Raw genomic sequence first — 55,771 nt, forward strand, 5'->3', positions numbered from 1 at the left:
CGTCGCCGGCCATGGCGACACTGCGGCCGGCCTTCTGCAACTTTGTCACCACCGCGCTCTTCTGATCCGGCATTACTTCGGCCTCGACATCGGCGATGCCGAGCCTGCGCGCGACAGCCTCCGCCGTAGTGCGGTTGTCGCCGGTCAGCATAATGACCTTGATGCCTTCGGCTGCCAGTGCCTTCAGGGCCTCCGGCGTGGAAGCCTTGACCGGATCGGCGATCGCGAACAGGCCGGCAAGCCGGCCGTCGACCGCCATGTTGATCACGGTCGCGCCATCGCCGCGCAGTCGTTCGGCCTCGTCATCGAGCGATTTGGTGTCGATGCCGATCGACATCAGATATTTGGCATTGCCGAGCACGATGGTTTTGCCGTCGACCTTGCCGGTCGCGCCCTTGCCGGTCGGCGAATCGAATTGTTCGACCTGGCCCAGCGCGAGCTGCTTCTCCTTCGCCGCGCGCATGATCGCGTCGGCCAGAGGATGCTCGCTGGCGCGCTCGACGCTGGCGGCCATGCGGAGGATATCGTCTTCCGCAAAGCCGGCTGCGGGCACGATCGCGACCACCTTCGGCTTGCCCTCGGTCAGGGTGCCGGTCTTGTCGACCACCAGCGTGTCGATCTTCTCCATTCGCTCGAGCGCCTCGGCGTTCTTGATCAGCACGCCTGCCTGCGCGCCGCGGCCGACGCCGACCATGATCGACATCGGAGTCGCGAGTCCCAGCGCACAGGGGCAGGCGATGATCAGTACGCTGACGGCGGCGACGAGGCCGAAGGCCAGCCGCGGCTCCGGCCCGAACCAGGCCCAGGCCGCGAACGCGGTGATGGCAACGGCAATCACCGTCGGCACGAACCAGCCCGCGACCTGGTCGGCGAGGCGCTGGATTGGCGCTCGCGAGCGCTGCGCGTCGGCCACCATCTGCACGATCTGCGACAGCAGCGTCTCCCGCCCGACCTTGTCGGCGCGCATGATGAAGCTGCCGGATTGGTTGAGCGTGCCGGCGATCACCTTCGCGCCCGTCTCCTTGCTCACCGGCATGGATTCGCCCGTGACCAGCGACTCGTCGAGCGAGGAACGGCCTTCCAGAATGACGCCGTCGACCGGCACTTTTTCGCCCGGACGGACGCGCAAGCGGTCACCGGCATGAAGTGCGTCGATCTCGACCTCGTGCTCGCCGCCATCGCCATCGATGCGCCGTGCGGTCTTGGGGGCGAGCTGCAGCAGCGCCTTGATCGCACCCGACGTCGCATCGCGGGCGCGCAGCTCCAGCACCTGCCCGAGCAGCACCAGCACGGTGATGACGGCCGCTGCCTCGAAATAGACCGCGACCGCGCCTTCATGCCCGCGGAATGTGGCCGGGAAGATCTGCGGCGCGATGGTGCCGATCAGGCTGTAGACATAGGCAACGCCCGTACCCATCGCGATCAGCGTGAACATGTTGAGGTTGCGCGTCAGCAGCGACTGCCAGCCGCGAACGAAGAACGGCCAGCCGGCCCACAGCACCACGGGCGTGGCGAAGACGAGCTGGATCCAGTTCGATAGCGTCGCATCGATCCAGTTGTGCGGGCCCGCGAGATGGCCGCCCATCTCCAGCACCACGGCCGGCAAAGCCAGCGCGCCGCCGATCCAGAACCGCCGCGTCATGTCGGCAAGCTCAGGATTGGGCCCGGTCTCCAGGCTCGCCACTTCCGGCTCGAGCGCCATGCCGCAGATCGGGCAGGTGCCGGGTCCGGCCTGGCGGATCTGCGGATGCATCGGGCAGGTGTAGATCGTGCCTGCGGGCATCTCGGGCTCGGGCGTGCTTTGCTTGGCGAGATATTTGGCGGGATCCTCGGCGAATTTGGTGCGGCAGCCGGCCGAGCAGAAATGGAAGGTCGCCCCGTGATGGTCGAAGCGGTGTTTTGAGGTCGCGGGATCGACCGTCATGCCACAGACGGGATCGAGGACCTTTGTCGCGGCGGCGCTGTGATCATGGGCGTGATTGCCGCAGCAGGAGGAGGCCGCGGGCTTGGCGACCGGCGGAGCCTTGCTTGCGCAGCCACATCCGGAATGTGATTCCGCGTTGTGATCGTGCTCGTGTTCGGCGTCGTTCATTGCGATGCTCCGGCCCTTGCAACGTATACCCTAGGGGGGTATATAGGCCGCATGCGCAAGGACATCAAGGCATCTGTCGGAAAACGTCTCGGCCGGATCGAGGGGCAGGTTCGCGGCCTCTCGAAAATGGTCGAGGAGGACCGCTATTGCATCGACATCGTCACGCAGATCTCGGCGGTGCGCGCCGCGCTGCGCCGGGTCGAGGAAGAGGTTCTGAAAGATCACGTCGCCCATTGCGTCGAGCATGCGATCGCGAGCGGCGACAAGGCGGACCAGCGCGAGAAGATCGCGGAGCTGATGGCGGTGATTGGGCGGGCAGAGCGGTAGGGTCGTACTCACTCGCCATTGTGAGGGGCCAACGATATCCACCAATGTCGTCCTGGCGAAAGCCAGGACCCATACCGCGGAGCTTATCGATCGCGCGCGGTAGCTGTACCGAACGGCCGGTCCTCGCCAAATGTCTTCCTGGGATAATGGGTCCTGGCTTTCGCCAGGACGACGGCGGAGTTACGCCGCCATCCCCAGCGCGTGTCCCTGCGCGCGGTACTTTGCGAGATCGTTCAGCAGCACAAAATGCTCGGAGAAGGCAACGCTCATCTCCGCAGCCGCCTCACGCATCACTTCTTCAGCCGAAACCGGCGCCTCTTCGTCAGTCGCTTCAGGAACGAGCGGCGGCGCACGGAACGTTTCTGGAAACACACCGAAGGTGCCGGCTACCTCCTCGAGCGGCTTCTGCTTGTCGGCCCAGTGCAAGGCGGTGTAGTCGAAGCCGTGCACGATGGTGGGTTTGACGACTTCAAAATAGGGAGAGATGTCGAAGTCGCGGGGCATGTAGAGCGAGGAGTCGCGGATGTGCAGGATCTCGCGGCGGGCGGCGCGGCTGCCGGCCTTGGTGATCTTGGGCAGGATCGGGTAACGCACGGCGTCGAACGCTTGCGCGATCAGCGCCGAGCAGATGATCTTGGTGGGATCGCCCGAGCCGATCGATATCATGCGGCGCCGCCAGCGCTGCGGGATCGGCAGCGGAAACAGAAAGCGCATCAGGTCGACGATGTTCTTGGTGTCGTAGCCGAAGCCGATGCGGTTGATCGCATAGCGGCAGACCGTGGTGCGGTCCTCATAGGACAGCCCGACCGGACGGCAGACGCGGGTGTGATAGGGGAAATATTTCGACAGCGGCGCGGAGGTGACGCCTTCGCCGATATTGGCCTCGATCAGCACGTGCGGCTCGCCATCGGGCTCTTCCGCGCCTTCGATGGGGCCGACATAGAGTGCGCCGTGGGACCAGGTCGACTGCGTCAGATATTTGATGATGCCCGAGATGCGGTTGTTGCCCTCGACCAGCAGCACGTCGCCGGGCTCGATGACGCCGCGCAGATGCTCGGGGTCGCTCGGCGTGAACGGCTCATAGCCCGGCACCTCCTTCGAGAGGTACGCGGCAATCAGCTTGCCGACCGAATCCAGGACCGTCCCCATTTCAAAACTCCCCCACGGCCTTTTCCGGCCGTCTTTTTCTCTTCTCTACCATGGTCGGAACGTGTTGCAATTCGGTTCATCGATCTGTGACATCAAGCACGATTGATTCACTATGATGGTTGCCGCGCAACATCAGATACGGCAAGGTTCGCTAGCTGTTCCCGTTTGCTGCAAGTCTCCGGAAACCATGCCATGACAATCACGCGCCGCAGCTTCCTATCGGCGTCGGCGGGCCTTGCCGCGATGCCGGTCCTGCGCGCAACCGCCGCGCCCCTGCCGCGCGAGGCTGACATCGTCGTGATCGGCGCGGGCGCGGCCGGAATTGCCGCGGCGCGGCGCATCATGGCGGCCAATCGCAGGGTCGTGGTGGTGGAAGCGGCGTCGCAGATCGGCGGGCGCTGCATCACGGATACGACCACCTTCGACACACCGTTCGATCGCGGTGCGCGCTGGATGCACAATCCCGACACCAATCCGATGATCCGGCTGGCGCGCAGTGCCGGGCTCGACGTTCTGCCGGCGCCATCAGGCCAGAAGATGCGCATCGGCCGCCGCAACGCGCGGGCCGGCGAGACCGAGGAATTCCTGGCGGCGCTGGTGCGCGCCAACCGCGCCATCGACGAGGCAGCGCGCGGCAAGCTCGATACCGCCTGCGCCTCGGTGCTGCCGAAGGATCTCGGCGATTGGGCCGGCGCGGCCGAGTTCATCCTGGGCGCGAGCTTCGCCGGCAAGGACCTGAAGGAGCTGTCTGCGATCGACAAGGCGCGGGCACAGGATCGCAACGCCGCGATCGCCTGCCGCCAGGGCCTGGGGACCCTGATCACCAAACTCGGTGAGCAGGCGCCGGTCGCGCTGTCGACGCCGGCGAGCCGGATCGTCTGGAGCAATCGCGACGTCAGCGTCGAGACACAGGCCGGCAAGATCGCCGCGCGCGCCGCCATCATCACGGTCTCGACCAATGTGCTGATTTCGGGCGCGATCAAGTTTGGGCCTGACATTCCAAAGCGCACGCTCGATGCCGCCTCGAAGCTCACGCTCGGAAGCTACGATCACATCGTGCTGCAACTGCCGGGCAATCCGCTCGGCCTGTCGCGCGACGATATCCTGATCGAGCAGAGCAACTCGACGCGCACGGCGCTGATGTTCGCCAATATCGGGGGATCCTCGCTGTGCTCGATCGATGTCGGCGGCTCGTTCGGCCGCGATCTGTCCGGGCAAGGCGAGAAGGCGATGACGGCCTTCGCCAGAGAATGGATCACGAAGCTGTTCGGCAGCGAAGTGGCCGCCGCCGTGCAGAAAGCCAGCGCGACGCGCTGGAACGCCTCGCCGTTCGTGATGGGTGCGATGTCGGCGGCCTCGCCGGGCGGTCAGCTCTCGCGAAGAATCCTCGCCGAGCCGATCGGCAACATGTTCCTCGCCGGCGAAGCCACGCACGAGACGCTGTGGGGCACCGTCGACGGCGCCTGGGAAAGCGGCGAGCGCGCCGCGGACGCGGCCTTGCGCAAGATCGGCGCGCTCAAGGACGAGCCGGCCGATGTGCCGACGCAGTCGACGAAGAAGCGGCGGGCGCCGCGGCAGCAGAGGAACTAATTCAGTCGTCGTCCTGGCTTTCGCCAGGACGACTGTGGATGGCTTAGCGCAACACCCCATCCAGTGCCGGCAGTCCGGCGATCACCGCTATCGCGATCAGCCCGTAACAGATGGCGCGAAACACTTTCTCGCTGGCACGGCCGAACAGCGACGCGCCGAAGGCGACGCCGATCGCATAGACCGGTCCGACGATCAGCGAGAGCACGAGTGATTCGCGCGAGATCAGTCCTGTGGTCGCATAGCTGACCATCGAGAAGAAATCCGACGCGCCAAAAAACAGCAAGATGTTGGCGCGCGCAACGATCGGGGCGATGGGGCGACCGAGCCAGTAACCGACGATCGGCGGCCCACCGGTCTGTGCGAGGCCGCTACAGAAGCCGGAGAGGCTGCCGATGCCGACCGAGAGCCAGGCGTGGTCCTTGCCGCGATAGCGCCAGCCCGACAGCAGCAGAAGCAACAGCGCGGCGACGAAGCAGGAGATGATCCATCGCGTCGTGACGGGTTCGAGCACGCTGAGGAAATAGGTGCCGACGGGCACGCCGACCAGCGCGCCCAGCACGATCACGGCGGTGGCCTTGCGGTCGGCCTTGCGCCAGGCGTCAGGCAGCAGCGGCGCGGCCGCGACGAAATCGATCACGAGGAGCAGCGCGGCAACTAGACGCGGCGCCGCGATGCTGCTCGCCAGCGGCATGAAGATCAGCGCCGAGCCGAAGCCCGAGAAGCCGCGCGCGGTGCCCGAAACGAAAGCGACGGCGCAGAGCGCCATCGCAATGGTGAGGCTGACGTCCTTTGGAAGAAAGTCAGTGAGATTCATGCTCTATTATTTCTCGAGCATGATCATGCTCTCAAAGTGCCGCCGGTCTTCTTCGTCACCTCCGCCACGATTTTCGCGGCGACGGCCTCGATCTCCTGGTCGGTGAGGGTCTTTTCGCGCGGCTGGATCGTCACCGCGATCGCGATCGACTTCTTGCCGTCCTCGATGCCCTTGCCTTCGTAGACGTCGAACACGTTCACGGCGGTGATCAGCTTCTTGTCGACGCTCTGGGCCGCGCGCACGATGTCGCCGCCCTTCACGGTGCGGTCGACAATGAAGGCGAAGTCACGCGAGACGGGCTGGAAGGCCGACAGCTCGATCACGGGCTTGGCACGGGTCGGCTTCTTCTTCGCCTCGGGGATGCGGTCGAGGATCACCTCGAACACCATCAGCGGGCCGCCGGCACCGAGCGCCTCGAGCGCGCGCGGATGCATTTCGCCGAAATAACCCAGCACGTTTTGCGGCCCGATCTGGATCGTACCGGAGCGCCCGGGATGCAGCCAGGATGGGCCGCCCGCGACGATCTGAAGGGCCTGCATCGGTGCGCTGGCAGCGGCGAGCACCGCGAGCGCATCGGCCTTGGCGTCGAACAAGTCAGCCTGCGCCGAACCCGACCAGTGCCGTCCGAGGCCTTGCGACGACGCAAAGCCGCGGCGGACGCCGCTTGCCGCCACGAATTGATCCTGCGGGCGATCGCCCTTGAACACCTGCCCGACCTCGAACAGTGCGACATCGCCAAAGCCGCGGTCGGCATTGGCCTGCGCCGCCGCGATCAGGCCGGCCAACAGGGTCGGGCGCATATCGGACAAATCCGCCGCGATCGGGTTGGCGACCTCGAGTTCGCGCTGGCCGCCGCCGAACAGCTTTGCGGCAGACTTGGTGATGAAGGACCAGGTCACCGCTTCGATGATGCCGCGGCTCGCCAGCGCGCGCCTGGCGCGGCGGGTGCGGAGCTGGAGCGGGGTCAGCACGGATTTGCGTGCGTCCTCGCCGCGCTCGAACGGCGTCATCGGCACCTTGTCGACGCCGTGGATGCGGACGACTTCCTCGACGATGTCGGCCTTGCCGTGCACGTCGGACCGCCACGACGGCACCGCGACCTTCACGACGGGCCCCGGGCCCGCCATCATGAAGCCGAGATGGCTCAGGATGCGCTTCATCTCCGGCATCGGCACTTCGATGCCCGAGAGCCGCTTGACCTCGGTGACCGGGAAATCGATCACGCGGTCGTCGCCGAAGCTCTTGCCGACCACGACGTTCTCGGACGGCGTGCCGCCGCACATCTCCAGCACGAGTTTCGTCGCGAGCTCCAGTCCCGGCACCATGAAGGCCGGATCGACACCGCGCTCGAAACGATAACGCGCGTCCGAATTGATGCCGAGCTTGCGGCCGGTCTGGGCGATGTTGATCTCGTTCCAAAGCGCCGATTCGATCAGCACGTCCGTGGTGGTCTCGTCGCAGCCCGAGGCCTCTCCGCCCATGATGCCGGCGAGCGATTCGACGCCGTGCTCGTCCGCGATCACGCAAATCGCGGGATCGAGATTGTAGGTGCGGCCGTCGAGCGCGAGCAGCGTCTCGCCGTCACGGGCGCGGCGCACCACGAGATTGCCCTTCACTTTCTTCGCGTCGAACACGTGCAGCGGCCGCGCGCGGTCGTAGGTCATGAAGTTGGTGATATCGACCAGCGCGTTGATCGGACGCAGGCCGATCGCGGTCAGCCGCTTCTGCAGCCATTCCGGCGACGGGCCGTTCTTCACGCCGCGCACGAGGCGTAGCGCGAAGCCGGGGCACAGCGCGGCGTCCTCGACCGTGACCTTCACCGGGCACGGGAGTTCGCCCTTGATCGGCTTGATGGTGGGGTCCTTGAACTTGCCCATGTCGGCGGCGGCAAGATCGCGCGCGATGCCGTGCACGCCGGTGCAGTCCTGCCGGTTCGGCGTCAGATTGATCTCGACCACGGGATCGCCGAGGCCGGCCCATGCGGCGTAAGGAGCGCCGATCGGCGCATCGGCGGGCAATTCCATGATGCCGTCATGGTCGTTGGAAATCTGCAATTCAGCCGCCGAGCACAGCATGCCGCGGCTCTCGACACCCCGGATGGTGCCGATACCGAGCGTGATGTCCTTGCCGGGAATGTAGGTGCCGGGCGGCGAAAACACGCTGACGAGCCCCGTCCGCGCATTGGGCGCGCCGCACACCACCTGCACGGGCGCGCCACCGTCGCCGGTGTCGACCATGCAGACGCGCAGCCGATCCGCATTCGGATGCTGCTCGGCTGATATCACCTTGGCGATGGTGAACGGCTTCAGCGCCTTCGCCTTGTCCTCGATGTTCTCGACCTCGAGCCCGATCATGGTGAGCTTCTCGGCCAGCTTGTCCAGCGGCTCGTCGGTGTCGAGATGTTCCTTCAGCCAGGAGAGAGTGAATTTCATGGCTGCTTTTTCTCCACGACGACGGTCTGCTCCCTCTCCCGCTTGCGGGGGAGGGCTGGGGTGGGGGTTCTCTCCGCAACGGCAGCAGCGATTGTTTCGAGAACGCCGACACGATTGGTCATGATGTCGAGGTTGCTGAAACGGAGCACCATGAAGCCTTCCGCCTCGATCACGGCAGAGCGCCGTGCATCGGCGCGCTCGCCTTCATCAGAAAAGTGCTGGCCGCCATCGAGCTCGATGACGAGCTTGGCCGCGTGGCAGATGAAGTCGGCGATGTAACTATCGATCGGTACTTGGCGGCGAAAACCCGCGCCGTTCAATCGGCCGGCGCGCAGCTCCGACCAGAGGATGCGCTCCGCATCGGTCGAATTGCGTCTGAGCGCGCGCGCATTGGCTCGTATCTTGGCCGGTACTTTCCAGTCCGGATGTTCAGGATCGACCATTGGCAACCCCATCGAGGAGACACCCTCACCCCAACCCTCCCCCGCACGCGGGGGAGGGAGCCCGACCTCTCGCGTGGAGCGAGAATACGTATCCATGAGATGGACGCCCCGCACGCGCTCCATCCATTCCCTCCCCCGCTTGCGGGGGAGGGGCAGGGAGAGGGTTCTCTCCGCGAAGGGAACGCAGAGAGTCTTCGGAAGGTCATGTCCGAGCAAGCCCATCACGAGCTCAGCCCTCCCGCCAGCGTCGGCACTTCCAGCGGCTTGAAGCCGTAATGGGATAGCCAGCGGACGTCGCTGTCGAACAGCTGGCGCAAATCGGCGATGCCGTATTTCAGCATGGCGATGCGGTCGATGCCCATGCCCCAAGCGAAGCCCTGGTACTCGTCGGGATCGATGCCGCAGGCGCGCAGCACGTTTGGATGCACCATGCCGCAGCCGAGAATCTCGAGCCAGTCCTCGCCCTCGCCGAAGCGGATCTCGCCCTTGTCGCGGCGGCACTGGATGTCGACTTCCAGCGACGGCTCGGTGAACGGGAAGAACGAGGGCCGGAAGCGCATGTTGATGTGGTCGACCTCGAAGAACGCCTTGCAGAACTCGTGCAGGATCCATTTGAGGTGGCCGAGATGCGAGTGCTTGTCGATGACGAGGCCTTCGACCTGGTGGAATTGCGGCGTGTGGGTCGCGTCCGAATCGATGCGATAGGTGCGGCCCGGGCAGATCACGCGGATCGGCGGCTTCTCACTCAGCATGGTGCGCACCTGCACCGGTGAGGTGTGGGTGCGCAACAGCATGCGGGAGCCGTCCTCCTTCGGATGGAAGAAGAAGGTGTCGTGCATCTCGCGCGCGGGATGGCCTTCCGGAAAATTCAGCTTGGTGAAGTTGTAGTCGTCGGTCTCGATATCGGGGCCTTCGGCGACCGAGAATCCCATGTCGGCAAAGATCGTGGTCAGCTCGTCCCAGACCTGACTCAGCGGATGGATGCGGCCGGCCTCAGCCGGCGTATCGCGCAGCGGCAGGGTGACGTCGATGGTTTCCGACGCAAGCCGCGCGTCGAGCGCCGCCGATTTCAAGACGTCGCGCCGCGCGGCGAGTGCCTCGGTGACCTTGTCCTTGGCCTGGTTGATCGCAGCGCCTTGGGTCTTGCGCTCGTCCGGCGACATCTTGCCGAGCGTGGAAAGAAGTGCCGAGATCGACCCCTTCTTGCCGAGCGCAGCGACCCGCACCGCTTCGAGGGCGGCCTCGTCGCCGGCGGCGGCGATCTGGTCGAGGATGGATGTTTCGAGCATTGCGAGGTCGGACACGGTCAAATCCCTGCTGCCAAATTCGGCTGGGTTGTCGCCGCCCGAAGGCCGTAACGTCAAGCGAAAAGCCGGTCATTCGGGCTGACGAGCGGCTGGGTTGAACCTCGCGCGGGGGCCTGGCACCAAGGGGATTCAAGGAGGCTTTCGCGATGCTCTCGAGATCCTGTCTGGCTGCTCTCGCGGTCGTTCTCTTGGTCGCGAGTACCTCAGCGCGCGCCATGGTCTGCATGGAGAAATCCATGACGCTGGACGAGGTCGTCGACACCATCGGCGCCCAGAAGGGCTGCGAGAGCGCGATGAGGGTGTTTCAGGATTGCCAATTGACCGCGAGCGGCGATGTCCAGCTCGGCGCCGCCGTCGAGAAGAAATGCGAGGCGGACTTCATGCCCGGCCTCAACATGGCGCGGAAACAGGCTTACCAACGCGAGATGCGCGTGTGCGACCGGAAGTACCGGAATAAATCCGGCACCATGTATCTGTCATTCACGGCATTCTGCCGGGCGGAGATCGCCCAGCGCTACTCGCAACGCGCGCTGAAGGCCGGCGGAGCCGGCCGTTAGGCTTCAGGCCGCCAGAGCGGCTTTGGCCTTCTCGGCGATCGCCTGGAACGACGCGGGCTCGTTGATCGCGAGATCCGACAGCACCTTGCGGTCCACGGTGATCCCGGACTTGGCCATGCCGTCGATAAAGCGGCTGTAGGTCAGGCCGAACGGACGCACGGCGGCGTTGATGCGCTGGATCCAGAGCGCGCGGAACGTCCGCTTCTTGCGCTTGCGATCACGGAAGGCATACACGAGAGCCTTCTCGACCGCCGGCTTGGCGGTGCGGATCGTGTTCTTGCGGCGGCCACGGAAACCCTTGGCGGCCTTGTAGACTTTCTTGTGCTTGGCGTGGGCGGTCACACCGCGTTTGACGCGAGCCATGACAAAAATCCTCCGAAAGATGACTTGATGTTCGGATCGCCGCGAAAGCTGCGGCGCGGGTGGCAATGATCGTGGACGCGATCAGGCGTTCGGCAAGAAGTACTTCTTGACGTTGTCGCCGTCGGTCTTGAACAGCACGGCGGTGCCGCGCAGCTGCCGGATCTGCTTCTTCGTCCGCTTGATCATGCCGTGACGCTTGCTACGATGCGCGAACATCACTTTGCCGGTGGCAGTCACCTTGAAGCGCTTTTTAGCGCCCGATTTGGTCTTCAGCTTGGGCATTTGGCTCTCCTAATGGCCATAGAAATCCGCCCGCGAAGGCGGCTGGCCGTCAAAATGCTCGTTAGAGCGTTGATTGTGCTCAGGTTTTACGAACAAGCGCGAAACCCGCACGGACACCGCCACGGCAGCCCTTAATCAGCCGGGCAATGAAGGCTGGGCTTATGACAGAGGACGGGCGAATTGGCAACGATGAACCGGTGGAACCTAGCCGGCGACTATTCGGAATTGCTAACCTCATGTCCGGGCCGTGTCGCCCGGAGCAGGATTAAAATGCCCCATTTTTCCCAGTCGCTGTCGTGTTTGACCGATGTCGCCCGTCCGCGCCGCCTGGCGCTATTGGCTGTGCTCGCCACGGCCGCCTTTCCCTCCGCTGCCGACGCTCGCGGCTATGACGGCGTCTGGAACGTCACCTTCGCCACCACCCGCGGCAATTGCAGCTCCGGCTACAGCGTCCCCTTCACCGTCACCGGCAGCCGGGTGTCGTCCGCCGGCGGTGGCCGGGTCTCCGGCACGGTCAAGCGCAGCGGTACCGTGGCGGTCCAGGTCTCGGTCGGCGCGTCCCATGCGAACGGGGGCGGCCGGCTCGCTGGCGTGAACGGCGCCGGTTCGTGGAGGGGTATCATCTCCGGCGATCAGTGCAGCGGCACTTGGCAGGCGACGAGGACGTAACTATCACCAACAGGACGGGTGCCCAAGAAAACAAAACGGCCCGCCGGACATCCGGACGGGCCGTTGAATTCGCTCGTTCAAAGTATCGGCGTCAGCGCGGCGCCAGCACCATGACGACCTGACGGCCCTCGAACCGCGCGTCCTGCTCGACCTTGGCGAGCTCGGCGACGTCGGTCTTGATCTTGTCGAGCAGCTTGGTGCCGATCTCCTGGTGCGCCATTTCGCGGCCGCGATAGCGCAGGGTGATCTTGACCTTGTCGCCCTCTTCGAAGAACCGCTGCATGGCGCGCATCTTCACTTCGTAATCGTGGTCGTCGATCATCGGGCGGAGCTTGATCTCCTTGATCTCGACGATCTTCTGCCGCTTGCGGGCTTCGGCGGCTTTCTTCTGCGCGGAATACTTATACTTCCCGTAGTCCATGATCTTGCAGACGGGAGGGCTGACGTTCGGCGAGATCTCGACCAGATCCATGCCGGCTTCCTGGGCCAGGCGGATAGCCGCGACGGTCTCGATGGTGCCCTTGTTGTCACCGGTCTGATCGATCAACTGGATCTGCGCATTGCGAATGTCGTCATTGATGCGCGGCCCGTCTTTGGCGGCAGTGGGCGGGGCTTTATTGGGACGGCGAATGGGTGGTTCTCCAAAGTTATGAAAAGAGGCGGCTATTTTGCAGGAAGATACGGTTGCCGGCAAGCAATCGCTCGTGCGGCGGTCGAAAAAGCCTCAAATGCGAGGCATTTTGGCCACGGCGGGGCACGCAGACCGACATAGACACCTTGCTTCTGTTCCGCAAGCGTCCCAAAGGGCAAATGCCGACGTTCGGCTGCGCTGCGGAGCACGTCCGGACAGCTTAAACCGCACAGCCAGAGTAAACGTTCCATGAACCAGCCAATTCCCGATGCCGTGCTCGACTTCATCGATGTGGGCGAGGGCCCGTCCGCGCGCCGGATCGCGGTGCGCCGCCGCGCGGCCCAAAAATCTGATCAAGAATCTGGTCAAGAATCTGCTCATGGACCTGGGCTGGTCTGGCTCGGCGGGTTCAAGTCCGACATGCAGGGCAGCAAGGCCGTCGCGCTGGACGAATGGGCCAGGGATCACGGCCGCGCCGTGGTCAGGTTCGATTATTCCGGCCACGGCGAATCCGGCGGCGATTTCGTCGACGGAACCATCGGGCGCTGGCTCGAGGAAAGCGTCGCGGTGTTCGAGCGGTTCTGCGACGGCCCGCAAATCCTGATCGGCTCGTCCATGGGCGGCTGGATGGCGCTGCTGCTCGCGCGCGAGATCAAAAAGCGGCAAGAGAAACAGCAAGCCAAAGCATCGCTGGCGGGCCTGGTGCTGATCGCGCCAGCGCCCGATTTCACCGAGGAGCTGATGTGGAAGAATTTTCCGGCCGCGGTAAAGAAAGAGATCGAGACCAAAGGCGTTTGGCTGAGACCGTCGGATTATGGCGACGGCTCGCCCTATCTGATCACGCGGAATCTGATCGAGGAGGGGCGCAACCATCTCGTGCTCGGCAGCGGCATCGATCTCGGCTGTCCCGTCCGCATCCTGCAAGGTGCGCAGGATCCTGACGTGCCCTGGCAGCACGCGTTCGCATTGACCCATCGCCTGCCGGCCGACGACGTCGTGCTGACCATGATCCAGGACGGCGATCACCGCCTCTCGCGCCCGCAGGACATCGCCCGCATTCTTGCCGCCGTGGCCGAGATCGGGTGAAGTGCTGTCTTCCTTCCCCCCTTGTGGGGGAAGGTGGCGCGCAGCGCCGGATGAGGGGTTCTTTCCGCGGAGACAGACCCCTCACCCAAGTGAATGCGTGTCAAAGAGCGGAGCTGCCCTCTCCCGCAAGGGGCGAGGGCACAATAAAAAGCACTGGAGGAAATATGACCGCCGCCATGCTGCGTGCCTTCTGCGACGCCGTCGAACAACGCAACGGAAAAGCCTTCGCGGATCTCTTCACCGAGGACGGCGTCTATCACGACGTGTTCTATGGCGCCTTCGCCGGCCGCGAGAAGATCGCCGCGATGATCGACGATTGGTTCTATCGCACGGCGACCGACTTCCGCTGGGACATGCACGACCCGGTGTCGAACGGCATCACGCTCTATGCGCGCTACACGTTCAGCTATCGCTCGACCTTGCCGGAGGCGAATGGCGCGCGGGCGATGTTCGAGGGCGTTGCGATCATGACGCTTCGCGACGGCAGGATCGTCAGCTATCACGAGGTCGCGAACACCGCGCCGGCGTTTGTCGATTTGAAGTTTGCGCCGGAGCGCATAGCCAAGATCATCGCCAGGCAGGGCGCCGAGCTCAAGGCGCGGCCGGAAATGAAACGACACTTGGGTTAGCCGTCGTTCGGCGTCCTTACCGCTTCGACGGATTTACCATCGGCTTGCGCTGCGCCAGCGCCGCGACCGTGGCGGTGCCGATCGGGCCCTGCTCGTCATAGAGCCAGCATTCGCCGATCGCGACACCGTCGGTGGCATGGTGGTTCACCACCTCGAAGCCGATCCAGTTCGTCACCGGCAGGCGGTGCAGATAGATCGTGACGTCGCTGTTGATGTAGCCGAGCCCCTTGTCGCCGGCGTTCGCGAACGGACTGGCGAAGTCGGCGCCGGTGGCGACATGGACGAACGGCGTCATCGGCACGCCCGCGACCAGCTCGCGCAGCTCGCTCATCCAGAGTTTTCGTGGCCCGAGCGAGCCCATGTGGCCGACGATCGGTCGCGTGGTCCATTTGCCGTTCATGCCGAGCCTGGGATCGGTGGGCTTGGGAATGTCGGCCGGCTTCGGCACGTCCCAGTTCGGCGGCGACCAGACATTGCCGTCTGGATTTTGCGTTCGCCGCAACAGCTGGCACGAGGCGCGCGCCATGCCGACGCCGCCGGACAAGAACTCTGCTTCCACGACGCGGATGCGCATCCCGTCGCGCACCAGCCGTGTCGTCACCTCGATCGGCTTGTCGATGGTCGGCAGCCGAAACATATCGACGGTCAACCGCGCCGGCACGAATTCAGGACCGGAATGGCGTTCCTCGATGGCGAAGCCGAGCAGGCCGACGATGACGCGTCCGTGCAGTGATTTCGGATCCCACGGGCCGTTGGCGACTTCCGTCGGGTGGAATGTGTCGCCGTCGCGGGTGAAGAAAGGCATGTTTGTCATGACGGCGAGCTTGAAGGAACGTGTGGGGAAATCAAGGTCCCCAACCCTCATGGTGAGGAGCGCGGCACGCGCGTCTCGAACCATGAAGGCCCCGCTGAAGCAGTTCGGCCTGCATCCTTCGAGACGCCGCTGCGCGGCGCCTCAGGATGAGGGGAAGGAGCGGAGTGCTAGGAGGCGGCGCGCCATTCCTCACGCACGCTTTCGTCGCTCTCGCCAGCAATCGCCTCGGTCCTCAACGCCGCGAACTCTTCATCAGGCATCAACTGCGCCAGCGCCCACACCGCAGCCCCGCGCACCAGCGCGCTGTCATCCTCCAGCAATCGCCGCGCCTCGTCCGCCAGTGCCGCATCGCCGGAGTTGCCGATCGCGATCAGCACGTTGCGCAAAAAGCGGTCGCGGCCGATGCGTTTCACCGGGGACTTCGTGAACAGCGCACGAAACGCAGCGTCGTCGAGCCGCGCGAGCTCGGCGAGACCTGGCGCGCGCAAAGCGTCACGTGCGGCGAGCTTGGCCTCACGGCCCTCCTGCGCGAACTTGTTCCAGGGACAGGCGGCGAGGCAATCGTCGCAGCCATAGATGCGGTTGCCGATGCCCTTACGAAATTCGCGCGGGATAGGTCCCTTGTTCTCGATGGTGAGATACGAAATGCAGCGCCGCGCATCGAGCCTGTAGGGCGCGGGAAAGGCCGCGGTCGGGCAAATGTCGAGACACGCCCGGCACGAGCCGCAATGATCGATCTCGGAATCGTCGCGCGGCAGCTCCAGCGTGGTGTAGATCGCGCCGAGAAACAGCCATGAGCCGAATTCGCGCGAGACCAGATTGGTGTGCTTGCCCTGCCAGCCCAGATGCGCGGCTTGCGCCAGCGGTTTCTCCATCACGGCCGCGGTGTCGACGAACACTTTCACTTCGCAAGGCTTCACCTCACAAGTTGCGGTCGCGACCAGCCATCGCGCCAGCATCTTCAGGCGCTTCTTGATGAGGTCGTGATAGTCGTCGCCTTGCGCATAGACCGAGATCGCCGCGCGCGTGCGCTGTTGCAGGATCGCGAGCGGATCCTGGTCGGGGCCGTAATTGACGCCGAGCATGATGACGCTACGCACGTCCTGCCACAGCCCGCGTGGATCGACCCGGCGCTCCGGCTGCGCGGCGAGCCAGTCCATGTCGCCATGGCCGCCGGATGCGATGAATTCGAGAAAATGTTGTCCGGCGCTTTCGATCGTGCCGGGCTCCGTGATGCCGATGCAGTCGAAGCCGAGCGCGCGTGCCTCGTTTGCGAGCGCCGTCTTCAGTTCGGTCGGATCGGAGTTCAGAAGTCGAGGTCCACGTAGGTCCGTGACGCCGGCACGCCGGCCAGCCATTCGCTCAGGAGCGGACGGAACGACGGGCGGGATTTCACCCGCGCGTACCAGGCCTTTGCCGCGTCGTCCTCGCTCCATGGCACGTCGCCCAGATAGTCGATCGCCGAGAGGTGCGCCGCGGCGGCGAGATCCGCGTAGCTGAGCCGGTCGCCGGCGAGGAAATTACGCGTCTGCGCCAGCCAGCCGATATAGGCCAGATGATAGCGCACATTTGCCTTGGCGGCGCGCATCACGTCGGCCGAGGGCGGGCCGCCGCCGTTGTCTTCGCTCATGAAGCGCTTGTAGATGCGCTCGGTGACGAGCGGGTGGGAGACTTCCTCGAAGAACTTTTCGTTGAACCAGGCCATCAGCCGGCGGACCTCGACGCGCTCGCCGATCGTGTCCGGCATCAGGCGCTTCAGTCCCATCTCGGAGCCATAGGCCTCGTCGACATATTCGGCGACGATCGCCGCGCCCGGGATCGGCGGCTGCTCGTCGTCCACCAGGACGGGCGTCGTGCCCGCCGCATTGAGCAGCAGAAACGCTTCGCGCCGCTCCCAGCTGCGCTCTTCGATCAGCTTCAGCTCAAGCCCGTATTCTCCCGCGATCAGGCGGATGAACCGCGAGTGCGGGCAGAACGGATGATGAAACAGCGTAAACATGAAGCCTTTGACTATGTGATGGTGCTTAAGAATCCATCAATGTTTTGTGCGGCGCCACACTAGTCATTCAAAACCGCGAAGCAAGGGCGCGACGCCGCATTTTGCGATTGCAGCAAGGGAGCGGATGGGCGAGAAGAGCCCCGCTTTTCCAGCCGAAATGGACCGTAAATATGTCAGATGCAATCCGGGCGGTGATCCTCGGCATCATCGAGGGTGTGACCGAGTTCCTTCCCGTGTCCTCGACCGGCCATTTGCTGCTTGCGGAGCGCTTTTTCCATCTTGGCGAGGGCGCGTTCTGGGATTCGTTTACGGTCCTGATCCAGCTCGGCGCGATCCTCGCGATCGTCGTGTTGTACTTCAAGAAGTTGTGGGACGTCGCGATCGGCATGTTCACGGGCGACGCCTCCGCACGCCGCTTCGTGATCGGCGTGCTGGTGGCGTTCCTGCCTGCTGTCGTCGTCGGTCTCGTCGCCGGCAAATACATCAAGAGCATGCTGTTCAATCCGTGGGTGGTGTGCTTCTCGCTGATCGTCGGCGGCGCCATCCTGCTCTGGGTCGACAAGCTCGATCTCAAGGCGCGCGAGCACGACGCCACCCGGTTTCCGCTGCTGATGTATCTTTACATCGGTATCGCGCAGTGTCTGGCAATGATCCCGGGCGTGTCGCGCTCCGGCGCAACCATTGTCTCCGCCATGCTGCTAGGGGCCGACAAGCGCGCGGCGGCGGAGTTCTCGTTCTTCCTCGCCATCCCCACCATGATCGGCGCGTTCGCCTACGATTTCTACAAGAACCGCTCCGAGATGACGATGGACCACATGGGCATCGTCGCGATCGGCTTCGTGGTGTCGTTCGTCACCGCGATCATCGTGGTGAAGACGTTCCTGGAATACGTCACCCGCCACGGCTTCGTGGTGTTCGCTTGGTGGCGCGTGATCGTCGGCACGCTCGGCCTGATCGCGCTGGCGCTGGGGCGGTAAACTTCTGAAGAGGTCGACGCGCTAAGAAGCGGAAATTCGCACTAAGGCCGCGGCTGCGGTCACTCCCTCGCCCCGTTCTTGCGGGGAGAGGGTTGGGGTGAGGGGCCTCTCTCCACGTGTGAGATCGCGGTGGGACCCGTACCCCCTCACCCGGATCGCAAGGGCGATCCGACCTCTCCCCGCAAGCGGGGAGAGGTAAAAAAACCTACGCGCTCTTGCGCTGGAATTGCCCGGCGGCGCGGAAGCGCCAGAGATATTGCGGGGCGATCGCTTCAAGCGAGTCGGGCGTGATGCCGAGGCCTTCCAGCGTTAGCCCAGCGGCCTTCGCCGCATCCGACACGACATTGTCGCGCGCGAGCAGCGTGACCTGGTCCGGCGTCAGCTTCAGCGCGCCCGGCGCGAATTGCAGGAAGTTGGCTTTGAAGCGGGCGAGACCAAACGGCAGCGGCAGCAGCATCGGCTTGCGATCGGCGATCTCGAGAATGGCCTCGATGATCTCGCGCATGGTCAGCACTTCCGGGCCGCCGAGCTCGTACGTTGCGCCCGCCTTGGCCTTGCCGTCGACGGCATCCGCGACCGCGGTGGCGACGTCGCCGACATAGACCGGCTGCATCCTGGTGTCGGCGCCGATCAGCGGCAGCACCGGCGACATCCGCGCCAGCGCAGCGAAGCGATTGGTGAACTGGTCCTCGGGGCCGAACATCACGGAGGGGCGGAAGATCGTCGCCGACGGCACCGCGGCCATGACTGCGGCTTCGCCGGCCGCCTTGGCCCTGGCATAACGCGAGGGCGATTCCGCGTCGGCGCCGATCGCCGAGACATGGATCAGCTGTGCCCCCGCGGCCGCGGCCGCCTTGGCGATGGTTTCGGCGCCCTTGGCCTGGACGGCATCGAAGCTCTGCGCGCCGCCCTCGGCGAGGATGCCGACCAGATTGATCACCACATGCGAATCACGCAGCGCCGCCTCGATCGAGGCCGGATAGCGCACGTTGGCCTGCACGGTGTGGACCTGCCCGACCTTGCCCGAGGGCTGGAGGTATCCGGCCAGCTCCGGCCGCCGCACCGCGACCCGGATCCGGTAGTCGCGCCGGCACAGCGCGCGGACCACATTCCGGCCCAAAAACCCCGATCCGCCGAAAACCGTGACGAGCGTGTCCAGATTCGATGCCATGGGATCCATTCCTGGGGTCCATATCCTGCGGGAAGAGTGCGTCTCGTCAGGCTTGTATCGGGCCGGTTTGCGATGCGCAATCCGCATCCCGAAGCGGGGTTCAAGCATGAATTGACAACCGCGTCACCGAACCGTAGTAACCGCCTCCGTGCCTAACCGGCATGCCCAGGTGGTGGAATTGGTAGACGCGCTGGCTTCAGGTGCCAGTGGCTTAACGGCCGTGAAGGTTCGAGTCCTTTCCTGGGCACCACCTCCTACTCAAGCGATTGAAATCGCTTTTGCAGGGAATTTGAGCTGCTGACCGGTACACAAAACCGAGGCACGGCGCTCATGGCGTACCGAATGGCCTACATCGCTCGTCGGGGCGGTTCGGATCGCAGGCGATCTGGAGGCGGCTGGCTTCAGTCGCTCAGGCATCTCAGTGCTCGTTGACCGCAGCGCCGAGCTTGATCAGGCTCAGCGAGCGGTTCGCGGTTTCGCGCAGGCGGCAGTAGCTCGCGTCGCCCGGGTACATGCCGGGCTCGACCTTGTCGAAGACCGCGCAGAAGCGATCACGCGACGCTGCGAAAGTTTTCTGCGAGTCATTGACCGCCTGGATCACGTCGGCGAACCCGCCGGCCTGAACCTTCTTTAGCGCCTCACTGGTTTTCTGCGTCCAAATGGCGAGTTCGCGCGCCGCGCAGGCTTTCCATTTGGCGACGTCGTCATTCGCGCCCTTTGCCGCCTTGATGCAGGGGTCGGCGACGAGCCCGACGCACGCGCCGCCGAAACCGCCGGTTTTCTCCGCGGTCTTCAGGCAGCCATCGATCACTGCAAGGTCGGCTGGCGCGGTGCCTTGGGCGAAAGCCATCGATGCGAGCGGGAGGCTTGCGGCGAGCATCGCGGCGGCAAGTTTGAGCTTCATTGGAGATCTCCGTTCGGCGCATCGAAAATAGGGAACACAATACCACTGCGAGCGCACGAAGCTCAGCGAGACGGTAGACCGGCGGCTGTGGCGAAAGGGCCGGACGGCGAGTGCGAAGGGAAAACGAGGGGGTATGCGGCTTCGGCTAGGCCCTCTCCAATCAATGCCTTTGAATGCGCCTTGACCTGACTCACGAGATTTTCGACCAATAGGTGATACATGCAACTTTGGTCATCGAAGGCCCAGCGTTGGTTCACCTGAATGTGGAACAGGAGCTACGCTGACGAATAATGACGGCGGGACCGGTCAAGGCACGCACGGCCTCTGCCTCAGCGGTGACGGTGAGGATCACTTGCCGTCCGTCTGGACCGCCAATCCGGCTTCGAGCGGATCGAACACGTCAGAGCCCGGCCTGGTCCGGCCTGCGTCGGCGAGTCCGCGTGCAAGGTGGAGCGGCGAGGCTGGCGCGAGCAATACACCGGCGCTTACGAGACCGTTTACGTCAGGCCGCAATCCGGTTTGGCTAGCGAACCAAAACACAATGACGAACGATAATGACGAGTAGCGCCGCGGCTCTGTATGGCCAGCCGCGCCGGATGCTTGCGCCGGCGGCTGCCAGCGGATACATCGCGGCCGGCCCTCGCCAGCGTCTGTCCCGGGGATTAGCCTGCTAGGCGCATCGATTCGACTGAGGTTTGAAACGCCATGACCGTACGCCTGCACCGCGGCGACCTGCCCGATCTGTCCCGCTACACCGGCGCGGTGGCGATCGACACCGAGACCATGGGCTTGAACCCGCATCGCGACCGGCTCTGCGTGGTGCAGCTCTCGCCCGGCGACGGCAGCGCAGACGTGGTGCAGATCCCGAAGGGGCATACCGACGCGCCGAACCTGAAGGCCCTTTTGGCCAATCCCGCCAACACGAAAATCTTCCACTTTGCGCGGTTCGACGTCGCGGTGCTGTACCAGACGTTTGGTGTCATGACCGGGCCGATCTACTGCACCAAGATCGCTTCCCGCCTGATCCGCACCTATACCGACCGCCATGGCCTCAAGGACCTCGTGCGCGAGGTGCTCAATGTCGACCTCTCCAAGCAGCAGCAATCGAGCGATTGGGGTTCCGACAGCCTGACCGAGCCGCAGCTCGCCTACGCCGCCTCCGACGTGCTGCATCTGCACGGCTTGCGCGAGCGGCTCGATGCCATGCTGGTGCGGGAAGGCCGCACGGCGCTGGCCAAAGCCTGTTTCGATTTCCTGCCGACTCGCGCTTTGCTCGATCTCCAGGGCTGGGCCGAAGAGGACATTTTCGCCCATTCCTAGCGTTTCGGGTGGCGGCCAGGTGGGGCGGTCGCCCCGTTTCAGACACTTTCGTAACGGCCTGTCGCTGGCTGCATATTCTGGCGTTGCCGGCTACAATGGGGCGCCCGCCAGCCGGACAAGGCGAGCGACACCTCAGGAGCCCAGGTGAATTCGGCCCATAATGTCACCTACGACGCCGCGCTTGCGGCGAAGTTCGCCAGCGCGGCGCGCCACAGCCGCCTGGTGCGGATTCTGCGCATCGCGGTGCCGGCGACAGTAGCTGCGGCAATGGGTCTGCTCGTCCTCATCTCGACCATTTTCAACCCGTTCCAGATCCCCGTGAAGCTCGACTCCGGAAATCTCGTGGTGACAGGCACCAAGATCACGATGGAATCACCGCACATGTCCGGTTTCACGCCGGATCAGCGGCCCTATGAGCTCTGGGCCAAGACCGCGACCCAGGACATCACCGATCCCGATCATGTCGATCTCCACGATCTGCGCGCGAAGGTGCTGATGGAAGATCAATCGACGCTGTTCCTCGATGCCCGCACTGGGCGGTTCGACAACAAGCAGCAGCAGCTCGACCTGCACAAGGACATCTTCCTGCGCACCTCGAGCGGCTACGAGGCGCGACTGAACTCGGCCTTCGTCGACATGGGCAAGGGCACGGTCTCCTCGGACGAGCATGTCGACGTCAAGCTGACCAACGGAACGCTGACCGCCGATCGGCTGCGGATCACGGAGGGCGGAGACGTCATCCGCTTCGAAGGCAATGTGGTGATGCACCTCGACAAGCTGGACGACCCTGCCGCCGCTCAGCCTGCGCCGGCCGAGCCCGCGTCGCCAGCGAAGACACGTACGCCCCAGAACAAGTCCGCCAATTCAAAGTGATTTTCATGATCAGGTTTTTTCCGCGCAACAATGACAAGCGGCGCGTCATCCCTGGTGCGGCCGCGCTCGCCGTCGGCATCGCACTGATCGCGACGGGTGCGGCCATCGCGCAGAGCACGATGCAAGGCGTCCCCAACGCGATGCAGGGCTTCTCGCAGAACCGCGATCAGCCGATCCAGATCGAAGCCGCTTCGCTCGAGATGCGCGACAAGAAAAAGGAAGCGACCTTCTCCGGCAATGTGAAGGTCATCCAGGGCGACACCACCATGACCTCGAAGACGCTGGTGGTGTTTTACGATTCGGGCGGCGACAAGCCGGCCACGCCACAGCCTGCGGCGAAGGCGGCAAAGGGTGCGCCGATGCAGTCGGCGACGCCGGGGCCGGGGGGGAACTCCTCGATCAAGCGGCTGGAGGCCCGCGGCAATGTCGTCGTCACCCAGAAGGACCAGGTGGTGACGGGCGAGACCGCCGTGTTCGACACCAGGACCAACCTCATCACCATGCTCGGCGGCGTCGTCTTGACGCAATGCAAGAACGTGCTGCGCGGCGACCGGCTGGCGGTCGACATGACCACGGGCGTGTCGCGGGTGGAATCCGACAGCGGCCGGGTGCAGGCGCTGCTGCCCCAGGGCGGCGGCAATGATTGCGGATCCGGCGGCGCGGGCAAGCCCGGCGCGGGACCTCTGCAATTGCCTGGCGCAACCAAGCCCAAATAAATCAACGTAAGCCCAAGTCCGCCAAAGTAAATTTGAAGAGCGATTCCAGGTGCTTGGGTTGATCACGCCCGATCCGAGGTTGAAGCTTGCCCGCCGAGACTGTATCTAGCGCGAAGGGCTTTCGAGCGGGGTTCGCCGCTTTTCGGGCGTGTTTCACTGGGCATGAGACATCCCTTCATTCATGCTGCGTCGGCGAATCCTGAGGCCGGCGCGGCAGATCGCGCGAAGACCGCGCAGGATCGTCGCGAAAGGCTAGAAGGCGGGGATGGTCGATCTCTTCAGCATGTTCCGTCGGCGCCCCGCCAAACGCGGCCGGCCAGGATTTGCGCGCCAGGACATCACCGCGCTCGGTGACAGCGTCGGTGGTCTCGTGGCCAGCCCGGTCAGGGACGCGCCGCCGATCGCCCGTAACCAGCCGATGCATGCGCCCGATCAGTTCCAAGGGGACTATCAAGGCGACTATCAGGCCGAGCAGCCTCGGGCCCAGGCGGTTCATCCCGTCAGGGCTGCCGGCAGGCCCAACGGCGCCAGCGGGCCTCAGCTCTTGAAGCGCCCGGGCTTCCTGGCTGTGCATAGCGTGGAAAAGAGCTTTGGCAGCCGCCAGGTCGTGCGCGGCGTCAGCATCTATGTGCGCCGCGGCGAAGCGGTCGGCCTACTCGGCCCCAACGGCGCCGGCAAGACCACCGTGTTCTACATGATCACCGGCCTGATCAAGGCCGATCGCGGCGCGATCGAGCTCGACGGCCACGACGTCACCAAGCTGCCGATGTATCAGCGCGCGCGGCTCGGGATCGGCTATTTGCCGCAGGAAGCCTCGATCTTCCGCGGCCTCACCGTCGAGCAGAACATTCGCGCCGTGCTCGAAGTGGTCGAGCCCTCGCGCAAGAAGCGCGAGCAGCAGCTCGACTCGCTGCTCGACGAATTCAACATCACGCGCCTGCGGAAATCGCCGTCGATCGCGCTGTCCGGCGGTGAGCGGCGGCGCGTCGAGATTGCGCGTGCGCTGGCGACGCGTCCGAACTACATGCTGCTCGACGAGCCCTTTGCCGGCATCGATCCGATCGCGGTCGGCGACATCCAGGACCTCGTCCGCCACCTCACCAACCGCGGCATCGGCGTGCTGATCACCGACCACAATGTGCGCGAGACGCTCGGCCTTACCGATCGCGCCTACATCGTCTATGCCGGTGAAATCCTGACCGAGGGCAGCCCGGATGAGATCGTCGCCGATCCGGACGTGCGCCGCCTTTACCTTGGCGAGGAATTCCGCCTCTAGCCCGTTTTTCGATTTCGTCAAGACGTGTACATCGGGCTTGGACTAGGATAAGCAAAAATCGGACCAACTTTTGGGATCGGTTCTTGCTTCATGGCGCTTTCGCAGAGATTAGAGTTCCGGCAATCGCAGTCGCTGGTCATGACGCCGCAGTTGATGCAGGCGATCAAGCTGCTGCAATTGTCCAATCTCGATCTCACGACGTTCGTCGAAGAGGAACTCGAGCGTAACCCCCTGCTGGAACGGGCCAATGACGAGCCGCCCGCGGGCGAGGGCCCGGCCGAAACGGGCCAGTTCAACGACAGCGACGGCGGCCACAACGACGAGCCGGGCGGCGGCCCGGGCGAAGCCTTCGAGCCCGGCCAGGAAGAGTGGATGAGCAAGGATCTCGGCACCCGCGCCGAGATCGAGCAGACGATGGACACCGGCCTGGACAACGTCTTCTCCGAGGAACCGGCCGAAGCGGCCGCGCGCAACGCCCAGGATGCGGCGCCGACCACCTATACCGAATGGGGCGGCGGCGCCTCCGGTGACGAGGACTACAATCTCGAAGCCTTTGTTGCCGCGGAAACCACGCTCGGCGACCATCTCGCCGAGCAGCTCTCGGTTGCCTTCACCGGGGCCGCGCAGCGCATGATCGGCCAGTATTTGATCGACCTCGTCGACGAGGCTGGCTATTTGCCACCGGATCTCGGCCAGGCCGCCGAACGGCTGGGCGCATCGCAACAGGACGTCGAGAACGTTCTTGCCGTGCTGCAGAAATTCGATCCGCCCGGCGTCTGCGCGCGCAATCTGAGCGAATGCCTGGCGATCCAGCTCCGCGAGCTCGACCGCTACGATCCCGCGATGCAGGCCCTGGTCGAGCATCTCGATCTCCTCGCCAAGCGCGACGTCGCGGCCTTGCGCAAGGTCTGCGGCGTCGACGACGAGGACATCGCCGACATGATCGGCGAGATCCGCCGGCTCAATCCCAAGCCCGGCATGAAGTTCGGCTCGGCCCGGCTCCAGACCATGGTGCCCGATGTCTATGTCCGCCCCGGTCCCGATGGCGGCTGGCATGTCGAGCTCAACAGCGACACCTTGCCGCGCGTGCTGGTCAACCAGACCTACTATTCGCAGCTCTCGAAGAAGATCGGCAAGGACGGCGACAAATCCTATTTCACCGACGCGCTTCAGAACGCGACCTGGCTGGTGCGCGCGCTCGACCAGCGCGCCCGCACCATCCTGAAAGTCGCAACCGAGATCGTGCGCCAGCAGGACGGCTTCTTCACCCATGGCGTGGCGCATCTGCGACCGCTGAATCTGAAGGCCGTCGCCGACGCCATCCAGATGCATGAATCCACGGTGTCGCGCGTCACCGCCAACAAATACATGGCGACCAATCGCGGCACCTTCGAACTGAAATATTTCTTCACGGCCTCGATCGCTTCGGCCGATGGCGGCGAGGCGCATTCGGCCGAGGCCGTGCGCCACCACATCAAGCAGCTGATCGATGCGGAGGCGCCGTCCGCGATCCTGTCCGACGACACGATCGTGGAACGCTTGCGCGGCTCGGGCATTGATATCGCCCGCCGCACGGTCGCGAAGTACCGCGAAGCCATGCGCATTCCTTCCTCGGTGCAACGCCGTCGCGACAAGCAGAGCGCTCTTGGTAACGTCCTCTCCACCGCCATGGCCGATCGCTCCCGCAATCCCGAACCGGCCTGATTGCGCCGGCGCCAAATCGCGCTACTCTCGATCTGCTATCGGGCCCGATCCTGGCCAGGCACGAACCAAGCGAGGTTCACATGACTCTCCGCATCTCGGGAAAGAGCGTCAACGTCGGCGAGGCCCTGCGCGGGCGCGTCACCGACCGGACTGAAGAGGTCCTGCGCAAATATTTCGACGGCAATTATTCCGGCCACATCACGCTGAGCAAGGACGGCTTCGGCTTCCGCACCGACTGTGCGCTGCATCTTGATTCGGGAATTACGCTCGAGGCCGATTCGAACGCACCGGACGCTTATGCCAGTGCCGACCAGGCGCTGCTGATGATCGAGAAGCGGCTCAAGCGCTACAAGAGCCGGCTCAAGGACCGCTCCGCCCGCAAGGCCCATGTCGCCTCAGCGGCGCTGGCCGCCATGGATGCCACCAGCTACGTGCTGGAGGCACCGGGCGAGGGTGAGGACGAGGACGAGATCACCGGCTACAGCCCCGTCATCATCGCCGAGGCCACCACCTCGCTGAAGCCGCTGTCCGTCAGCGAAGCGGTCATGGAACTCGACCTCAGCGGAGCGCCTTGCCTGGTGTTTCAGCACGGCTCCTCCGGCCGGGTGAACATCATATACCGCCGGGCGGACGGCAATGTCGGGTGGATCGACCCCCCGGGGGTCAAGGCCGACGCCACCAAGGCGGATGGCAAGGCCTGAGCCGCGGCCGACCCTCTGGGGCCCTCCCGCCGGGTCCTTTCCGCCTTAACAATGACCGGGGCAAAGCTGCACGCGGGAGTTGGCACCGGGATTGCGTTGGAGTAGAAGCCCCCCACATCAGGGGCGAGCTAAGTCCGCCTCCTGCTTCAACTTCTCGACGTCGGCCCGCCCAGGTTCTTTGTCCAGGCTGGCCAATTCGGAACCTGACGTTTTCATTCACCTCGGAAGACTTCCATGCCGATTACCGATCTGGTCGCGCCCGAGGCGATTCTCCCGGCATTGAAGGTCAACAGCAAGAAGCAGGCGCTTCAGGAACTCGCGGCCAAGGCCGCCGAGCTGACCGGGCAGAACGAGCGTTCCGTGTTCGAGGTGCTCCTGCAGCGCGAGAAGCTCGGCACCACCGCGGTCGGCTACGGCGTCGCCATTCCCCACGGCAAGCTGCCCAAGCTGGAAAAGATCTTCGGCCTGTTCGCGCGCCTCGATCGTCCGATCGATTTCGAATCGATGGACGGCCAGCCGGTCGATCTCGTCTTCCTGCTGCTCGCCCCCGAAGGCGCCGGCGCCGATCACCTCAAGGCGCTCGCCCGCATCGCCCGCCTGCTCCGCGACCAGGACATCGCCAAGAAGCTCCGCGCCTCGCGCGATGCGCAGGCGATCTATTCGGTGCTCGCACTGCCGCCGGCGACCGCGGCGTAACTCCCTCCTTCTTGCAGGATAAGGCCCGATCGATTCTGGCACCTGGATTGCGCGGCACGCAGCAATCTCGTCATGCTCATCTTGATCTCAAAGGTAGAAGACGCGAATATCTTCCCGTTTGAGACGTGGGGCATATGGGGCGGCCCTAACAAGGGCCGTTCGCAGTTGTGGACTGAATGCACGTGACTGGGAATGGAAGGGCGCCGCTGCAAATCGGTGCCGCGGCGGAAGAGCGGCCAGCGACCGTGCTTCAGGGTGGTCAGCTCGGCGCCGCCCTGCACACCGCGGCGGACTCCGATGCATATGAAAGCGCGATCTGGAAAGCGCCAAGCGCGGGCGTGGAACGGCTGGCCAGAAACGTGATCCGCAGCTCGATCACCGTCAACGTGATCGCATCAATGGGTGTTCTTCATCCCGCACTACTACCTTCAGAGTGGAGCTATGTGCAGCAGGCGGTCGCGCTGCTGATGTGGATCGTCTCGATCTATGCCAGTATCTTCGTACGGCCGTGCGTCCGGATCCAGCCCAATCCAGATCTCATCGCGTTGGTCACATTTTATGCTCTCGCGGCCATTTCCGTTCTCTGGACCACGCTTTCCATCGCAGCGATCATGAAGAGCGCTGCACTTGTGGTGACGACTTTCGGTGCGTATTGCCTCATCACGCGTATCGACATCGACGAGATCGTCGGATCCACGGCGCTCGGGTTGTTCATTCTGGTCGCCGCCTCGGCGTTGTGCGCGGTCTTCGTGCCCGAGATCGGCGTCGACCAGAGCTGGATGCACAACGGCCAGTGGCAAGGAATCTACGAATCGAAGCAGACGCTCGGCTTTATCAGCGCATATCTGATGTTCTTTGCCTGTTATCAGAAGATCACGGGGCAGGGATGGATCGCATTCCTCGTGTCGTTTATTCTGGCATCGACCTGCGTCATCGCCTCGGAGTCGCGTGGTGCCGGCGCTGTCGCATTTGCGGCGGGCGGCCTGCTCGTGACTTCCATGTGGTCGATCCGCTGCATGAAAACCTATGCGGTGTTGCCACTCATCATGTGCATCCTGGCCGCTCTGCTGATGCTGTATTTTTACGTGACGGGGTACGATTCCATCCATCTCGGCGAGGCGACCGTCGATTTGACCGAGCGGACCTTCATTTGGCAGTACGCCATCAGCCATTTCAACGATGCGCCGTTGCTGGGCTTCGGCATCAACGGATTCTGGACGCGCCCCGCGATCTACGACTATTTCAACCAGAATCATGGCTGGGTGCTCGACAATTACCATAGCGGTTATATCGCGGTCGCGATTGAAACTGGATTTCTGGGATATTTGCTGTTCGTCACGAGCGTTTATCTGTTCTCGGAAAAGGTGCTCTATTTGATCGCCACCCGGTCGATCGATCGTTATCACTGCGCGCTGATCATCGGCTTCGTCGTCCTGAGCTTTCAATCGAATTTCACGGAGACGATGTTTCTTCGCTCGACAATGTTCACGTCGGTGCTGCTCGTCGCATTCTTCTTCGCAGTGTGCAGGCCGGTGCCGCAGCAGGGCCTGCAGCAATGACGGGGCAAACAGGATGAATGCCATCCGCGTCCGCTGGACGGTAGCTTTTCGTCTTGTCTTGGCACTGTCCGTGCTTCCGATCTGCTTCCGGACCGAGGCAGCCGGGCAGGCCAACACGCTCCCGCCTCCAAAATTGGGGCGCGGCATCAACATCCTCGGCTACGACGGCGTCTGGGAGGGAGGCCGAAACGCGCCATTTCGTCTGGACAACCTCACTGCGATCAGACGCGCCGGGTTCTCGCACGTTCGGATCAATTTCTTCGGCTTTAAATTCATGAACCCGGAGAAGATAATGGATGAAGTCGTCTTGAGGCGGCTCGATGGCGTCATCGAGCAAGTGCTCGCCCGAAACCTCATCCCGATCCTGGACGAGCACGATACCCATGTTTGTCAGCGCGACATCTCCGAGTGCACAGATAAGCTGAAATCTTTCTGGACCCAAATCGCCGCGCGCTATGCCGGGAAATATCCAGCGCTTGTCTTCGAGGTCCTCAATGAGCCGGGCGGGCAGATGACGTCCACCGGCTGGAACGGCCTTTTGAACGAGTGCCTCGGCATCATCCGCGCCACCAATCCCCGGCGGACGGTCATCGCTTCGGTTCTCAACGTCGACGAGATGCCGGTCGAGGACCTGGTCCTCCCGTCGGATGACCGGAATCTGATCGTCACGTTTCACTATTACGCTCCGATCCGTTTCACCCATCAGGGCGCACCGTGGTCGCCCACATTCTCGCGAATCGGCCCGCTCGACTGGGGTACCCCGGAGGATGAACAGAAGGCCCGCGCCGATTTCGAGAAGATTCGGTCCTGGTCCCAAAGAGAAAAGCGCCCGATCTATCTCGGCGAGTTTGGCGTGTACGAGGCCGCTCCAGCCGAAGCACGGACGAGATATCTGTCATTCGTGGCGCGGAGCGCAGAGCGGCTTGGCTGGGCGTGGGCCTATTGGCAGTTCGATCATGATTTCGCGGCCTTCGACAGCGCGCGTCAAGCCTGGAAGCCGGACATCCTGCGGGCACTGCTTCCGGCCGGGCGTTGAGGTGCATCCGGGACGCGAGCTATCGCCGCACACAGCGTCATTGCGTCGCAAGTGCTCCTCGCAATGAAAGAGGCACGCCTCTCGATCGATTCGACCCCGCGATGAACTCGGCACTGCCGTCGTCTCAATCTATTCTCACCACGCTATCGCGCAGCTGTTGCGCGGCAGTATTGATGCGCGAATGAGTCGATTTGACTCGCCCTCATTGGCGAGCGACTCCCGCGTTTCTAAAATGGTGCCAACGCTCGTCGACGAAGTATTTCGCGCGCCACATTCCAGCGAGGATAGGCGTGTATCGCCCAAACCAAAACGGGCACGCCTTCCTGCGAAGGCATGCCCGCCAAAACTCTATTCGTGCGACGCGCGCGTGCTCAGTGCACGCTCACCGCTTGCAGCTCGTTGCTCCAGGCGTTGGCGATCGCGGCTTCGCGGCTGTCGGTCAGCATGATCGGCGTGCCGTCGGCGGCGTGGAGCGCGAAGAGCTTGAGGCCCGGCGCGATCTTCGGCGCTTCGGGAAACAGGCCCGGCACATCCTCGGAGCGGATCTGCTTCACATAGGCGATATGGCCTTCGCCGAGGGTTGCCAGCGTCTCTGGCGAGACGTTCTTGGCTTCGTATTCGAACGCAACGTGACCTTCACTCATGGTCTCGACTCCTTCACAGAAACTAAGCGGTCGAGTCCGCTACTCGTTCCATTATTCGTGCTCATTGATAGCGATTGTCTTAACGATCCTCTCCGGTTCCGGCCGGGCAAGATCGATCGCCAGCAATCCGTTCTTCAGATCCGCACCCAGCACCAGCATCCCCTCCGCCAGCACGAAAGTGCGCTGGAAGTGGCGCGCGGCGATGCCGCGATGGATATATTGCCGGGTCTTGTCGTCCTGCTGCCGTCCGCGAATGACGAGCTGGTTTTCCTCAATGGTTACATCGAGTTGGTCGCGGGTGAATCCGGCGACCGCCAGCGTGATCCGCAACCGCTCGGGCTGGCCCTCCGACCGGTCGCACCTCTCGATATTGTAGGGAGGGTAACCGTCGGCGCCTTTGACGACCCGATCGAGCACGCGCTCGATCTCGTCGAAGCCCAGAAGGAACGGACTGGAAAGCGTGGGAACACGAGACATAGTTTACAAAGTCCTCTCGAAGCGACTTTGGTGCATCAGGGCCCGTACAGGCACCCCTTGATCAGCAATATGGGCATATCCGCGTGTGTGTTCAAGGACGTAGCGGGGGCTGTGGATTGGCAGCTCACCCAGTCTGCCATGCACAAATGCCGACTTGTCGTCATGGCCGCGAAACGCCTGCGACAAGCCCGGCACGACGAAATTGCGGCGCGATTTTTCTCAACGAAAACAAACCCCCTTCTACTGTGCATGGGGTTGTTTCGCGTTTTTTAATCGACGGCCCCGCGGAACCCGGTCAGGCCTCGATCCGCGTCCGGCCGTCGCCGCTGAACAGATGCAGCTTTTGGCGTACCGCTGCGACACGGATCTTCTCGCCGATCGGCGGCGCCTCTGAGCCGGGGATGCGGACGATGACCTCGCCGGGCGGCAGCTCGCCGGGATTGGCGGCGATGCGCTGCTCGTCCTGGGCCCGCGTGCCGTAGACGAAGGTTTCGGCGCCGACGCGCTCGATCGCTTCCACGGTGAGCGGCAATACGACGCCGTCGGCAGGGGTCTGGTCGGTGATGACGAAGTCTTCCGGGCGGATGCCGAGGATGCCGGCGTCAGCCGCGCCGCTGCCGGCGAGCTGCGACCGGATCTCCTCGGGCCGCGTCGACATCAGGTTCATCGGCGGCGCGCCGATGAAGGAGGCGACGAAGGTCGTCGCCGGCTTCTCGTAGATCGCGAGCGGATTGCCGACCTGCTCGACCTGGCCGCCGTTCATCACCACGAGAATGTCGGCGAGCGTCATCGCCTCGAGCTGGTCGTGGGTGACGTAGATCGACGTGGTGTTGAGCCGGCGCTGCAATTTGCGGATCTCGACCCGCATCGCGATGCGGAGTTTGGCGTCGAGGTTGGACAACGGCTCGTCGAACAAAAACACCTTGGGCTGGCGCACGATGGCGCGGCCCATGGCGACGCGCTGGCGCTGGCCGCCGGAGAGCTGGCGCGGTTTGCGCTCCAGCATCGATGTGAGCTCGAGCACGCGCGCGGCTTCATCGACGCGGGTCTTGACCTCCGCCTCCTTCATGCCGCGGTTGCGCAGGCCGTAGGCCATGTTGTTGAAGACGCTCATATGCGGATAGAGCGCGTAGTTCTGGAACACCATCGCGATGTCGCGGTCGGCGGGCTCGATCTGGTTGACGATGCGGCCGCCGATGTCGATCTCGCCGCCGGTGACGGTTTCGAGGCCTGCGACCATGCGCAGCAATGTCGACTTGCCGCAGCCGGAGGGGCCGACCAGCACGCAGAATTGGCCGTCGCCGACATCGACGTTGACGCCCTTGATGGCCTCGAAGCCGCCGGGATAGGTCTTGCGGACGTTGCGCAGGGTGACGTTAGCCATGGGATTTACTTTTCCGTCTCCACGAGTCCGCGCACGAACAGTTTCTGCATCACGACGACGACGAACACCGGCGGCAGCATCGCGAGCACGGCGGTGGCCATCACGATCGGCCATTCGGTCAGCGCGTCGGTGGTGGTGATCATCTTGCGGATGCCGACCTGGATGGTCTGCATGTCGTCGCGGGTGGTGATCAGCAGCGGCCAGAGATATTGATTCCAGCCGAGGATGAAGAGGATCACGAACAGCGCCGCCATGTTGGTGCGCGACAGCGGCAGCAGCGTATCCCAGAAGAAGCGCAGCGGACCGGCGCCGTCGATGCGCGAGGCCTCCAGCAGCTCGTCCGGCACCGTCATGAAGAACTGGCGGAACAGCAGCGTCGCGGTGGCCGAGGCGATCAGTGGCAGCGACAGGCCCGCATAGCTGTCGAGCATGTGCAGATCTGCGACGATCTTGTAGGTGGGATAGATGCGGACCTCGACCGGCAGCATCAGGGTGATGAAGATGATCCAGAAGATCGGCATCCGGAACGGAAAGCGGAAATAGACGATCGCATAGGCCGAGATGATCGAGATTGCGATCTTGCCGACCGCGATCAGCAGCGCCATCACCAGCGAGTTCAGCATCATGTTGCCGACGGGCTCGCGGGTCGATCCGCTCGTGCCGACGAAAATGGTCTGATAGTAGACCTCGAAGAAATGACCGCCCGGCAGCAGCGACATCTGCCCGTTGGCGATCAGCGCGTTGTCCTGGGTCGAGGCGACGAACGCGATGTAGACCGGGAAGGCGACGACCGCGATCCCGATCCAGAGGATGATGTGGGCGACGTAGCGCCGGAAGCCCTCTTCCTCGACCATCAGTAGGTCACCTTGCGTTCGACGAACCGGAACTGGATTCCGGTGAGCACGATCACCATGACCATCAGGATCACCGACTGCGCCGCCGAGCTGCCGAGATTGCCGCCGAGCAGGCCGTCGGAATAGACCTTGTAGACCAGCGTGACCGTCGACGTTCCGGGACCGCCGCGGGTCATGGTGTCGATGATGCCGAACGTGTCGAAGAAGGCGTAGACGATGTTGACCACCAGCAGGAAGAAGATGGTCGGCGACAGCAGCGGGAAAGTCACGGTCCAGAACCGCCGCATCGGCCGCGCGCCGTCGATCGCGGCGGCCTCGAACACGCTCTTCGGAATCGCCTGCAGGCCGGCGAGGAAGAACAGGAAATTATAGGAGATCTGCTTCCACGCGGCGGCGAGGATGATCAGCGCCGCGGCCTGGTCACCGTCGAGCAGCGGATTCCAGTCGATGCCCATGTTGCGCAGATAGCGCGAGAGCACGCCGAGCGAGGGATGCAGCATGAAGATCCAGAGCACGCCGACCACGGGTGGCGCCACCGCATAGGGCCAGATCAGCAGCGTGCGGTAGAGCATCGAGCCACGCAGCGGCTTGTCCGCCATCACGGCGAGCAGCAGCGCGAAGGATAGCGATGAGACCGCGATGGCGAACGAGAACAAGAAGGTCCGGACGATCGCCTCGAAATAGGCCGCGTCCTTGAACAGCTCGATGTAATTCTCGAACCAGACAAAGGTGGTCGACAGACCGAAGGCGTCCTGGAGCAGGAAGGACTGGATCACCGCCTGCAGGGCCGGCCAATAGAAGAAAATCAGGACGATCGCGAGCTGCGGCGCAACCAGCGCGTACGGTAACAGCCTTGACTGGAAAATGGCTTGCTTTTGCATGATGCCAGCAGGGCGGCAGGCCGGGTCGCGGCCTGCCGCTCATTGCCTCACTTGACGGCGGTCTTTTCGAACTGCCGCAGCATCGTGTTGCCGCGCTCGACGGCGGAATCCAGCGCCTGCTTGGCGGTCTTCTTGCCGGCCAGCGCCTGCTCGATCTCTTCCGACCAGACGTCACGCAACTGAACCATGTTGCCGAGGCGCAGACCGCGCGAATTCTCGGTCGGCTCCTTGTTGGTCAGCTCCAGCAGCGGGGTCTCGAGATAGGGCTGATCCTTGTAGAAGCCCTCGGCCTTGGCCTTCTCATAAGCAGCCTTGGTGATCGGCAGATAGCCCGAGGCCTTGTGGATATAGACCTGACGATCGGTGTCCGAGAGGAAGGTCAGGAATTTCGCGACGCCCTTGTATTCCTCGGCCGATTTGCCGCCCATGACCCAGAGCGAAGCGCCGCCGATGATCGAGTTCTGCGGTGCGCCCTTGACGTCGGGATAATAGGGCATCGGCACGGCGGTGAAGTTGAACTTGGCCTGCGCCTTGACGTTGCCGAAGAACGCCGACGAGGTCAGGTAGATCGGGCATTCGCCGGAGGTGAAGCGACCCTCGCCGGTGTTGGTGCGGCCTGCATAGTCATAGGTCTTGGTCTTCTGCAGCTCGACCAGGGTTTCGAGATGCTTGACCTGAAGCGGTCCGTTGAATTCGAGCACGGTGTCGAATCCGTCGAGGCCGTTGGCCTTGCTGGCGAGCGGAACGTTGTGCCAGGCGGAGAGCTGCTCGAGATTGACCCAGGTGACCCAGGAGCCGGAGAAGCCGCAGGTGTCATGACCGGCAGCCTTCAGCTTCTTGGCGGCCTCGAACGTTTCGGGCCAGGTCTTCGGAATCTCGACGTTCGCCTTCTTGAGCTCGTCGAGGTTGACCCACATCACGGTCGAGGACGAGTTGAAGGGGAATGAGAGCATCTCGCCCTTCGACGTCGAATAGTAGCCGGTGATGGCGGGCAGGTAGATCTTGGGGTCGAACTTCTCGCCGGCGTCGGCCATCAGCTTGTAGACGGGCTTCACGGCGCCGGTCGCGGCCATCATGGTCGCGGTGCCGACTTCGAACACCTGCATGATGTGCGGGGCGTTGCCGGCGCGGAACGCCGCGATGCCGGCGTTCATCGTATCGGGATAGTTGCCCTTGTAGGTCGGGATCACCTTGTAGTCGCTCTGCGACGCGTTGAAGTCGGTGGCGAGCTTGACGATGACGTCGTTGTTGGCGCCGGTCATCGCGTGCCACCACTGGATTTCGGTCGCGGCCAAGACCGGTGAGGCCGATAGGCCAACCGTGAGTGCAACAGCGGCAGCCGCTCCAAAGTGTCTAAGAGCCATCAAGTAAACCTCCCTTGGCCGTTCTCTTGGGCCGTCAAAAATGATCGCTTGCGCTAGCAGCGCCATATGACGTTCACATGACTGTGTAAGCGGCCGAAACGAAAGCGGCAAGCGCGGCAAAAGGGAAGCCGTCAAATAGGCGAATGCCGCGCGCGCAGCGCCCTCCGTTCGCGCTGCACGGAGCGTCCGCGCCGCAGTGCGGCATTGGACGTCATCGCGGAATGGCAGTGGAAGATCGCCGATGCCGCTGCGGGCTCGAAAACCGCTCCCGCTTGCGGGAGAGGTCGCGCCGAAGGCGCGGGTGAGGGCTCTCTCCGCTTGGGGATTGTCCCGTTGCGGAGACACCCTCTCCCCAACCCTCTCCCGCAAGCGGGCGAGGGAGCGCACCTACGGTGAGGCTCGATCTTCGTCTTATCTCAGCGCTTGCGCTGGGGTCCGCAGACCGTGCCCTGCTCCACCATCGCGTCAATCTCGGACCTGGTGTAGCCGAATTCGCCGAGCACCTCGGCCGCGTGCTCGCTGAATTTCGGCGGCAGGCGACGCAGGCTCGGCTTGCTGCGGTCGAGCCGGATCGGCGACGCCACGCCCTTGTACCAGTCCTTCTCGATAATATCGCCGCGGGCGATCGTGTGCGGGTTGGTCAACGCCTGGTCGATCTTCTGCACGGGGCCTGCGGGCAGGCCGGCGGCAAGCAGGCGATTGCACAGCGGCTCGGCCTCGTGCTGGCTGAACACGGTGGCGAGCTCGGCCCGCAGCGCTTCGCGATTGGCGATGCGGTCCTTGTTGCGCGCAAAACGCGGATCGGTGCCGAGCTCGGGCTTGCCGATCTCCTTGGCGAGCTTGCGGAAGGTGCCGTCATTGCCGACGCCGATGAAGATGTTGTCGGTCTTGGTCGGGAAGATCGCATAGGGCACGAGGTTGGGATGCTCGTTGCCGGTGAGCGCCGGCGGCTTGCCGTGCATGAAATAATTCGCGGTGTGCGGATGCATGATGGCGAGACCGGTCTCGTACAGCGTGGTCTCCAGGAACTGGCCCTGGCCCGAGCGCTGACGCTCCGACAGCGCCATCAGGATGCCGATCGCCGCATAGAGGCCGGTGCCGATGTCGACCAGCGGCACGCCGATCCGCATCGGTCCGCTCTCGGGCGAGCCGGTCGCCGCGATCATGCCGGTCATGGCCTGGATGATGGCGTCATAGCCGGGATTGCCGCCACGCGGGCCGTCGGCGCCGAAGCCGCAGATCCGGCAATGGACGAGGCGCGGGAATTTCTCGCGCAACACCTCGTTGCCGATGCCCCATTTCTCCAACGTGCCCGGCTTGAAGTTCTCGATCAGGACGTCGGCGCTCTCCAGCATCTTGAGCAGCACGGTCCGGCCGCCCTCGGAGGCGAGGTCGAGGCCGATCGAGCGCTTGTTGCGGTTGATGCCGATGAAATAGGCCGCGTCCTCCTCGTGGAAGGGAGGGCCCCAGTCGCGCACCTCGTCGCCTGCGGGCGGCTCGACCTTGATCACGTCGGCGCCGTGGTCAGCGAGAATCTGGGTGCAATAGGGACCGCCGAGCACGCGCGTGAGATCGATGACGCGCAGGCCGCTCATTGCACCCGTGGCGGCTCCAGAACTGGCGGCTTCAGTCATGCCTTCGCGTCCCCTGTGTCGATATTGATCACAGGCCTAACGAGGTTCGTCCGAGCCGGCAATGGCTTCCCGCGTAGGGCGTCATGCAGGCCTCTCGCCGCATCCCGCGGGATGGCAAATCAAGGGAAACGGCCGGCCCGAGGGGGATCCCGGGCCGGCCGCTTCACGTAACCGATCAGACGACCGTCAGGCGAACGTCGACATTGCCGCGCGTCGCGTTGGAATAGGGGCACACCTGGTGCGCCTTCTCGACCAGCGCCTCGGCTTCCGCGCGGGCGAGGCCCGGCAGCGAGACGGCAAGGTCGATGTCGAGACCGAAGCCGCCCTCGGCGCGCGGGCCAATGCCGACGGTCGAGGTCACGGAGGCGTCGGCCGGAACCTTGGGGCCGCCCTGCGAGGACACGAACTTCATCGCGCCGATGAAGCAGGCGGCATAGCCCGCCGCAAACAGCTGCTCGGGATTGTTGCCTGCGCCGCCTCCGCCGCCGAGTTCCTTCGGCGTGGTGAGCTTGACGTCGAGCGCGCCATCGAGGGTCGCAGCATGGCCGTCGCGGCCGCCGGTGGCCCTTGCGCTGGTCTTGTAGAGGACGTTCACTGACATTTTCGTCTCCCTGTGTTTTCGGGTGGGGTGCGATCCTTATCGCAAGCAATTAGATTGCGCGCAATTGAAATTATGGCGCCTCACATTTAATTGTTCGCAATTGAATGTGGCGGCGGCAGGCCCCAGAATGGAAGCAAGTCCTGTGAGATTCTCCATGCCCCGGAAACATTCGGCAGCGGACGCGCCGCTGCGCCTCGACAACCAGATCTGCTTCGCGATCTATTCGGCCGCGCATGCCTTCAACCGCGTCTACAAGCCGCTGCTGGACCGGCTCGGCCTGACCTATCCGCAATACCTGGTGATGCTGGTGCTGTGGGAGCGCGACGACGTGCCGGTCAAGGACATCGGCGAAAAGCTGTTCCTGGATTCGGGCACGCTGACGCCGCTGCTCAAGCGGCTCGAGGCGGCCCACCTCGTCAGGCGCACGCGCTCGAGCGAGGACGAACGTCAGGTGCTGATCGCATTGACCCCGCAGGGCCACGCCTTGAAGGACAAGGCGCGCGCCGTGCCGCAATCGATCCTGGCGGCCTCGGACTGCTCGGTCTCGGAACTGGTCGCGATGAAGGATGAGATCGTGGCGTTGCGTGATCGGCTGAATGCGGTGATCGGGGAGTAGGGGGGCGTGCTTAGGACAGCCGCTTCTTGGTGAAGGCTCGGCCGGAGTGGGACTTCAGGTACGCTTCAAAAGCGAGCGCCTTGTACTTGTCGGGGAAGGCGCAGTACCAGATCAGCTTCCAAGGCTTGAACTTGGCGGTGTGGGTGGATTTGCCAGCATTGTGCTCTGGAATCCGGCGCTTCAGATCTTCCGTAGCCCCAACGTATTCCTGCTCGGGAAATTCGATGCTGCGGAGGATGTAGACGTACCACATTGACGATTATCGCCTGGGCAGCCGCTGCGTGGGAGTCTCACCAGTCCGTCTTCGCCCTTCGGGCTTCGCCGGACACCACGCTTCGCCCTTCGGGCTGTGCGCGGCTGCGCCACGCGGAGCCCGAAGGGCGAAGCGTGGTGGAGCCAGGCGGGATCGAACCGCCGACCTCTTGCATGCCATGCAAGCGCTCTCCCAGCTGAGCTATGGCCCCTTAACCGTCCGACGCGCCTTGGGCGACGCGTCGGGAAAGACCCAGAACCACAGTTCTGGAATTATCTCAAGTCTCTTCGTCACCGCCGACATCACCAATGATGTCGGTCACGTCCTCATCGCCTTCTTCGTCGTCGGCGATAAAGGTCGAATCGTCGTCGTCATCGTCCTCGATGGTCTCATCGACTTCGATGTCGTCCTCGGATTCGGGCACGACGGCCTTGACCTTACCGGTGTTCTCCTCGGCGTCGGCCTCCTCGAGCGAGACCTCCTCGACCTCCGCCGGCTCCGGCGTGGCGTCGGCGGCAGCGGCTGCATGACGGGCTTCGGCGCCACGGGGCGCGCGAGCCGGCGCGATGGGCGCGATCGGCACGACTTCACCGGTATAAGGCGAGATCACCGGATTCTTGTTGAGGTCATAGAACTTTTTGCCCGTGGTCGGGCAAATACGTTTAGTTCCGAGTTCGGACTTGGCCACGGCAGAGGAATCCTGGAAATGTCTGAAAAGCGGTGCTTCACTTGGCTAGTTGGCGGCCCGCTGTCAATAGCGCATTGCGGGAGAACGACATGCCCGTGACGGCGGGGAGACCATGTGGTACCTGCCCCGCGAGTCCCACAGGGACGTTTCGGGCCTATCCAAGGACACAAACTTGACCGATTCCGACAAGCCGACGCCGCTCCAATCGCGCGCCAGCGGTCCCCTGACCGGGAAAGTACGGGTGCCCGGAGACAAGTCGATCTCCCACCGTGCTCTCATCCTCGGCGCGCTCGCAATCGGAGAGACGCGGATTTCGGGCCTCCTGGAGGGCGAGGACGTCCTTAACACCGCCAAATCCATGCAGGCGCTCGGCGCCAGGGTCGAGCGCACCGGAGATTTCGCCTGGAAGGTGAACGGCGTGGGGGTCGCGGGCTTCGCGGAGCCCAAAGCGCCGCTGGATTTCGGAAACTCCGGCACCGGCTGCCGGCTCGTCATGGGCGCCGTCGCGGGCTGCCCGATCTCTGCGATTTTCGACGGCGATGCCTCGCTGCGGAGCCGGCCGATGCGCCGGATCCTGGACCCTCTCGAAAAGATGGGTGCGAAGGTGGTCTCCGGTGGCGAGGGCGGCCGTCTGCCGCTGACCGTCCAGGGTGCGCGCGATCCGCTGCCGATCATCTACAAGACCCCGGTCGCCTCGGCCCAGATCAAATCCGCCGTGCTGCTCGCGGGCCTGGCCGCGCCGGGTACCACGACCGTCATTGAGACCGAGGCCAGTCGCGACCACACCGAGCTGATGCTCAAGCATTTCGGCGCCGAGATCACCTCGGTGCAGGAAGGTCAGCACGGCCGCCGTATCACGCTCGTGGGGCAGCCTGAGCTGCATGGCGCCAATGTCGTCGTGCCCGCCGATCCCTCGTCGGCGGCGTTCCCCATGGTTGCTGCGCTGATCGTCGAAGGCTCCGAAATCGTCCTGTCCGATGTCATGACCAATCCGCTGCGGACCGGTCTTTTCACTACGCTGCGCGAAATGGGTGCCTCGATCGAGGAAAGTGAAGTTCGCGGCGACGCCGGCGAGCCGATGGCGAAGCTGCGCGTACGCGCCTCGAAACTGCGCGGTGTCGAGGTGCCGCCGGAGCGCGCACCGTCGATGATCGACGAATATCTGGTGCTGGCGGTGGCGGCTGCCTTCGCCGAGGGCACGACCATCATGCGCGGCCTCCAGGAGCTGCGCGTCAAGGAATCCGACCGTCTCGAAGCCACTGCCGCCATGCTCCGCGTCAATGGCGTGAAGGTCGAGGTCTCCGGCGACGATTTGATCGTCGAGGGCCGCGGCCACGTGCCCGGCGGCGGCGTTGTGGCCACCCACATGGACCATCGCATCGCGATGTCCGCGCTGGTGATGGGCTGCGCTTCCGACCAGCCGGTGACCGTCGATGACACCGCCTTCATCGCCACCAGTTTTCCGGATTTCATCCCGATGATGCGTTCGCTTGGGGCTGAGTTTTCATGATCATCGCCATCGACGGGCCCGCGGCGTCGGGCAAGGGCACCCTCGGCAAGCGCCTAGCCCACCATTACGGCTACCGTCATCTTGATACCGGCGTGATCTATCGCGCGGTGGCCTATTCCCTGATGCAGTCCGGGCATGATCTCCGGGACGAGGCGGCGGCGGTCGCTGCGGCGCTGGAACTCGATCCCGAAAAGTTCGGCAATCCCGCCCTGAAGACTCAGAAGGCCGGCGAGGGCGCCTCCATCGTCTCGGCGATTCCCAAGGTGCGCGAGGCCCTGGTCAGTTTTCAGCGGCAATTCGCCGCCGATCCGCCCGGCGCCGTGCTCGATGGGCGGGATATTGGAACCGTGATCTGCCCCCATGCCGACGTGAAGATCTTCGTCGTCGCCGACCCCAAGGTCCGCGCCCGCCGCCGGACCATGGAGGCGAAGGCGCGGGGCGAGGAGGCCGACGAGGCGGCCGTGCTCGCCGACATCATCCAGCGTGACGAACGCGACAAGAACCGGGCGATTGCGCCTTTAAAACCGGCCGCGGATGCTTACTTGCTAGATAACTCCCAACTGGATATAGAAGGCGGCGTCCGGGCCGCCATCGACATTATCGAGGCTGTCCGAGCGGGCCGGTCGCGGGGTTAAGCCGCTGCCGTCATTGGAGGAAGCGCCCGCTCCCGCTCTTTGAGGTCGATACTCTCGGTCCCTGCTTGGGGCCGACGCGATCCAGGCTCCGGACAAAAGATTTCCACGTATCGAACGCGCGGGCCTCAGCCGGCCCGCTTCCGCTGTTCCGCCCTCCAGGTCGGAGCAGCGAGCGGTCGCTCGAAGGTTCTGCGGACCTTCCGACACTGCGCGTACGATGCGCCCAAGAACCCAACGGCCGGCACGACATCCGCAACTGGAGAACAAATGGCTTCGACTTCTGCTGATACCTATAGCCCGTCGCGCGACGATTTCGCCGCGATGCTCGACGAGTCCTTTGCAGGCGGCAACCTGCAGGAAAGCTCAGTCATCAAGGGCAAGGTTGTTGCAATCGAAAAGGACATGGCCGTCATCGACGTCGGCCTAAAGACCGAGGGCCGCGTTGCCCTGCGCGAATTTTCCGGCCCCGGCCGCGACAGCGAGCTCAAGGTCGGCGACGAGGTGGAAGTGTTCCTCGACCGGATCGAGAACGCCCTCGGCGAAGCCGTGCTGTCGCGCGACAAGGCGCGCCGCGAAGAGAGCTGGGGCAAGCTCGAGAAGGCCTTCCAGAACAACGAGAAGGTCAACGGCGTCATCTTCAACCAGGTCAAGGGCGGCTTCACCGTCGACCTCGACGGTGCCGTGGCCTTCCTGCCGCGTTCGCAGGTCGATATCCGTCCGATCCGCGACGTTGCGCCGCTGATGAACAACTCGCAGCCGTTCCAGATCCTCAAGATGGACCGTCGCCGCGGCAACATCGTGGTGTCCCGCCGCACCGTTCTCGAAGAGACCCGCGCCGAGCAGCGTCAGGAGCTGGTGCAGAACCTCGAAGAAGGTCAGGTCATCGACGGCGTGGTCAAGAACATCACCGATTACGGTGCGTTCGTTGATCTCGGCGGCATCGATGGTCTGCTGCACGTCACCGATATCGCGTGGCGCCGCGTCAACCATCCGACCGAGGTGCTCTCGATCGGCCAGACCGTGAAGGTCAAGATCATCAAGATCAACCACGAGACGCACCGCATCTCGCTGGGCATGAAGCAGCTGTTGGACGATCCGTGGCAGGGCATCGAAGCCAAGTACCCGCTGGGTGCCCGCTTCACCGGTCGCGTCACCAACATCACCGACTACGGCGCGTTCGTCGAGCTCGAGCCGGGCATCGAAGGCCTGATCCACGTCTCCGAGATGTCGTGGACCAAGAAGAACATGCACCCCGGCAAGATCGTTTCGACCTCGCAGGAAGTCGAAGTGCAGGTGCTGGAAGTCGATTCCGTCAAGCGCCGCATCTCGCTCGGCCTCAAGCAGACCATGCGCAACCCGTGGGAGGTCTTCGTCGAAGGTCACCCGACCGGTTCGACGGTCGAGGGCGAGGTCAAGAACAAGACCGAGTTCGGTCTGTTCCTGGGCCTCGAGGGCGACGTCGACGGCATGGTCCATCTCTCCGACCTCGACTGGAAGCAGCCGGGCGAGCAGGTGATCGACAACTACAAGAAGGGCGACATGGTCAAGGCCGTGGTGCTCGATGTGGACGTCGAGAAGGAGCGCATCTCGCTTGGCATCAAGCAGCTCGAAGGCGACCCCTTCGCCGAGCCGGGCGATGTCAAGAAGGGTGCTGTCGTGACCTGCGAAGTGATCGACGTGAAGGAGAGCGGGATCGAGGTGAAGATCACCGGTACCGACTTCACCACCTTCGTGAAGCGCTCGGAGCTCGCCCGTGACCGCAACGATCAGCGCGCCGAACGCTTTGCCGTCGGCGAGAAGGTCGATGCCCGCGTGATCCAGTTCGACAAGAAGGCCCGCAAGGTCCAGGTGTCGATCAAGGCGCTCGAAGTCGCCGAAGAGAAGGAAGCCATCGCGCAGTACGGCTCCTCCGATTCGGGAGCTACGCTCGGCGACATCCTCGGCACCGCGCTCAAGAACCGCGACACCAAGTAAGCGAAACGCAGGTTTCGCTGCATCAAAGCCCCGGCGCGAGCCGGGGCTTTTTTGTTGTTGAGGCCGTAGCCTGGATGGAGCGAAGCGAAATCCGGGATTCGTGCGCCGGCGGGATTTTCCCGGATTGCGCTTCGCTCCATCCGGGCTGCGGACTCCATCCGGGTTACGCGGCAGGGCCTTGTTTTCTTCTAATTGCGCCGCAATTGATGTATCCAGATAAGTCAATGGTGACGCTGCGACGGCACAACGCGCTTGGCCTTTCATTTGGAGATATTGAGATGTCGCTCGATTCGGACATCATCGTCGATCGCCGCAGGATCCGCCGCAAGCTGACGTTCTGGCGCGTATTGGCCGCGCTGATCGCGATCGCGGCGATCGCAGGCTTCGCGCTGGTCGCGACGCCGGGTGCGCGCGGCACGTTCGCGTCCGCCGGCTCGATCGCACGGGTCCAGATCGACGGCCTGATCCGCAGCGATTCCGACCGCACGCAGGCGCTCGAACGGCTGGAGAATTCGCAGGCTGCCGCCGTCATCGTTCACATCAACTCGCCGGGCGGCACCACCGCCGGCTCCGAGCAGCTCTATGATTCGCTTGTACGGGTGAAGGCAAAGAAGCCGCTCGTCGTCGTCGTCGAAGGCCTCGCCGCCTCAGGCGGCTACATCACCGCGATTGCCAGCGATCACATCATCGCCCAGCAGAGCTCGCTGGTCGGCTCGATCGGCGTGCTGTTCCAGTTTCCGAACGTCTCGGAGCTGTTGAAGACCGTCGGCGTCAAGGTCGAGGAGGTAAAATCCACGCCGCTGAAGGCCGCGCCCAACGGTTTCGAGCCAACCAGCCCCGAGGCACGGGCCGCGCTCGACGCGCTGGTGAAGGATTCCTATGCCTGGTTCAAGGGATTGGTGAAGGACCGGCGTGGCATGGATGACACGCAGCTCGAGAAAGTGGTTGATGGCCGTGTCTTCACCGGACGTCAGGCCATCGATCTCAAGCTGATCGACCAGATCGGCGACGAGAAGACCGCCGTGGCCTGGCTGGTCGAGCAGAAGGGCGTCAAGAAGGGGCTCTCCGTGCGCGATTACAAGCTGCAGCCGCGCTTCAGCGATCTGCCGTTCCTCAAGACGGCGGCCGCAGTGACGCTGGAAGCACTGGGTTTAGGCTCGATTGCGCATCAAATCGGACAAACCGGCGTCGTGCAGGCGGTCGATCGGCTCGGAATGGATGGAATGCTGGCTTTGTGGCAGCCGGCGGCATCGAACTGACCGGCGCCGGGCGAGCCCCGGATGGTTTTCCCGTTGGGCGCGTGCAGGGTCAGCCCGCTTTTTCGGCATTTGTCACGTATTTTCGCGACGCTCAACCTTCATTTAGCGTCTTGACAGATCACGGTATTTTCACGGAAATGGTCGTCCGCACGCTCCCGGGTCCTATCTCTCGATGATCAAATCCGAACTTGTTCAGCGTATCGCCGAGCACAACCCGCATCTGTACCAGCGGGATGTCGAGAACATTGTGAATGCGATTCTCGAAGAGATCGTAGCGGCTCTCGCGCGCGGTGACCGCGTCGAGTTGCGCGGCTTCGGTGCCTTCTCGGTCAAGCATCGCCCTGCGCGCGCAGGGCGCAATCCGCGCACCGGCGCCCATGTGCCTGTCGATCAGAAGAGCGTTCCGTTCTTCAAGACCGGCAAGGAAATGCGCGAACGGCTGAATCGCGACCACCCGGATCCAGGCGCGCCAGACTGAGGTCCACCTCAGGGTTTCCCGCGGTCGCCAGTGATGCGGCCGCAACCTTGATTCAAGGCGAGCGAGCCGAGATGCGAAAATTCCTGACCGCGCTGGTCGTGATTCCGCTGGGCCTGGTCCTGGTGGTCTTTGCCGTTGCCAACCGGCAATTCGTCACGGTCTCGTTCGATCCCTTCGTTTCCAACGACCCGTCATTGTCGGTCACGCTGCCGCTGTTCCTGCTCCTGATCGTGGTGGCTGCGCTCGGGGTCATCGTCGGCGGGTGTGCCGTCTGGTTCGGGCAGCGGCACTGGCGGCGTGCGGCGCGACGGCACGACGCGGATGCCCGGGCCGCGCGAGGCGAGCTGGCCGATCTGCGAGCCCATGCGCCCGCAGCAAGGCCTGAGTCCCAGCGCCTGCCCGTTCCCTCCGGGATGGGGCTTTACGGGCCCGTCGGGCGAGACAAGCAGCGCGCGACGTTGTAGAAGCGGCCGAAGCCGAAAAGCCCGTTTTCCGGCCGCGGACCTGCGGCCTCCATTTGCTTTGAGCCCATATCCGTCGAGAACATGTCCCTGCTCGTCAAAATCTGCGGCCTGTCCACGCCCGAGACGCTCGAAACGGCGCTCGAGGCGGGTGCCGACATGGTGGGCTTCGTGTTCTTCCCGCCGTCGCCGCGGCATTTGTCGCTGGAAGCCGGCCGGGAGCTCGGCCGGCAGGTGAAGCGGCGCGCGCTCAAGGTCGCCCTCACCGTCGATGCCGACGATGCCACGCTCGACAACATCATGGACGCGCTGTCGCCGGATATCTTCCAGCTTCATGGCACGGAGAGCGTGGCGCGGCTGCGCGACATCAAACGGCGGTTCGGTCGCCCGGTGATGAAGGTCGTGCCGGTCGCAACGTCAGCCGATCTCGCCGTGCTGCCCGGTTACGCAGAGGTGGCCGAACGTATCCTGTTCGACGCACGCGCGCCGAAACACGCGACGCGGCCGGGCGGCCTCGGTGCCCCGTTCGATTGGCATCTGCTCGGAAACCTGGAGCTCGCGTTGCCGTATATGGTTTCGGGCGGGCTGCATGCAGGGAACGTCGCCGAAGCCGTTCGCGTGACCCGCGCCGGCGGCGTCGACGTCTCCTCCGGTGTCGAGACCGCCCCGGGCGTGAAGGACCCCGAGATGATCAAGGCCTTCATTCGCGCCGCGCGCGCAAGCCAAGATGCAAGTCAAGAGTTGAGCGTCCGATGAATGTTGTAAAACCCAATTCCTATCGCAGCGGCCCCGACGAGCGCGGTCATTTCGGCATTTTCGGCGGACGCTTCGTTGCCGAAACCCTGATGCCGCTGATCCTCGATCTGGAGAAAGCCTACACCGAGGCCAAGGCCGATCCGGCCTTCCAGATCGAGATGAACGGCTATCTCAAGAATTATGTCGGCCGGCCGTCGCCGCTCTATTTCGCCGAGCGCCTGACCGAGCATCTCGGCGGCGCGAAAATCTATCTCAAGCGCGAAGAGCTCAACCACACCGGCTCGCACAAGGTGAACAACGTGCTCGGCCAGATCATGCTGGCGCGGCGGATGGGCAAGAAGCGCATCATCGCCGAGACCGGCGCCGGCCAGCACGGTGTCGCCACCGCGACGCTGTGCGCGCGCTTCGGCCTGGAATGCATCGTCTACATGGGCGCCGTCGACGTCGAGCGGCAGCAACCTAACGTCATCCGCATGGAGATGCTGGGCGCAACGGTGATCCCGGTGCAATCGGGCACGCGCACGCTGAAGGACGCCATGAACGAGGCGTTGCGTGACTGGGTCACCAACGTGCACAACACCTTCTACTGCATCGGCACGGTCGCGGGTCCGCATCCCTATCCGACGCTGGTGCGCGACTTCCAGTCGATCATCGGCAACGAGACGAAGGCGCAGATGCAGGAGATCGAAGGCCGCCTGCCGGATTCGCTGGTCGCCTGCATCGGCGGCGGCTCCAACGCGATGGGCCTGTTTCATCCGTTCCTCGACGATTCCACCGTCGAGATCTTCGGCGTCGAAGCGGCGGGCCACGGGCTGACGCAACTGCATGCGGCATCGATCGCGGGGGGCCGTCCCGGCGTGCTGCACGGCAATCGCACTTATCTCCTGATGGATGCCGACGGCCAGATCCAGGACGCGCATTCGATCTCCGCCGGCCTCGATTATCCCGGCATCGGCCCCGAGCACTCCTGGCTGCACGAGATCGGTCGCGTGAACTATCTCTCCGCGACCGACGACGAGGCGCTTGCAGCGTTCCAGCTGCTGTCGAAGCTGGAAGGCATCATCCCCGCGCTCGAACCGGCACATGCCATCGCCAAGGTGATGGAGCTCGCGCCGAAGCGGACCAAAGATCACCTGATGGTCGTCAACCTCTCCGGCCGCGGCGACAAGGACGTCCCGCAGGTCGGCGACATCCTGAGGGGCAAGAGCAAGTGACCACGCGTATCGACACCCGTTTCGCCGACCTGAAGAAAGCCGGCCGCGCGGCCTTCGTCACCTTCGTGATGGCCGGCGATCCCGATCCGGCGACCTCGCTCGAGATCATCAAGGCGCTGCCGAAGGCGGGCGCCGATGTGATCGAGCTCGGCATGCCCTTCACCGATCCGATGGCCGACGGTCCCTCGATCCAGGCGGCAGGCCTGCGCGCCCTCAAGGCCGGCATGACGCTGAAGAAGACGCTCGATCTCGTGCGCGGCTTCCGCAAGGACGACAACGCCACGCCGATCGTGCTGATGGGCTACTACAACCCGATCTACATCTATGGCGTCGACAAATTCCTGGTCGATGCGAAGAGTGCCGGCATCGACGGCCTCATCATCGTCGACCTGCCGCCGGAAGAGGACGACGAGCTCTGCCTGCCCGCGATGAAGGCCGGCCTCAATTTCATCCGCCTGGCGACGCCGACCACCGACGACAAGCGACTGCCGGCCGTGCTCGCCAACACCTCGGGCTTCGTCTACTACGTCGCGATCACCGGCATCACCGGCGCGGCGGCTGCGGACTCCACGGCCGTCGGCGAGGCAGTTGCCCGCATCAAGCGGCACACAAAACTGCCGGTCTGCGTCGGCTTCGGTATCCGCACGCCGGAGAATGCCCGCGCGATTGCCTCGCATGCCAATGGCGCCGTGGTCGGCACCGCGCTGGTCGATGCCCTCAAGAACAGCCTCGATGCGGACGGGCGCGCCACCGGCAAAACCGTCAACGCCGTCGCTGAGCTGACGGCGGCACTGGCCGAGGGCGTCAAAGGCGCGCAACAGGCGGCGGAATAGGCCTTAATTCCGCTGCCAAGTCCGACGAGCAAGGCGGACGATACGGCGGCTTGCCGGGCCGGGTCCCGGCCGCCATATATCCCTTCAGGCGGTCCCCGGGCGGGATCGCACATCGGAGCAAACCATGAACTGGCTTACCAATGTGGTCCGGCCGAAGATCCGCAATATGCTGCGGCGGGAGACGCCGGAGAATCTTTGGATCAAGTGCCCGGATTCCGGACAGCTCGTGTTCTACAAGGACGTCGAGGCCAACCAGTTCGTCATCCCCGGTTCGAACTATCACATGCGCATGAACGCGGTGGCGCGTCTGAAGTCGATTTTCGACAACGAGACCTGGTACGACGTCGCACTGCCTGACGTCACGCCCGACCCGCTCAAGTTCCGTGACGAGAAGAAGTACGCCGACCGCATCAAGGATGCTCGCGCACGGACCAATCTGAACGACGCGATCAAGGTCGGCTACGGCAAGCTCGAAGGTGCCGCCGTCGTCGTCGCCGTGCAGGATTTCGACTTCATGGGCGGCTCGCTCGGGATGGCCGCAGGCGAAGCCATCGTGCGCGGGCTCGAGCTTGCGGTCGAGAAGAAGTCACCCTTCATCGTGTTCGCCGCCTCAGGCGGCGCGCGCATGCAGGAAGGCATCCTGTCGCTGATGCAGATGCCACGCACCACGGTCGCGGTGCAGATGCTGCGCGAAGCCAAACAGCCCTACATCGTCGTGCTGACCAACCCGACCACGGGCGGCGTCACCGCGTCCTATGCGATGCTCGGTGACGTCCAGATTGCCGAACCGGGCGCGCTGATCGGTTTTGCCGGCGCGCGCGTGATCGAGCAGACCATTCGCGAAAAACTCCCCGAGGGTTTTCAGCGCGCCGAATATCTCAAGGAGCACGGCATGGTCGACATGGTCGTGCACCGCCACGAATTGCGCCCGACCCTGGCGCGGCTCTGCCGCCTGTTGACCAGGGCGCCGGCGCTTGAGACCGCCTCGAAACCGGTGCAGCCGGTCGTGAGCCCGGCGCAGATCGTATCGGCTCCCGAAACGGCGCCGACCGCGCCGCACGCGTGAACGCTTCCTCTGACCGCGCAAAGCCGCCGCTCGACGAATTGATCGGGCGGCTGTCGGCCCTGCATCAGAAGCGCATCGATCTCGGGCTGGAGCGGATGCACCGCCTGCTCGAGCGGCTCGGTCATCCCGAGCGCAAGCTGCCGCCGGTGATCCACATCGCCGGTACCAACGGCAAGGGCTCGACGCTGGCTTATCTGCGCGCGACGCTGGAGGCCGCCGGCCTGCGCGTCCACGCCTACACTTCGCCCTATCTCGTTCGCATCAACGAATGTTTTCGGCTCGGCCGCGTCGGTGGCGGCGTGCTGGTCGGTGACGACGAGTTGCGCGCGGCGCTGGAACAGGTCGAGCGTCTCAATGCCGGCGAGCCGGCCACCTTGTTCGAGCTCAAGACGGCGGCTGCGTTTCATCTGTTCGCGCAGAACCCGGCCGATGTGGTTCTGCTGGAGGTTGGCCTTGGCGGCCGGCTGGATTCAACCAACGTGGTCGATACACCGGCGGCCTGCGTGATCACGCCCGTCAGCATGGATCACATGGATTTCCTCGGCGATACCTTGACGTCGATCGCTGGCGAAAAGGCCGCGATCATCAAGCGCGGCGTGCCCGTCGTTTGCGCCGAGCAGCCGGCTGAGGCGATGGCCGTGATCGAGGCGCAGGCCAAGCGCATGCGCGCGCCGTTGTTTGCCGCGGGCGAGAGCTGGCACGTCAATGTCGAGCACGGTCGGCTGGTCTATTCCGATGAGCGCGGCTTGATGGATCTCACGGCGCCGCGCCTATTCGGCCGCCACCAGTTCGACAATGCCGGTCTCGCCATCGCGACGTTGCGGGCCACCAACGCCTTCAAGATCAACCAGGCGGCGTTCGAGGCCGGGATCGTCGGTGCGGAATGGCCGGCACGGATGCAGCGCATCGCTTCGGGCGAGCTGCTCGCTCTCGGCCCCCAGGGCTCGGAGATCTGGCTCGACGGCGGCCATAATGCGGAAGGCGGCCGCGTCGCGGCGGCCGCGCTCGGCGATCTCGAAGAGCGGGTGTCGCGGCCGCTGGTCGTGATCGCAGGCATGATGGCCAACAAGGATGCGAAAGGTTTTCTCGCCAATTTCGCCGGTCTGACCCGTCACATCATCGCGGTGCCGATTCCCGACACCGACAACGCCATGCCGGTCGACCGTCTCACCGATGCCGCCCGCAGCCTCGGCATGCGCGTCGAGCCCGCGCCAGGCGTCGAGGCCGCACTGCGCGCCCTGGCGAAGCTCGCCTACGAAGTGCCGCCGCGCATCCTGATCACCGGTTCGCTCTATCTCGCCGGCCACGTGCTCGCCATCAACGGCACGCCTCCTGTATAGAGGGTCTCGTGTCCCGGACGCGGCGCGGCATGAAATGACGCGACGCAGAGCCGGGACCCAGAATGCCGCAACATGGGCCCCGGCTCTGCAGCGCACCGCTGAAGAAGCGCTGCGCTGCGTCCGGGGCACGATAGAGTGAGAAATGCCCATGCGTTTTGCAGCGATTGCCGACGTTCACGGAAATCACCTCGCGCTGGAAGCTGTGCTCGCCGACATCCGCGCGCAAGCCATCTCCGGCATCGTCAATCTCGGCGACATGCTCAGCGGCCCGCTCGATGCGCGCCGGACCATCGAGATCCTGATGAAGCTCGATGCCGTGCACGTGCTCGGCAATCACGACCGCTATCTGCTCGATCGTCCGCCGGAGAAGATGGGCTCGTGGGATCGCCCGGCCCATGCGCAGCTCAATGCTGCGCAACTCGACTGGCTACGCGCGCAACCGATGACGCGCGTCTTTCGCGATCAGGTTTTCATGTGTCATGCGACGCCCGACAGTGACGAAGTCTACTGGCTCGATACCGTGCATCCCGACGGCGCGGTGGCGCTGTCGCCGCTCGATCGCATCGAACAGTTTGCGCAAGGCATCACGCAAACGCTGATCCTGTGCGCCCACACCCATCTCGCCCGTGCCGTACGACTTCGCGACGGAAGGCTGATCGTCAATCCCGGCAGCGTCGGCGGCCCCGGCTTTCGTGACAAGCATCCGTTCCCGCATGTTGTGGATGCCGGTACGCCGCACGCACGCTATGCGATCCTCGAGCTGACCGATGGTGCCTGGCAGGTCACGTTCCGCCATGTCGTCTACGATCACGAGGCGATGGCCGCGCTCGCTCGCCGCAATGGCCAGCCGGAGCTGGCGAACGCGCTGGCGACGGGATGGATCGGATAGTTCGCTTCGTAGCCTGGATGGAGCGAAGCGCAATCCGGGAATCGTGCCACCAATGACGACGGCCCCGGATTGCGCTGCGCTCCATCCGGGCTACCGGCTACGGTTGTTTCAGCAGCTTCATCGGATCCACCGCTTTCTGCTTCAGCTGCTCGAAGCTGCATTGCCGCGGGGCCTTGTCGGGGCGCCAGCGCAGGATCGAGGTGCCGTGGCGAAAGCGCTCGCCGCTGAAATGGTCGTAGCAGACCTCGATCACCAGCTTCGGCTTGAGCGGACACCACTTGGCCGAGCGCTCGGTGGACCAGCGGCTCGGCCCGCCCGGCGCGTTGCCGGTGAATCCTGGCTCGCCGATCAGCGCCTCCAGTCGATCGGTCAGGTCAGGCTTTTCCGTCGCCTTGATCGCCGAGGTGAAGCCGACATGATGCAGGAGGCCTTCGTCATCATAGAGCCCAAGCAGCAGCGATCCCACCACCTTGCGACCGGCGAGCTTGTTGGTCGCATAGCGGAAGCCGCCGACCACGCAATCGGCGCTGCGGAATTTCTTGATCTTCTGCATGCCGTCGCGATTTCCCGCCTGGTAGGGCAGGTCGACGCGCTTGGCGATGACGCCGTCCGAGCCGCCGCCCGATTGCGCCAGCCATTTTTTCGCAATGGCGTAGCTCGTCGTCGCCGGCGAGAGGCGGAAGATGCTGCTTTTCAGATTGGCCTTGGCAAACGCTTCCAGCGCCGGTCGTCGTTCGCTCAGCGGCTGCCCGGCAAGCTGCTTCTCCCTGGCCGTCGCAAGCAGATCGAAGGCGAGATAGAGCGCAGGTGTTTCCTCCGAGAGTTTCTTCACGCGGCTCGCCGCAGGGTGAATGCGTTGCAGCAGCGCGTCGAAGGAAAAGCCCTTGCCGTGCCGCACGACGATCTCGCCGTCGAGCGTGAAGCGATCCGCCTTCAGCTTCAGCGCCGCGGCGACGATCTCGGGGAAATAGCGCGCGAGGTCTTCGCCGGATTTCGAGCGCAGATCAATGCTGCCGCCGTTGCGCGACAGCAGGCAGCGGAAGCCATCCCATTTCGGCTCGTATTGCCACTCCTTGCCGCGCGGGATCTCGTCGACCGAGCGTGCCTCCATCGCCACGAGGGAAGTCGATTTTCGCGCGCGCTTTGCGGGAGGAGGAGGCAACAGGCGGGACTCATCATACGCTGGACATGTCCCATCAACGCAAAGCGGCCGGCTTTCGCCGGCCGTTTCCAAAAATATTCTTCCGCGAGGCGGATCAGACGGCGGAGGTGATCCACTGCTGCAGCTTCGCCTTCGGCGCCGCGCCAACTTGACGGGAGGCCATCTCGCCGCCCTTGAAGATCATCAGGGTCGGGATCGACATCACGCCGTATTTCGATGCGGTCTTCGGGCTCTCGTCGACGTTGAGCTTCACGATCTTGACCTTGTCGCCCATCGCGCCGGCGATCTCGTCGAGCGCGGGTGCGATCATCCGGCAGGGGCCGCACCATTCGGCCCAGAAATCGACGACCACGGGGCCGTTTGCCTTGAGCACTTCGGCTTCGAAATCGGTGTCAGAAACCTTACCAACGGCCATGGGAGTACCTCGTACCTGAGAGAAGGGCGCGACGGGAATCGCGCCCGAGATCATCGCGTCAACCTATGAATGGCTCCTTGCCGGGTCAAGGACGCTCACACCGAGATGAAGAGATGCCAGCGCCGCGTCCAGCGCGGAAGCCGAAATCTCCATATATTCAAGGGCCTCGGTCCAGAGCAGGACGGCGCGGACCGGCTTTTGGGGATAAAGCCTCGATAGCACAGCCCGGTATAGCGCCAGCTGCCGGACATAGGCGACGGGCGCCTCAGCGGCGCTCCTGGGAGCCGCTTGATTGGTCTTGAAATCGACGATCAGGACCTCATCCGGGCGAACGACCAGCCGGTCGATCTGGCCGGATACCTGCGCCGGGGCGCGGCCCGGCCGTTCCAGCCGGCCGACGATCGCGACCTCTGCCCGGCTGCCGGCGGCAAACACGGGGGCAAACCGTGGTTCGGCGATCAAGGCGAGCACCTTGTCGGCCAGCCCGGCGCGGTCGGCCTCCGCCCAGTCCGCGGCATTGCGCGACATGAAGCCGAGCGCGGCCTCGCGCCGGCGCTCGGTGGCGATGTCGGGGAGCGATTGCAGCAGCCGGTGCACCAGCGTGCCGCGTTGCAGCGCGAGCGCGCGGGACTGCACTGATTCGCCCGACAGAACCGCGCGGCCGTCCCCGGACGACTGGCCGGAGGGGCGCACCGGATCGTCGTCGATGGTCTCGCGCGGTGCCGGTGTCCGCAGCCAGTCCGGGAGCGCGGTCGCCTGATCCAATGAGGTCGCGGGCGTGCCCAGCGCCACGACATCCTCAGGACGGGAGAAGCGCGTTACCTTGCCCAGCGGCGTCTCGATTGTCTCTTTCGCCAGGCCCGAGCCGGCGAGCCCGGTGTCGACCAGATCGTACCAGCTCAGCTTGCGGACCGTCTTCATGTTGCCGGGCATGCAGCCGCCGACGATGAGCCGGTCGGCGGCGCGCGTCATGGCGACGTAGAGCAGGCGGCGGTATTCGTCCTCGGTCTCCTCGAGCATCGCCTTGCGTGCGTCGGCGACGGGCTTGGGATCATCCGCCTTGCGTCCGGCCCAGACCACCACCTCGCCGCCATTGCCGCGCGGGACGTGGATCAGCCGCAGCCGCTGCGAATCCGCAGGCGACGATGTGGTGTCGACCATGAACACGACCGAGGCCTCCAGGCCCTTGGCGCCGTGCACGGTCATCACCCGCACCTCATCGCGCGAGATCTCCATGTCACGCTTCACCTCGGTATCGGCCGAGCGCAGCCAGGCCATGAAACCCTGCAGCGACGCAGGCGCCTTGCGCTCGTAATTCAGCGCCAGCTCCAGGAACTCGTCGAGCGCGTCATTGGCCTCATGACCGAGCCGGCGCAGCATGCGCGCGCGTCCGCCGTCGCCCCCGAGCAGCCAGGCGTAGAAGGCGAACGGCGTCTCCTCGCGGGCTCGCATTTCGCAGGCTTCGAGGCGTCGCAACGCCGCAGTGAATGTCTCGCTTGTCGGGGCATGCTCGCCAAGCGCGCGGCGCAGCGATCCCTTGCGATCCCAGGCCAGCTGGAACAGATCGTCGTCATCGAGCCCGAACAGCGGGCTCTTCAGCGCCACCGCGAGCGCGAGATCGTCCTGCGGCAGCAGCAGCGCGTCCGCAAGATTCATCAGGTCGATGATTCCGATGTGCTCGGTGAGCTTGAGCCGATCGGCGCCGGCGACCGGAACGTTGGCGTGCTTCAGCGCCTGGATCACCGCGTCGAATGCATTGCCGCGCCGGCGCACCAGGATCAGCATGTCGCCATAACGCAGCGGCCGGCGTTCGCCCTCGTGCCCGGTCAGCGTGCCGCTCTCGACCAGCCGCTTGATCTCGGTCTGGATCCGGCGCGCGAGCTTGACTTCGGGGCTGGTGGCGGCGACGCCGTCGAACGGCGCGCGCCAGCCCTCGATCTCCTGCCTGTCGTCGGCCTCCGCAAGGTCCCATAGTTCGATCACGCTGGGGCCCGCATCGCCGAGTGCATTGTGCAGGGGATGACCGGTCTCGATCGAATGGATGCTCTTGTAGATCGCGGGCTCGCGGAAGACGTGGTCGACCGAATGCAGGATCGCGGCACCGGAGCGGAACGAATAGGTGAAGGCGACGGGATCGAATTTCAGCCCGGCCGCCGTGAACTTGCGGTGCAGTTCGCGCCGGCGTGCATCGAATTCTCTGGGCTGAGCGCCCTGAAATGAGAAAATCGACTGCTTCTCGTCGCCGACGGCGAAGACGGTGCGGTTC

The 55,771-nt window shown here is 64.2% G+C and carries 56 protein-coding genes and 2 tRNA genes (2 of these 58 cut by a window edge); 30 read left to right on the plus strand and 28 right to left on the minus strand.

All coding sequences use genetic code 11. From position 1 onward, the window contains the following. Positions 1–2,092: the 5' portion of a heavy metal translocating P-type ATPase gene (locus AC0L2F_RS15205; protein ID WP_473248897.1), read on the minus strand. 338 nt of this gene lie to the left of the window's left edge; only the first 2,092 of its 2,430 coding nucleotides appear in the window; its start codon is at positions 2,090–2,092; its stop codon lies beyond the left edge, outside the window. Between the two features lie 51 nt (positions 2,093–2,143). Here AC0L2F_RS15205 and AC0L2F_RS15210 point away from each other — a divergent pair, with 51 nt between their 5' ends. Then, positions 2,144–2,419, plus strand: a complete 276-nt coding sequence (locus AC0L2F_RS15210; protein WP_007598521.1) for a metal-sensitive transcriptional regulator — start codon at positions 2,144–2,146, stop codon at positions 2,417–2,419. A gap of 180 nt (positions 2,420–2,599) precedes the next feature. Here the strand turns inward: AC0L2F_RS15210 and AC0L2F_RS15215 are convergent, their stop codons facing one another. Then, positions 2,600–3,568: a YiiX/YebB-like N1pC/P60 family cysteine hydrolase gene (locus AC0L2F_RS15215; protein WP_007603987.1), complete on the minus strand. Its 969-nt coding sequence runs from the start codon at positions 3,566–3,568 to the stop codon at positions 2,600–2,602. Positions 3,569–3,760: 192 nt separating this feature from the next. Here AC0L2F_RS15215 and AC0L2F_RS15220 point away from each other — a divergent pair, with 192 nt between their 5' ends. Continuing rightward, on the plus strand, positions 3,761–5,158 hold the full coding sequence (locus AC0L2F_RS15220) for a flavin monoamine oxidase family protein (protein WP_063996522.1): 1,398 nt from the start codon (positions 3,761–3,763) through the stop codon (positions 5,156–5,158). Between the two features lie 43 nt (positions 5,159–5,201). On the opposite strand, the gene AC0L2F_RS15225 is transcribed toward AC0L2F_RS15220, so the two are convergent. The 4 genes from AC0L2F_RS15225 to pheS all read right to left on the minus strand — a co-directional run bounded on the left by AC0L2F_RS15225 (position 5,202) and on the right by pheS (position 10,151). Further along, positions 5,202–5,972: a sulfite exporter TauE/SafE family protein gene (locus AC0L2F_RS15225; protein WP_473248898.1), complete on the minus strand. Its 771-nt coding sequence runs from the start codon at positions 5,970–5,972 to the stop codon at positions 5,202–5,204. Between the two features lie 23 nt (positions 5,973–5,995). Continuing rightward, positions 5,996–8,404: a phenylalanine--tRNA ligase subunit beta gene (gene pheT / locus AC0L2F_RS15230; protein WP_473248899.1), complete on the minus strand. Its 2,409-nt coding sequence runs from the start codon at positions 8,402–8,404 to the stop codon at positions 5,996–5,998. After that, positions 8,401–8,847, minus strand: coding sequence for an endonuclease domain-containing protein (locus AC0L2F_RS15235; RefSeq protein WP_473248900.1), 447 nt, complete (start codon positions 8,845–8,847; stop codon positions 8,401–8,403). Before AC0L2F_RS15235 ends, pheT begins: the two co-directional genes overlap by 4 nt. A 221-nt stretch (positions 8,848–9,068) precedes the next feature. After that, entirely contained in the window at positions 9,069–10,151 is a 1,083-nt protein-coding gene (gene pheS / locus AC0L2F_RS15240; protein WP_473248901.1) for a phenylalanine--tRNA ligase subunit alpha, read from the minus strand. A gap of 239 nt (positions 10,152–10,390) precedes the next feature. On the opposite strand from pheS, the gene AC0L2F_RS15245 reads away from it, so the two are divergent. After that, positions 10,391–10,711 (plus strand): hypothetical protein, encoded by a 321-nt coding sequence (locus AC0L2F_RS15245; RefSeq protein WP_371449349.1) that lies wholly within the window; start codon positions 10,391–10,393, stop codon positions 10,709–10,711. A 3-nt stretch (positions 10,712–10,714) separates the two neighbouring features. Here the strand turns inward: AC0L2F_RS15245 and rplT are convergent, their stop codons facing one another. Both rplT and rpmI read right to left on the minus strand, forming a co-directional pair. After that, on the minus strand, positions 10,715–11,074 hold the full coding sequence (gene rplT / locus AC0L2F_RS15250) for a 50S ribosomal protein L20 (RefSeq protein WP_007598538.1): 360 nt from the start codon (positions 11,072–11,074) through the stop codon (positions 10,715–10,717). Between the two features lie 81 nt (positions 11,075–11,155). Continuing rightward, positions 11,156–11,356, minus strand: coding sequence for a 50S ribosomal protein L35 (rpmI, locus tag AC0L2F_RS15255; protein WP_007598540.1), 201 nt, complete (start codon positions 11,354–11,356; stop codon positions 11,156–11,158). Positions 11,357–11,626: 270 nt separating this feature from the next. Between rpmI and AC0L2F_RS15260 the strand changes: the two genes are divergently transcribed. Further along, a complete protein-coding gene (locus tag AC0L2F_RS15260; protein WP_473248903.1) occupies positions 11,627–12,025 on the plus strand; it encodes a hypothetical protein in 399 nt (132 codons plus the stop codon). A gap of 91 nt (positions 12,026–12,116) precedes the next feature. Here the strand turns inward: AC0L2F_RS15260 and infC are convergent, their stop codons facing one another. Then, positions 12,117–12,656, minus strand: a complete 540-nt coding sequence (infC, locus tag AC0L2F_RS15265; RefSeq protein WP_085349942.1) for a translation initiation factor IF-3 — start codon at positions 12,654–12,656, stop codon at positions 12,117–12,119. Positions 12,657–12,905: 249 nt separating this feature from the next. On the opposite strand from infC, the gene AC0L2F_RS15270 reads away from it, so the two are divergent. Next, positions 12,906–13,742, plus strand: coding sequence for an alpha/beta hydrolase (locus AC0L2F_RS15270; protein ID WP_473248904.1), 837 nt, complete (start codon positions 12,906–12,908; stop codon positions 13,740–13,742). 164 nt (positions 13,743–13,906) lie between these two features. Continuing rightward, positions 13,907–14,371 (plus strand): nuclear transport factor 2 family protein, encoded by a 465-nt coding sequence (locus AC0L2F_RS15275; RefSeq protein WP_473248906.1) that lies wholly within the window; start codon positions 13,907–13,909, stop codon positions 14,369–14,371. A gap of 16 nt (positions 14,372–14,387) precedes the next feature. Here AC0L2F_RS15275 and AC0L2F_RS15280 read toward each other — a convergent pair whose 3' ends face one another. From AC0L2F_RS15280 to AC0L2F_RS15290, 3 genes are all read right to left on the minus strand, one after another. Continuing rightward, positions 14,388–15,185 (minus strand): acyl-CoA thioesterase domain-containing protein, encoded by a 798-nt coding sequence (locus tag AC0L2F_RS15280; RefSeq protein ID WP_007603971.1) that lies wholly within the window; start codon positions 15,183–15,185, stop codon positions 14,388–14,390. Positions 15,186–15,352: 167 nt separating this feature from the next. Further along, entirely contained in the window at positions 15,353–16,543 is a 1,191-nt protein-coding gene (gene queG, locus AC0L2F_RS15285) for a tRNA epoxyqueuosine(34) reductase QueG (protein WP_473248907.1), read from the minus strand. Beyond that, positions 16,492–17,184, minus strand: a complete 693-nt coding sequence (locus AC0L2F_RS15290) for a glutathione S-transferase family protein (RefSeq protein ID WP_007598553.1) — start codon at positions 17,182–17,184, stop codon at positions 16,492–16,494. The genes queG and AC0L2F_RS15290 overlap by 52 nt, the downstream gene beginning before the upstream one ends. Positions 17,185–17,354: 170 nt before the next feature. On the opposite strand from AC0L2F_RS15290, the gene AC0L2F_RS15295 reads away from it, so the two are divergent. Further along, the gene (locus tag AC0L2F_RS15295; protein ID WP_473248908.1) at positions 17,355–18,161 is read left to right on the plus strand and encodes an undecaprenyl-diphosphate phosphatase; all 807 of its coding nucleotides are present in this window, start codon (positions 17,355–17,357) and stop codon (positions 18,159–18,161) included. 205 nt (positions 18,162–18,366) lie between these two features. On the opposite strand, the gene AC0L2F_RS15300 is transcribed toward AC0L2F_RS15295, so the two are convergent. Next, the gene (locus AC0L2F_RS15300; RefSeq protein ID WP_473248909.1) at positions 18,367–19,332 is read right to left on the minus strand and encodes a complex I NDUFA9 subunit family protein; all 966 of its coding nucleotides are present in this window, start codon (positions 19,330–19,332) and stop codon (positions 18,367–18,369) included. 163 nt (positions 19,333–19,495) lie between these two features. On the opposite strand from AC0L2F_RS15300, the gene AC0L2F_RS15305 reads away from it, so the two are divergent. After that, positions 19,496–19,582, plus strand: a tRNA-Leu gene (locus tag AC0L2F_RS15305). A gap of 168 nt (positions 19,583–19,750) precedes the next feature. Here AC0L2F_RS15305 and AC0L2F_RS15310 read toward each other — a convergent pair. Continuing rightward, positions 19,751–20,212, minus strand: coding sequence for a lysozyme inhibitor LprI family protein (locus AC0L2F_RS15310; RefSeq protein WP_473248910.1), 462 nt, complete (start codon positions 20,210–20,212; stop codon positions 19,751–19,753). Positions 20,213–20,941: 729 nt separating this feature from the next. Here AC0L2F_RS15310 and AC0L2F_RS15315 point away from each other — a divergent pair. From AC0L2F_RS15315 to AC0L2F_RS15355, 9 genes are all read left to right on the plus strand, one after another. Continuing rightward, a complete protein-coding gene (locus AC0L2F_RS15315; protein WP_007603964.1) occupies positions 20,942–21,556 on the plus strand; it encodes a ribonuclease D in 615 nt (204 codons plus the stop codon). Between the two features lie 144 nt (positions 21,557–21,700). Continuing rightward, a complete protein-coding gene (gene lptC, locus AC0L2F_RS15320) occupies positions 21,701–22,429 on the plus strand; it encodes an LPS export ABC transporter periplasmic protein LptC (protein ID WP_007603963.1) in 729 nt (242 codons plus the stop codon). 5 nt (positions 22,430–22,434) lie between these two features. Beyond that, positions 22,435–23,145, plus strand: coding sequence for an LptA/OstA family protein (locus tag AC0L2F_RS15325; RefSeq protein WP_473248911.1), 711 nt, complete (start codon positions 22,435–22,437; stop codon positions 23,143–23,145). Between the two features lie 265 nt (positions 23,146–23,410). Next, positions 23,411–24,421, plus strand: a complete 1,011-nt coding sequence (gene lptB / locus AC0L2F_RS15330; protein WP_007603961.1) for an LPS export ABC transporter ATP-binding protein — start codon at positions 23,411–23,413, stop codon at positions 24,419–24,421. A 90-nt stretch (positions 24,422–24,511) separates the two neighbouring features. Then, complete coding sequence (rpoN, locus tag AC0L2F_RS15335) at positions 24,512–26,125, plus strand: RNA polymerase factor sigma-54 (protein ID WP_473248912.1); 1,614 nt, start codon at positions 24,512–24,514, stop codon at positions 26,123–26,125. Positions 26,126–26,205: 80 nt separating this feature from the next. Then, entirely contained in the window at positions 26,206–26,826 is a 621-nt protein-coding gene (hpf, locus tag AC0L2F_RS15340) for a ribosome hibernation-promoting factor, HPF/YfiA family (protein WP_473248913.1), read from the plus strand. Between the two features lie 234 nt (positions 26,827–27,060). Then, positions 27,061–27,522 carry a PTS IIA-like nitrogen regulatory protein PtsN gene (gene ptsN / locus AC0L2F_RS15345; protein ID WP_027514736.1) on the plus strand — a complete coding sequence of 154 codons (462 nt, stop codon included), beginning with the start codon at positions 27,061–27,063 and terminating at the stop codon, positions 27,520–27,522. A gap of 245 nt (positions 27,523–27,767) precedes the next feature. Further along, a complete protein-coding gene (locus AC0L2F_RS15350) occupies positions 27,768–29,081 on the plus strand; it encodes an O-antigen ligase family protein (RefSeq protein WP_473248937.1) in 1,314 nt (437 codons plus the stop codon). 13 nt (positions 29,082–29,094) lie between these two features. Further along, on the plus strand, positions 29,095–30,117 hold the full coding sequence (locus AC0L2F_RS15355) for a glycoside hydrolase family 5 protein (RefSeq protein ID WP_007603956.1): 1,023 nt from the start codon (positions 29,095–29,097) through the stop codon (positions 30,115–30,117). Positions 30,118–30,488: 371 nt separating this feature from the next. On the opposite strand, the gene AC0L2F_RS15360 is transcribed toward AC0L2F_RS15355, so the two are convergent. From AC0L2F_RS15360 to AC0L2F_RS15395, 8 genes are all read right to left on the minus strand, one after another. Beyond that, positions 30,489–30,761, minus strand: a complete 273-nt coding sequence (locus AC0L2F_RS15360; RefSeq protein ID WP_007598581.1) for a BQ00720 family protein — start codon at positions 30,759–30,761, stop codon at positions 30,489–30,491. Between the two features lie 51 nt (positions 30,762–30,812). After that, the gene (locus tag AC0L2F_RS15365) at positions 30,813–31,238 is read right to left on the minus strand and encodes an Hsp20 family protein (RefSeq protein WP_007598583.1); all 426 of its coding nucleotides are present in this window, start codon (positions 31,236–31,238) and stop codon (positions 30,813–30,815) included. A gap of 295 nt (positions 31,239–31,533) precedes the next feature. Beyond that, entirely contained in the window at positions 31,534–32,622 is a 1,089-nt protein-coding gene (locus tag AC0L2F_RS15370) for a sn-glycerol-3-phosphate import ATP-binding protein UgpC (RefSeq protein WP_473248914.1), read from the minus strand. Between the two features lie 5 nt (positions 32,623–32,627). Further along, positions 32,628–33,476 (minus strand): sn-glycerol-3-phosphate ABC transporter permease UgpE, encoded by an 849-nt coding sequence (gene ugpE / locus AC0L2F_RS15375; RefSeq protein WP_007603954.1) that lies wholly within the window; start codon positions 33,474–33,476, stop codon positions 32,628–32,630. Then, positions 33,476–34,357, minus strand: coding sequence for a sn-glycerol-3-phosphate ABC transporter permease UgpA (gene ugpA / locus AC0L2F_RS15380; protein ID WP_007603953.1), 882 nt, complete (start codon positions 34,355–34,357; stop codon positions 33,476–33,478). Before ugpA ends, ugpE begins: the two co-directional genes overlap by 1 nt. 47 nt (positions 34,358–34,404) lie before the next feature. Then, positions 34,405–35,721 carry a sn-glycerol-3-phosphate ABC transporter substrate-binding protein UgpB gene (ugpB, locus tag AC0L2F_RS15385; RefSeq protein ID WP_007603952.1) on the minus strand — a complete coding sequence of 439 codons (1,317 nt, stop codon included), beginning with the start codon at positions 35,719–35,721 and terminating at the stop codon, positions 34,405–34,407. Between the two features lie 416 nt (positions 35,722–36,137). Then, positions 36,138–37,355, minus strand: a complete 1,218-nt coding sequence (locus AC0L2F_RS15390) for a CaiB/BaiF CoA transferase family protein (protein WP_473248915.1) — start codon at positions 37,353–37,355, stop codon at positions 36,138–36,140. Between the two features lie 175 nt (positions 37,356–37,530). After that, positions 37,531–37,956, minus strand: coding sequence for an organic hydroperoxide resistance protein (locus tag AC0L2F_RS15395; protein WP_473248916.1), 426 nt, complete (start codon positions 37,954–37,956; stop codon positions 37,531–37,533). A gap of 154 nt (positions 37,957–38,110) precedes the next feature. Between AC0L2F_RS15395 and AC0L2F_RS15400 the strand changes: the two genes are divergently transcribed. Further along, positions 38,111–38,572: a MarR family winged helix-turn-helix transcriptional regulator gene (locus AC0L2F_RS15400; RefSeq protein ID WP_007603949.1), complete on the plus strand. Its 462-nt coding sequence runs from the start codon at positions 38,111–38,113 to the stop codon at positions 38,570–38,572. Between the two features lie 10 nt (positions 38,573–38,582). On the opposite strand, the gene AC0L2F_RS15405 is transcribed toward AC0L2F_RS15400, so the two are convergent. The 3 genes from AC0L2F_RS15405 to AC0L2F_RS15415 all read right to left on the minus strand — a co-directional run bounded on the left by AC0L2F_RS15405 (position 38,583) and on the right by AC0L2F_RS15415 (position 39,513). After that, positions 38,583–38,825: a GIY-YIG nuclease family protein gene (locus tag AC0L2F_RS15405; RefSeq protein WP_007603948.1), complete on the minus strand. Its 243-nt coding sequence runs from the start codon at positions 38,823–38,825 to the stop codon at positions 38,583–38,585. A gap of 135 nt (positions 38,826–38,960) precedes the next feature. After that, a tRNA-Ala gene (locus AC0L2F_RS15410) sits at positions 38,961–39,036 on the minus strand. 66 nt (positions 39,037–39,102) lie between these two features. Next, a complete protein-coding gene (locus AC0L2F_RS15415) occupies positions 39,103–39,513 on the minus strand; it encodes a TIGR02300 family protein (protein ID WP_007598417.1) in 411 nt (136 codons plus the stop codon). Positions 39,514–39,625: 112 nt separating this feature from the next. Here AC0L2F_RS15415 and aroA point away from each other — a divergent pair, with 112 nt between their 5' ends. The 12 genes from aroA (at position 39,626) to AC0L2F_RS15475 (ending at position 51,928) form a co-directional block, all read left to right on the plus strand. After that, positions 39,626–41,023: a 3-phosphoshikimate 1-carboxyvinyltransferase gene (gene aroA / locus AC0L2F_RS15420; protein WP_473248917.1), complete on the plus strand. Its 1,398-nt coding sequence runs from the start codon at positions 39,626–39,628 to the stop codon at positions 41,021–41,023. Beyond that, positions 41,020–41,658: a (d)CMP kinase gene (gene cmk, locus AC0L2F_RS15425; RefSeq protein WP_473248918.1), complete on the plus strand. Its 639-nt coding sequence runs from the start codon at positions 41,020–41,022 to the stop codon at positions 41,656–41,658. The genes aroA and cmk overlap by 4 nt, the downstream gene beginning before the upstream one ends. A gap of 267 nt (positions 41,659–41,925) precedes the next feature. Beyond that, the gene (rpsA, locus tag AC0L2F_RS15430; RefSeq protein WP_007598413.1) at positions 41,926–43,632 is read left to right on the plus strand and encodes a 30S ribosomal protein S1; all 1,707 of its coding nucleotides are present in this window, start codon (positions 41,926–41,928) and stop codon (positions 43,630–43,632) included. A gap of 278 nt (positions 43,633–43,910) precedes the next feature. After that, complete coding sequence (gene sppA, locus AC0L2F_RS15435; RefSeq protein WP_007603945.1) at positions 43,911–44,891, plus strand: signal peptide peptidase SppA; 981 nt, start codon at positions 43,911–43,913, stop codon at positions 44,889–44,891. A gap of 172 nt (positions 44,892–45,063) precedes the next feature. Beyond that, positions 45,064–45,369 carry an integration host factor subunit beta gene (locus tag AC0L2F_RS15440; RefSeq protein WP_007598410.1) on the plus strand — a complete coding sequence of 102 codons (306 nt, stop codon included), beginning with the start codon at positions 45,064–45,066 and terminating at the stop codon, positions 45,367–45,369. Positions 45,370–45,440: 71 nt separating this feature from the next. Further along, positions 45,441–45,833 carry a lipopolysaccharide assembly protein LapA domain-containing protein gene (locus AC0L2F_RS15445; RefSeq protein WP_007603944.1) on the plus strand — a complete coding sequence of 131 codons (393 nt, stop codon included), beginning with the start codon at positions 45,441–45,443 and terminating at the stop codon, positions 45,831–45,833. 81 nt (positions 45,834–45,914) lie between these two features. Then, positions 45,915–46,586, plus strand: a complete 672-nt coding sequence (locus AC0L2F_RS15450) for a phosphoribosylanthranilate isomerase (RefSeq protein ID WP_473248919.1) — start codon at positions 45,915–45,917, stop codon at positions 46,584–46,586. Beyond that, positions 46,583–47,800: a tryptophan synthase subunit beta gene (trpB, locus tag AC0L2F_RS15455; protein WP_473248920.1), complete on the plus strand. Its 1,218-nt coding sequence runs from the start codon at positions 46,583–46,585 to the stop codon at positions 47,798–47,800. The genes AC0L2F_RS15450 and trpB overlap by 4 nt, the downstream gene beginning before the upstream one ends. Further along, positions 47,797–48,633: a tryptophan synthase subunit alpha gene (gene trpA / locus AC0L2F_RS15460; protein ID WP_473248921.1), complete on the plus strand. Its 837-nt coding sequence runs from the start codon at positions 47,797–47,799 to the stop codon at positions 48,631–48,633. Before trpB ends, trpA begins: the two co-directional genes overlap by 4 nt. Positions 48,634–48,757: 124 nt before the next feature. Next, positions 48,758–49,699 carry an acetyl-CoA carboxylase, carboxyltransferase subunit beta gene (gene accD, locus AC0L2F_RS15465; protein WP_007603940.1) on the plus strand — a complete coding sequence of 314 codons (942 nt, stop codon included), beginning with the start codon at positions 48,758–48,760 and terminating at the stop codon, positions 49,697–49,699. Then, positions 49,696–51,039: a bifunctional folylpolyglutamate synthase/dihydrofolate synthase gene (locus tag AC0L2F_RS15470; RefSeq protein ID WP_473248922.1), complete on the plus strand. Its 1,344-nt coding sequence runs from the start codon at positions 49,696–49,698 to the stop codon at positions 51,037–51,039. The genes accD and AC0L2F_RS15470 overlap by 4 nt, the downstream gene beginning before the upstream one ends. Positions 51,040–51,187: 148 nt before the next feature. Further along, positions 51,188–51,928, plus strand: coding sequence for a metallophosphoesterase family protein (locus tag AC0L2F_RS15475; RefSeq protein WP_473248923.1), 741 nt, complete (start codon positions 51,188–51,190; stop codon positions 51,926–51,928). A 97-nt stretch (positions 51,929–52,025) separates the two neighbouring features. Here the strand turns inward: AC0L2F_RS15475 and AC0L2F_RS15480 are convergent, their stop codons facing one another. The 3 genes from AC0L2F_RS15480 to addA all read right to left on the minus strand — a co-directional run. Continuing rightward, positions 52,026–53,039, minus strand: coding sequence for an ATP-dependent DNA ligase (locus AC0L2F_RS15480; protein ID WP_473248938.1), 1,014 nt, complete (start codon positions 53,037–53,039; stop codon positions 52,026–52,028). Between the two features lie 145 nt (positions 53,040–53,184). After that, positions 53,185–53,505, minus strand: coding sequence for a thioredoxin (gene trxA / locus AC0L2F_RS15485; RefSeq protein ID WP_007598398.1), 321 nt, complete (start codon positions 53,503–53,505; stop codon positions 53,185–53,187). Between the two features lie 63 nt (positions 53,506–53,568). Beyond that, positions 53,569–55,771 carry the 3' portion of a double-strand break repair helicase AddA gene (gene addA / locus AC0L2F_RS15490; protein WP_473248924.1) on the minus strand. Its footprint extends 1,307 nt past the window's final position, so the window shows 2,203 of its 3,510 coding nt (coding positions 1,308–3,510); the start codon falls outside the window, past its right edge; its stop codon occupies positions 53,569–53,571.

The organism is Bradyrhizobium sp. Ken64 (assembly GCF_055807555.1).

Bases quoted from the DNA above. Each gene is read 5' to 3' on its own strand.
- rpmI (WP_007598540.1), bottom strand. From the start codon at position 11,356: ATGCCCAAGCTGAAGACCAAATCGGGCGCTAAAAAGCGCTTCAAGGTG.
- lptB (WP_007603961.1), top strand. From the start codon at position 23,411: ATGGTCGATCTCTTCAGCATGTTCCGTCGGCGCCCCGCCAAACGCGGC.
- AC0L2F_RS15480 (WP_473248938.1), bottom strand. From the start codon at position 53,039: ATGGAGGCACGCTCGGTCGACGAGATCCCGCGCGGCAAGGAGTGGCAA.
- AC0L2F_RS15220 (WP_063996522.1), top strand. From the start codon at position 3,761: ATGACAATCACGCGCCGCAGCTTCCTATCGGCGTCGGCGGGCCTTGCC.
- AC0L2F_RS15260 (WP_473248903.1), top strand. From the start codon at position 11,627: ATGCCCCATTTTTCCCAGTCGCTGTCGTGTTTGACCGATGTCGCCCGT.
- ptsN (WP_027514736.1), top strand. From the start codon at position 27,061: ATGCCGATTACCGATCTGGTCGCGCCCGAGGCGATTCTCCCGGCATTG.
- rplT (WP_007598538.1), bottom strand. From the start codon at position 11,074: ATGGCTCGCGTCAAACGCGGTGTGACCGCCCACGCCAAGCACAAGAAA.
- AC0L2F_RS15475 (WP_473248923.1), top strand. From the start codon at position 51,188: ATGCGTTTTGCAGCGATTGCCGACGTTCACGGAAATCACCTCGCGCTG.
- accD (WP_007603940.1), top strand. From the start codon at position 48,758: ATGAACTGGCTTACCAATGTGGTCCGGCCGAAGATCCGCAATATGCTG.
- sppA (WP_007603945.1), top strand. From the start codon at position 43,911: ATGTCGCTCGATTCGGACATCATCGTCGATCGCCGCAGGATCCGCCGC.
- trpB (WP_473248920.1), top strand. From the start codon at position 46,583: ATGAATGTTGTAAAACCCAATTCCTATCGCAGCGGCCCCGACGAGCGC.
- ugpB (WP_007603952.1), bottom strand. From the start codon at position 35,721: ATGGCTCTTAGACACTTTGGAGCGGCTGCCGCTGTTGCACTCACGGTT.
- AC0L2F_RS15315 (WP_007603964.1), top strand. From the start codon at position 20,942: ATGACCGTACGCCTGCACCGCGGCGACCTGCCCGATCTGTCCCGCTAC.
- AC0L2F_RS15360 (WP_007598581.1), bottom strand. From the start codon at position 30,761: ATGAGTGAAGGTCACGTTGCGTTCGAATACGAAGCCAAGAACGTCTCG.
- AC0L2F_RS15445 (WP_007603944.1), top strand. From the start codon at position 45,441: ATGCGAAAATTCCTGACCGCGCTGGTCGTGATTCCGCTGGGCCTGGTC.
- hpf (WP_473248913.1), top strand. From the start codon at position 26,206: ATGACTCTCCGCATCTCGGGAAAGAGCGTCAACGTCGGCGAGGCCCTG.
- trxA (WP_007598398.1), bottom strand. From the start codon at position 53,505: ATGGCCGTTGGTAAGGTTTCTGACACCGATTTCGAAGCCGAAGTGCTC.
- AC0L2F_RS15215 (WP_007603987.1), bottom strand. From the start codon at position 3,568: ATGGGGACGGTCCTGGATTCGGTCGGCAAGCTGATTGCCGCGTACCTC.
- AC0L2F_RS15390 (WP_473248915.1), bottom strand. From the start codon at position 37,355: ATGACTGAAGCCGCCAGTTCTGGAGCCGCCACGGGTGCAATGAGCGGC.
- AC0L2F_RS15400 (WP_007603949.1), top strand. From the start codon at position 38,111: ATGCCCCGGAAACATTCGGCAGCGGACGCGCCGCTGCGCCTCGACAAC.
- AC0L2F_RS15210 (WP_007598521.1), top strand. From the start codon at position 2,144: ATGCGCAAGGACATCAAGGCATCTGTCGGAAAACGTCTCGGCCGGATC.
- AC0L2F_RS15405 (WP_007603948.1), bottom strand. From the start codon at position 38,825: ATGTGGTACGTCTACATCCTCCGCAGCATCGAATTTCCCGAGCAGGAA.
- ugpA (WP_007603953.1), bottom strand. From the start codon at position 34,357: ATGCAAAAGCAAGCCATTTTCCAGTCAAGGCTGTTACCGTACGCGCTG.
- pheT (WP_473248899.1), bottom strand. From the start codon at position 8,404: ATGAAATTCACTCTCTCCTGGCTGAAGGAACATCTCGACACCGACGAG.
- AC0L2F_RS15370 (WP_473248914.1), bottom strand. From the start codon at position 32,622: ATGGCTAACGTCACCCTGCGCAACGTCCGCAAGACCTATCCCGGCGGC.
- AC0L2F_RS15235 (WP_473248900.1), bottom strand. From the start codon at position 8,847: ATGGTCGATCCTGAACATCCGGACTGGAAAGTACCGGCCAAGATACGA.
- rpsA (WP_007598413.1), top strand. From the start codon at position 41,926: ATGGCTTCGACTTCTGCTGATACCTATAGCCCGTCGCGCGACGATTTC.
- AC0L2F_RS15395 (WP_473248916.1), bottom strand. From the start codon at position 37,956: ATGTCAGTGAACGTCCTCTACAAGACCAGCGCAAGGGCCACCGGCGGC.
- AC0L2F_RS15245 (WP_371449349.1), top strand. From the start codon at position 10,391: ATGACGCTGGACGAGGTCGTCGACACCATCGGCGCCCAGAAGGGCTGC.
- cmk (WP_473248918.1), top strand. From the start codon at position 41,020: ATGATCATCGCCATCGACGGGCCCGCGGCGTCGGGCAAGGGCACCCTC.
- AC0L2F_RS15365 (WP_007598583.1), bottom strand. From the start codon at position 31,238: ATGTCTCGTGTTCCCACGCTTTCCAGTCCGTTCCTTCTGGGCTTCGAC.
- AC0L2F_RS15325 (WP_473248911.1), top strand. From the start codon at position 22,435: ATGATCAGGTTTTTTCCGCGCAACAATGACAAGCGGCGCGTCATCCCT.
- queG (WP_473248907.1), bottom strand. From the start codon at position 16,543: ATGGCTGGCCGGCGTGCCGGCGTCACGGACCTACGTGGACCTCGACTT.
- ugpE (WP_007603954.1), bottom strand. From the start codon at position 33,476: ATGGTCGAGGAAGAGGGCTTCCGGCGCTACGTCGCCCACATCATCCTC.
- AC0L2F_RS15295 (WP_473248908.1), top strand. From the start codon at position 17,355: ATGTCAGATGCAATCCGGGCGGTGATCCTCGGCATCATCGAGGGTGTG.
- AC0L2F_RS15270 (WP_473248904.1), top strand. From the start codon at position 12,906: ATGAACCAGCCAATTCCCGATGCCGTGCTCGACTTCATCGATGTGGGC.
- AC0L2F_RS15275 (WP_473248906.1), top strand. From the start codon at position 13,907: ATGACCGCCGCCATGCTGCGTGCCTTCTGCGACGCCGTCGAACAACGC.
- AC0L2F_RS15225 (WP_473248898.1), bottom strand. From the start codon at position 5,972: ATGAATCTCACTGACTTTCTTCCAAAGGACGTCAGCCTCACCATTGCG.
- AC0L2F_RS15310 (WP_473248910.1), bottom strand. From the start codon at position 20,212: ATGCTCGCCGCAAGCCTCCCGCTCGCATCGATGGCTTTCGCCCAAGGC.
- AC0L2F_RS15450 (WP_473248919.1), top strand. From the start codon at position 45,915: ATGTCCCTGCTCGTCAAAATCTGCGGCCTGTCCACGCCCGAGACGCTC.
- rpoN (WP_473248912.1), top strand. From the start codon at position 24,512: ATGGCGCTTTCGCAGAGATTAGAGTTCCGGCAATCGCAGTCGCTGGTC.
- AC0L2F_RS15280 (WP_007603971.1), bottom strand. From the start codon at position 15,185: ATGACAAACATGCCTTTCTTCACCCGCGACGGCGACACATTCCACCCG.
- AC0L2F_RS15440 (WP_007598410.1), top strand. From the start codon at position 45,064: ATGATCAAATCCGAACTTGTTCAGCGTATCGCCGAGCACAACCCGCAT.
- AC0L2F_RS15300 (WP_473248909.1), bottom strand. From the start codon at position 19,332: ATGGCATCGAATCTGGACACGCTCGTCACGGTTTTCGGCGGATCGGGG.
- AC0L2F_RS15355 (WP_007603956.1), top strand. From the start codon at position 29,095: ATGAATGCCATCCGCGTCCGCTGGACGGTAGCTTTTCGTCTTGTCTTG.
- AC0L2F_RS15290 (WP_007598553.1), bottom strand. From the start codon at position 17,184: ATGTTTACGCTGTTTCATCATCCGTTCTGCCCGCACTCGCGGTTCATC.
- aroA (WP_473248917.1), top strand. From the start codon at position 39,626: ATGTGGTACCTGCCCCGCGAGTCCCACAGGGACGTTTCGGGCCTATCC.